A 55271-nucleotide genomic window follows, 5' to 3' on the forward strand; every position below is an offset into this window, starting at 1 on the left:
TCGATCTGCGTCGACACGACGTCCTCATATTCGACCTCGGCCTCGGCCAGCGCGGTCTTTTCCACCGGCGACCACATTACCGGCTTGGCGCCGCGATAGAGCTGGCCGCTTTCGGCGAACTTCAGCAGCTCGCCGACGATCGCCGCCTCGGCCTCGTATTTCATCGTCAGATACGGGTCGGCCCAGTCGCCCATCACGCCCAGCCGCTCGAACTGCACGCGCTGCACCGCAACCCATTTTTCGGCATAGGCGCGGCATTCGGCGCGGAACTGGTCGACGGGCACGTCGTCCTTGTTCAGCTTCTTGGCGCGATAGGCCTCCTCGACCTTCCATTCGATCGGCAGGCCGTGGCAGTCCCAGCCGGGGACATAGGGCGCGTCCTTGCCCATCAGGGTCTGACTGCGGACGATGATGTCCTTCAGCACCTTGTTCATGGCGTGACCCATGTGGATGTCGCCATTGGCATAGGGCGGGCCGTCATGCAGGATGAAGCGCTCGCGCCCGCTGCGCTCCCGCCGCAGCGTGTCGTACACCCCGATCCGCGCCCAGCGTTCCAGGATCGCCGGTTCCTTGGCGGCGAGCCCTGCCTTCATCGGGAAATCGGTCTTCGGCAGGAAGACGGTATCGCGCCAATCGCGGGTGGCGTCGTGCGGGGTGGTGTCAGCAGCGTCAGTCATGAGTGCGTGCCGCTTAGAACCTCCCGCGCCCGCGCACAATCGGCGTCCATCTGTTCGATCAACGCGGCCAGCCCGTCAAACTTCGCTTCGGGCCGCAGATACTCGATCAGCGACACCTCGATCGTGCGGCCGTACAGGTCGCCGTCGAAGTCGAAGAAATACGGCTCCAGCAATTCCTTGGGCGGCGAGAATTGCGGGCGGATGCCCAGATTGGCGGCGCCGTTCAGCACCTGTCCGTCGTCGAGGCGGCCGCGCACCGCATAGATGCCATAGGCGGGGCGCAGGTAGTTCCCCATGTCGATATTGGCAGTGGGATAACCGATCGTCCGGCCCACCTTGTCGCCATGCTGCACGACGCCCGCAATCGTGTAGGGCCGCGTCAGCAAGCGCGCCGCCTCGCGCACCTCACCATTTTTAAGATGCGTGCGGATCGCAGTGGACGACACCGTGTCGCCGTTCAGCGTCACCGCCCCCACCGCATCGGTGGAAAAGCCATGCGCGATGCCGGCCGCGCGCAGCACCGCGACGTTGCCGCCCTTGTGCCGGCCGAAGGTGAAATCCTCACCCGTCACCACGCCACCGACGCGCAGGGCGCCCACCAGCCGCTCGGCGACAAACGCCTCCGCGTCCAGCCCGGCCAGTGCGCCATCGAAGCCGAACACCACCATCGCATCCGCCCCCGCCGCCGCGAACAACCGCTCACGCTGGTCGAGCGTCGTCAGCCGGAACGGCGCCGCATCGGGGCGGAAGTGGCGCACGGGATGCGGATCGAACGTCGCGACCAGTGCCGGTCGTCCTTCGGCGCGCGCCCGCGCCACCGCCTCCCCGACCACCGCCTGGTGGCCGAGATGAAATCCGTCGAAATTACCCAGCGCGACGATCCCGCCCGCCAGATGCGGAGGAATGGCCGAGCCGCCGTCAAGCCGCTGCATCGCCGCGCCTTAGCTTTGCATGGGGAGGATAGCGAGTGGGGTTGCGGCCGCATGCCGTCGTTGGGGCGCGGCTATCGAACCAGCGTCACGAAACTATAGCCCGGCCGATCGCCCTCGGCCGGATGCTCCTCACGAAACACCTCGTTCCACGCGTCGAAGGGCGGCACCACCGCATCGCCCTCTGGCGAACAGTGCACCTCGGTCAGTTCCACCCGGTCGGGTTCGAACAGGGCAAACACCTCGGCGCCGCCGATCACCGCTGCGTCGTCGCCCGCCAGCGCCAGCGCCTCCGCGACCGAATGAACCACCTCGGCCCCCGCCGCCGTCCATGTCATATCGCGTGTCAGGACGATATGCCGACGGCCCGGCAACGGCGACGGGAAGCTGTCGAACGTCTTGCGTCCCATCACCATCGCCCGTCCCAGCGTCTGTGCCTTGAAACGCTTCAGGTCGGCCGGGATGTGCCAGGGCAACCGGCCATCGACGCCGATCACGCCATTGTCGGCGCGGGCAAGGTGAAAGCTGATCATCGCTTACCCCTGCCCAAACCGTGAGGGCCAATCAATCGGGCAATCAATCGGCCATCAATCCGGCGCATGTTCCTTCACATACGCCTTGGGGTCCTTGTCGACCGGCTTCACGCCCATCCGGTGCTCGGCCTCGAACTGCGCGAACCGCACCGCCAGCGCGTGGCGTTCCTCCAGCGAGGCGTGGCGGCGGAAGTCGGTCAGGCCCTGCCGTTCTTCTTCAGCCATGTGGTCGCTGTTGGCTTCGTTGCACTTGTTGATCGCCTCGAACCATTCGTCGCTGCCGATCGGATGTTTGTCGACCGCCTCGCCCGTGTCGCGGATGTCGTTGTGATCCTCGATCGCGTCTTCGGTTTCCTCGGCGGCCGAATCGGCATCGCCGCCACCGGTGCCGATCTCCATCAGGCGCGGGTAGAAGAACCGCTCCTCAGCCTCGGCATGGCTATCAAGCAGCGATTTCAGCCGGTTCCAGATCGCGCCCAGCGCGGCCTTGTCGCTGCGATCGATCTGTTCGATCTGGGAAAAGAGCTTCCGCTGTTCGGCATGCTCGTCGAGGATGAGTTGCGTGATGTCCATGCCCGCCCAACCGCGGACAGGGGCTAGCCGTTCCTCTTGCGAATTACTCTCGGATCAGACCGCGACCGGCGCCTTGATATGCGGCTGCGCGACGTAATCGTGGAGCACGAAATCCTCCGGCTCATACCCGTCGATCGCATCCGGTCGCCGCAGGATCTCCAGTCGCGGCAACGGCCCCGGATCGCGCGCCAGTTGCGTGCGGGCCTGATCGAGATGGTTCGAATACAGATGGCAATCGCCGCCGGTCCAGATGAAGTCGCCCACCTCCAGCCCGCATTGCTGCGCCAGCATGTGCGTCAGCAGGGCATAGCTCGCGATGTTGAACGGCACGCCCAGAAAGATGTCGGCCGACCGCTGGTACAGTTGCAGCGACAGCCGCCCGTCCGCAACATGCGTCTGGAACAGGCAATGGCAGGGCGACAATGCCATCGCGTGCAGCTCGCCCGGATTCCACGCGGTCACGATCTGCCGGCGCGAGGCGGGGTTGTCGCGGATCGTCGTCACCAGTTCGGCGATCTGGTCGATGTGGCGGCCATCCGCCGCCTCCCAGTCGCGCCATTGCTTGCCATAGACGGGGCCGAGATCACCCGCCTCGTCCGCCCATTCGTCCCAGATGCTCACCTTGCGGTCGCGCAGCCACTGCACGTTGGTGTCGCCGCGCAGGAACCACAGCAGTTCGACGATGATCGACCGCAGATGCAGCTTCTTGGTCGTCAGCACCGGAAAACCGGCGCGCAGGTCGAACCGCATCTGCGCACCGAACACCGACAGCGTCCCCGTGCCGGTGCGGTCCATCTGCGCCGACCCGGTCGTCAGCACCCGGTCCATCAGGTCGAGATACGGCCTCATGGATGCGCGACGCCCGTATTGGCGGCGGGCGCCGGCTGCATCCGGCACGGCTTGATCGCCTCCGGCTCCGGGCGCGGACCTTGGACACGGAACGTCGCGAAATACCCGCCGGCGCTGGGCATCGCCTCAAACGACACCGGCACATATCCGACTGCGGCGAATTCGCAGCGCAGCAATTCGGGCGGCGTGCCATGATCGCGTGTCGGGCGGTTGGCATCGACCACCACGACCAGTCCATCGGGTTTCAGCGACGGGCGCAGCCGCCACAGGAATTCATATGGCTGCTCGATCTCATGATACATATGCACCATCAGCACCCGGTCGAAACTGTTGTCCGGCAGCTTAGGATCGGCGGGTGTGCCCAGCCGTACGCTGACATTCTCCAGCCGCTCGCGCGATACGCGTTCGGCCAGTTGGTCGCGGGTGGCGGCGACCACGTCCTCCGCCAGCACACGGCCGTCCTCGCCCACCCGCGCGGCGAGGCGGATCGTGTAATATCCCTCGCCCGCGCCGATGTCGGCGACCGTCATGCCGGTACGGATCGACGCCTTGTCCATCACCGTCGCTGCCTCGCGCACCCGGTCGCGCGCTTCCTCGTTCGACCAGCGCGGCGACACGATATGCGCCACCGGCCGGTCGGCGACCGGGAATTCGGGCTGCTTCGGCTCATGCTTGATGAGCGGCTTGGACCCGTCGCACGCGCCCAGCGTGACGCCTAGCAGCAGGATGGCCAGCAATCCGGTCCGGGGCAGGCTCAATCCACGTCCTCCACCTCGGCCACCTCACCCGTGACCCGTTGCGACAGTGCTGCCGCCATGAACGGGTCGAGATCGCCGTCCAGCACGTCGGACGGGCTGGTCGACACGATGCCGGTGCGCAGGTCCTTCACCATCTGGTACGGTTGCAGGACATAGGACCGGATCTGATGGCCCCAGCCGATATCGGTCTTGCCGGCATTTTCGGCATTGGCCGCCTGTTCGCGGATGGCGAGTTCACGTTCGTACAGGCGGGCACGCAACTGGTTGTACGCCTCTGCCTTGTTCTTGTGCTGCGATCGCTGGTTCTGGCACTGAACGACGATGCCAGTCGGGATATGCGTGATCCGCACCGCCGAATCGGTCGTGTTGATGTGCTGGCCCCCCGCACCCGACGCGCGATACGTGTCGATGCGCAGGTCGCTTTCGTTATACTCGACCTCGATATTGTCATCGACCACCGGATAGACCCACACGGACGCGAACGACGTGTGCCGCCGCGCCGCCGAGTCGTATGGGCTGATCCGCACCAGACGATGCACGCCCGATTCGGTCTTGGCATAACCGTACGCGTTCTCGCCCTTCAGCAGCAGCGTGGCGGACTTGATGCCCGCCTGCTCGCCCGAATGCTGGTCGACCAGTTCCACCTTCAGGCCGTGCCGCTCGCCCCAGCGCGAATACATCCGGCTGAGCATCCCGGCCCAATCCTGGCTCTCGGTACCGCCGGCGCCGGCGTTCACCTCAATATAGGTGTCGTTGCCATCGGCCTCGCCGGCCAGCAGCGCCTTCACCTTGTCGCGGTCCGCGCGGGCGGCGAGTTCGGCGAGGCTCTGTGCGCCCTCGTCCGCCAGTGCGGTATCGCCCTCGGCATCGGCAAGTTCGATCAGCTCGACCGTCCCGTCCAGCTCCGCCTCGATCGCGCGCGTCGCGGCGATCGCTTCGTCCAGCCGGCGACGTTCGCGCATCACCTCCTGAGCGGCCTTGGGATCGTTCCACAGCGCCTGATCCTCGACGCGCGCGTTCAGTTCGTCGAGACGGCGCAGGGCGCGGTCCCAATCCAGAAAACGGCGCAGCAAGGCCAGCGCTTCGTTGATCGTATCGACATGAGCCTGCGCTTCGGCGCGCATTGCAGTTCTCCAAAACTCATCCGTCATACCAGCGAACGCTGGCATCTCCTCCACCGGATCCGTCCCTGCGGTCGGAGATACCGGCTTTCGCCGGTATGACGATATAGGGCGGCTAGTAGATTCCGCCTTCCCTTTGCAAGAAATCGCTGTCGCGCGGCGCTTGCGTCTGCGTCGCGGCAGGGGCGGCGGTGGTGGCTGCGGGACCGTTGCGACGCGATGCGCGGCGCGGTTCGGTCTCGGGTTTGAACGCTTCCCAGATCACCGCCGCCTTCGGATCGGTGTCGGTCGGGAAGGTGCCGAACACCGGCCGCCCGCTCATCCGGTCGATCCGTACCATGCGGATGCCGGCCGGCGCGCGGAAGGGCAATTTCTCCAGGCCCTCATACGCCTTGACCGCAAACTGCTTGAAGATCGGCGCGGCCACCGTGCCACCCTCCGCCCCGCCGAGATTACGCGGCGTGTCGTACCCGATGTACAGGCCGCCGACGAACTGCGGCGTCCCGCCGATGAACCAGACGTCGGTCGGCCCGGTGGTCGTCCCGGTCTTGCCGAACATCGGCCGGTCGAGATCGCGCAGGATCGTGGCGGTGCCGCGCTGGATCACGCCCTCGGTGATGTGGACCATCTGATACGCGGTCTGCGCGTCGATCGCCTGCCGCATCCGGCTGCCTGGCCGCGGCATCGCGCCGCCGTTCCAGTCGCGCGCGTTGCAATTGTCGCAGGGGCGCCAATTGTCGGGGAACACGACCTTGCCGTGGCGATCCTGCACGAAATCGACCAGGCTAGGCGCGTTGCCGCGACCGTTATTGGCCAGCATCGCATAGGCGTTCACCATCCGCCCGACCGTCGTCTCGCCCGCACCCAGCGCGAACGACAGGTACGGCGGATAATCGCCGATCCCCATCCGCTTCATCACATCGACCACGCGCGGCATCCCCGTCTGCGCGGCGGTACGCACCGTCATCAGGTTGCGCGATTGTTCGATGCCCCAGCGCATCGTCTTCGGCCCGGCCGCGCGCATGTTGGCGAAGTTGCGGAAGCATTTGTTGCCCAGCCGCGCCCCCTGATAGACGCAGAACGGCCCGTCGACGATGATCGACGCCGGCGTCATGCCGTTCTCCAGCGCCGCCGAATAGATGATCGGCTTGATCGTCGATCCCGGCTGACGCATCGCCTGTGTCGCACGGTTGAACGCCTGGATGCGTGCATCGAAGCCACCTTGCATCGCGAGCACCCGGCCGGTCGCCGGCTCCTCGACCACGAAACCGCCGGAGATGCGCGGGATCGACCGTAGCGCCCATTCGCTGCCCGATGGCGCTACCGCGATGATGTCGCCCGGCTCGATCGCCCCGAACGCCGCCGTCGCCGTGCCGCGCCGCGGCATCTGCGCGGACCGGCGCGGCAGCGTGCCCGTCTTGCCGTTGGCGAAGCCGATCTGCCAGCGATCGCCGTCGCGCGCGATCGCGATGCCGGCGCGCCAGTCGTTGTAATCCAGCCCGATATTGGTGTTCAGCAGCGGTTGCAGCCAGTTGTCACCGACGATGTCGACATGGCGGATCGGCCCCGACCAGCCACGCCCACCGTCGAAACGGATCAGGCCGTCGCGCAACGCCTGCGCCGCCAGTTCCTGCAACCTCTTGTCGAGCGAGGTGCGTACCCACAGTCCACCTTCGTACACGCTGAGCGGCCCCGCCTTCGCCGTCTCGCCGAACCGCGCGATCAGCAACCGACGGACCTCCTCGACGAAATAACCGCCGAACGCCTCATATTTCGGCGTCCGCCGCAACACCGTGCCCAGCGGCTCGCCGCGCGCCTCGCTCGCCTGACCGGCCGTGATGAAACCGTTGCGCAGCATTTCGCGCAACACATAATCGCGGCGTTCCATGGCGCGTTCGGGATGGCGGACGGGATCGTAGTTCGACGGCCCCTTGGGCAGGATCGCCAGATACGCCATCTGCGCCAGCGTCAGCTGGTCCAGTTCCTTGTCGAAATAGGCGTGCGCCGCCGCCTCTACCCCGAAGGCGTTCCGTCCCAGCGCGATCTGGTTCAGATATAGTTCGAGGATCTGTTGCTTGGTCAGCGTATCCTCGATCTTGTAGGCGAGGATCGCCTCCTTCAGCTTGCGGGTCGGCGAATATTCGTTGCCGATCAACAGGTTCTTGGCCACCTGTTGGGTGATCGTCGATCCGCCCCTGGCCCGGCGGCCGGTGCCCAGCTTCGACGCGTAATCGACGACCGCGCCCGCCAGCCCCGGAAAATCGACGCCGTGATGGTCGAAGAACGTCCGGTCCTCGGCGGCCAGATATGCCTTCACGAGCATCGGCGGATATTCCGAATAGGCCAGCTCCACCCGTCGCTCGCGCGCGTAGGATTGCACCGGCACGCCGTCGCCGCCACGCACGTTCGTCGGCAAGGGCGGCTCATAGGTGCGCAGCTGATCCACCGACGGCAGACCGCGAATGACGAGCAGCCACAGCAGCAGCGACGCTATTCCCGCAAGCAGCACGAGCACAGCCAGCAGCTTGACCCACCAGCGCCGCCACCAGTTTCCCGCCACGCCCTCGCTCATGCGGCGGAACCCGACACGGGCACGAACGGGCGGAAAGATACGCGGACCATCACCACGACCCTATACCAGCTTGATCGCCGCTCGCCAGCGGCGTGGCCAGCGGTGTGCGTGGCGGGTGGTTATCGCACCGCCATCCGCTTGGCAAAATGCACCTCCACCGCGCGGCGCACGCTTTCGGCGATCCGCTCGCGCCCCTCGGTCGAATCGAGGAAATCGGCGTCCTGCGGGTTCGAGATATAGCCGGTCTCGAACAGGATCGACGGCATGTCCGGCGCCTTCAGCACCATTAGCGACGCCATCCGGTGGAAATTGGCCTTCATCGGCACCAGCGTCCGCGCCTCGCGGCCCAGCAGGCGGGCGAAGGTGGCGGAATTGTTCATCGTCTCGCGGCGGGTCAGGTCGATCAGGATCGACGACACGTCCTCGCCCGCCTCGCCCAGGTTCACACCGGCGATCACGTCGGCCTTGTTCTCGCGCGCCGCCAGCCGCGCCGCTTCCTTGTCCGATGCGACCTCCGACAGGGTATAGACCGATGCGCCGCGCGCGTCCGGCGATCCCACGCTGTCGCAATGGATCGAGATGAACAGGTCCGCCTTCAGCCGGCGGGCGATGCCGTATCGTTCGCGCAGCACCAGATATTTGTCGCTGTCACGCGTCAACGCCACCCGCACCCGCCCGCTGGCGAGCAGTTCCTGCCGGATCGCGCGCGCGATCCGCAACGTCACGTCCTTTTCGCGCAGGCGCGTGGCAGGATTGATCGCGCCGGGATCGACGCCGCCATGGCCCGCATCGATCACCACCAGCGGCCGGGCATCGTCGCCACGCACCCTGGGCAGCGGCGGGGCCTTGGCCGGTGGCGGCACTGGCACCGACACCCGATATCGGGGTCGCCGCCCGAACGACAGGTTGAACGGAAAGAAATCGAGCGGTCCGGACATGCTTGCCTCGGCGAAGGTCGCGTTGTCGACGGGCTTCAGCGCCAGCGTCAGTTCGCGCCCGTCCGCATCGAAACTGCCATCGACGATCACGACGGGTCGTTTCAGGTCGAACACCAGCCGCGTGCCGGTCGCGGTGCGTTGTTGCCGTACCGCCGCGACCGGGCCGCTCGCCCGGGTCGGGCCGCTGGCGATCGTTTCGGGCAGGTCGATCGCGATCCGTCGCGGCGCGTCGTCCAGCGTCGCCTGCGCGCTCGCCATGCCGCGATCGAAGCGGATGATGATTCGCGCGGGATCGATGGTGACGCTCGATACGGCGGCCGACACCGCCGTGGTCACCGCCGCCGCGAATGCGGCCGGGACGCCGCCGACGAGGGTCGCCAGGAAGATCAGGATCGCGAGCACGCGCCGTCCATGCCGTGCCCGACGGCCATGGGTCCAGACCCGTCTGCCCTTTTTATCCCTTGCGATCATCGCGATCGCCTCCCGCATCACCGTGTAGCATGGCTCGATGCGCGGGTCGCCCTTGACTTGGCGTTAACGAAATTGAGGGGGCGTTGACGACGTCGCCGGCGATCGTATCGCGCCAGTTGCGACGAATGACGGGCGATGCTAGCTAGTGCGTGCACCCATGCGTTGCCCGCGATCTCGCGGACGCGCCGCCGGGCTGCCAGCCCGCCATCCGGCGGGCCAATCCAGGTTGACGCTCGCATGACGTATTATTCCCTTTCGCAACACCGCCAGGCCTCGGCCGGCGGCGGCGCGACCGGGATTCAGCCGCAGGGCCACTTGCCCCGGCACGTCGCGCGCGCAGACACGATTTTTCATGAACCCGGCGTTCCGGCCCGCTTGCGGCCGGTCGCCTTCTATCATCGCGCGCGAGGGCCCTTTTTTAGGACATGCCCGACGCGCGCGCGGAGACCATTTGATGACCACGCGTATGCTGATCGACGCACGCCACCGGGAAGAAACCCGAGTTGCCGTCGTACAGAATAACCGGATCGAGGAATTCGACTTCGAGTCCGCCGAGCGAAAGCAGCTCAAGGGCAATATCTACCTCGCCAAGGTAACCCGCGTCGAACCGTCGCTGCAGGCGGCGTTCGTGGAATATGGCGGCAATCGTCATGGCTTCTTGGCGTTCTCGGAAATCCACCCCGATTACTACCAGATCCCCAAAGAGGATCGCGAGGCATTGCTGGCCGAGGAAGCGGAGCACGCCGCCGAAGAGGCAGCACTTCGCGCCGAGCTGGACGATGACGAGGATCACGACGACGACGATCACGACGGCAGGGGGGATTTCGACGGCGACCATGACGACGACGACCATGAGCATGACGACGACGGTGCCGAAGGCGAGTCGGGCGAGGATGCCCCGCGTCGGCCGCGCAAGGGCGGTGCCAACGACGACCAGGTAGAGGCGCTGCGCCAGCGTCGTCAGAACCTGCGCCGCCGCTACAAGATTCAGGACGTCATCCGCCGCCGTCAGGTGCTGCTGGTGCAGGTCGTGAAGGAAGAGCGCGGCAACAAGGGCGCGGCCCTGACGACGTATCTGTCGCTCGCCGGCCGTTATTGCGTGCTGATGCCCAACACGTCGCATGGCGGCGGCATCAGCCGCAAGATTTCGAACGCGGGCGATCGCAAGCGCCTGAAGACGATCATGGCCGATCTGGCGCTGCCGCAGTCGATGGGCTGCATCGTCCGCACCGCCGGGCTTCAGCGCACCAAGGTCGAGATCAAGCGCGACTTCGATTACCTTGCCCGCCTGTGGGACGAGATCCGCGAAAAGACGCTGACGTCGGCCGCGCCCGCGCTGGTTTACGGCGACAGCGACCTGATGAAGCGCGCGATCCGCGATATCTATAACAAGGATATCGACGAGGTGATCGTCGAGGGCGAGGAGGGATATCGTCAGGCCAAGGATTTCATGCGCCTGCTGATGCCCAGCCACGCCAAGAAGGTGAAACAGTACGCCGACGCCGTGCCGCTGTTCCAGCGCGCGCACGTCGAGGACCAGTTGGCGGCGATGTACAATCCCGTCGTCCAGCTGAAATCAGGCGGCTATCTGGTCATCAACCCAACCGAGGCGCTGGTGTCGATCGACATCAACTCTGGCCGGTCGACCCGCGAACACAATATCGAACAGACCGCCACCGCGACCAATCTGGAAGCGGCGCAGGAAATCGCCCGTCAGTTGCGCCTGCGCGACATGGCCGGCCTGGTCGTGATCGATTTCATCGACATGGATCACTCGTCCAACGTCCGTAAGGTCGAAAAGGCGATGAAGGACGCGCTGAAGAACGATCGCGCCCGCATCCAGGTCGGCCGCATCTCGTCGTTCGGCCTGATGGAGATGAGCCGCCAGCGCCTGCGCACCGGCGTGCTGGAAGCATCGACCCGCGCCTGCCCGCATTGCGAAGGCACCGGCCTTGTCCGCACCGCCTCGTCCGCCGGCCTGTCGGCGCTGCGCCTGCTCGAAGAGGAAGCCGCACGCGGTCGCGGTTCGCTGCTCACGCTGCGCGCCAGCCATGAAGCAACGATCTACGTCCTCAACCGCAAGCGGGCCGACATCGCGGAGGTCGAGGATCGTTACGGCGTGACGATCGAGATCGTCCCCGATCGCGAGGAAGAGGGCGCGCACATGACGGTCGAGGCCAGTGGCCCGCCGCCGGCGCACGCCCCCAAGATCGACGAACTCGTCATGGACGAGGAAGAGGACGATTACATCGAGGAGCCCGAGGTCGAGGAAGAGGAGATCGAGGAGGAGGTCGCCCAGGCCACCGTCCGCGCTCCCCGCGAACCGCGCGAACCCCGTGAAGCCCGCAGCGACGATGACGGCGAAGGCCGCGGCAAGCGCCGCCGCCGCCGTCGCGGTCGTCGCGGTCGCCCGCATCCCGAAGGCGGATCGGCGGAAGGTGAACAGCCCGAACTGGCCGAGGGCGAGCAGGGTGAGAACGATCAGGCCGATATCGACACCGCCGATCAGACCGATGGCGATGACGATACGGTGGAAACCGGCGAATTCGCCGGTGAGCAGCCGGCCGAGGGTGAAACCGGCGGTCGTCGCCGGCGTGGCCGTCGGGGTCGTCGCGGCGGTCGTCGTGGTGATACCATGGCCGATGCCCCGGTCGCCAATGACGACGATCAGGCCGTCGTCGAGACGCCGGCCGAGGCGGCCGATGCCAGCGACGCCGGTCCGGTTGCCGATCCGCTCGCCCTGCCGACCCCGGCACCGGTCGCGGTGATCGTCCAGCCCGCCGTCGAGGCAGAGGAAGCGGCGCCCAAGACGCGTCGTCGTCCCCGCGCCCGTGCTGCCGCGCCGGAAACGGTCGCCGAGGCCCCGGCGCCGGTAACGGCACCCGCCGTCGAGGACGTCGCCGAGCCGGCCCCCGCCAAGCCACGCCGATCGCGTCGCAAGGCAGCCGACGCGACCGTCGAGGCACCTGCCGAAGTTGCAGCGGAGCCCGCCACCCCGACCGAGGAAGAGGCAGCCCCCAAGCCGCGTCGCGGTCGTCGCAAGGCGTCGGAGACGGAAACCGTCGCCGCACCGGCCGCCAAGCCAAAGGCACGGACGCCCCGCGCTGCCAAGCCGGCAGCGGCAGCGGCAGCGGTCGCGGTCGCGGAAGCAACACCGGCCGCTGAACCGGAGCCGGAGCCAATGACCGCGGCCGACCCTGCACTGACCGGTGGCGAGGGTGAGCCGGACGATCAGTCCGGCGGCCCGCGCCGCGGCTGGTGGCAGCGTACATTCGGCGCCTGATCGAACAGGGGCACGTCCGATACCCGGACGTGCCCCTTTTCTTTTTCGCTGCCCAGTCGCTGCCCTTCACATCCCGTTCAGCGCGCGAACCGCATCGGCCGGCGTTGATCCGACATCCCGTTTGGCCGATAGACCCGCAGACATGAAGCGTTCCGCCGCCCGCCTCCCCGCCCTGCTGATCGGCGCGCTGTTCTGGGCGCAGCCGGCCGCCGCGCAATCGATCCTGCGCGACGCCGAAACCGAAGCGATGTTTCAGGACATGTCCACCGGCATCGTGAAGGCCGCCGGGCTCGACCCGCGCTTCGTCAAAGTCATCCTCATCAACGATGACTCAATCAACGCCTTCGTCGTCGGCGGGCAGGTCGTCTATGTCCATTCGGGCCTGATCCAGGCGGCCGACAACGCCAACGAGGTGCAGGGCGTGATCGCCCACGAACTCGGCCATATCGCCGACGGCCATGTCATCTCCGGCGAAGCGGCGCAGAAACCCGCGCTCGCGATGACCATCCTGTCGATGGTGCTGGGGCTGGGCGCTATGGCGGCGGGCGGCGGCGCGGCGGGCGCGGGCATCATGGCGATGGGCCAGCAGGCGGCGATGGGCCAGTATCTGGCTTTCAACCGCACGCAGGAGGCGACCGCCGATGCCTCGGCGATCCGTTATCTCGCCACCGCCGGCCTGTCCGGTCGCGGCATGCTCAGCTTCTTCAAGAAGCTCCAGCGCCAGGAACTGCGCTATCGCGGCCAGATCGATCCGTTCATGCAGAGCCATCCGCTGTCGGGCGAGCGCATCGCTAACTTGACCGCCGACGTGCAGGCATCGCCCGCTTACAACGCCAAACCCGATCCCGCGCTCGAAGACCGCTTCCGCCGCGTGAAGGCCAAGCTGGAAGGCTTCGTGATGCCGCCCGAGCGCACGTTGCAGGATTATCCGGAAACCGACCGGACCATCTACGGCCATTATGCGCGCGCCTATGCCTATCACAAGGGCGGTTACCCGGACAAAGCCGATGCCGAGGCGAACGCGCTGGTCGCCGCCAAGCCCGGTGATCCCTATTTCCAGGAGATCCAGGGTCAGATCCTGCTGGAGGCGGGCCGCCCCCGCGACGCACTGGTTCCCCTGCGCGCCGCGACCGAGGGGTCGCGTAACAACCCGCTGATCGCCACCACCTTTGGCCATGCGCTGATCGCGACCGAGGACAAGGCGAACGTGCCCGAGGCGATCCGCGTGCTGCGCGTCGCCACCCAGCGTGACGACGACAATCCATGGGCGTGGATTCAACTCGGCACCGCCTATGAAATGACCGGTGACGAGGCGCGGGCCGCGCTGGCCACCGCCGAACGTGCCAGCATTGTGGGCGATGCGCGTACCGCCGTCGCCTCCGCGAAATACGCGATGGCCAACATTCCCGCCAACACGCCGGACTGGATCCGCGCACAGGACATTGCAATGACTTCAGGAGACGCCGCCGCGAACCAGAAGCGCAAGCGCCGATGACCCGCTGGACCATCGCCCTGGTGGCGCTTGCCGGCGGCCTCGTCGGCGGCGGCGCCGTCTTTGGACTGGGTCAGGCGGGGGGCGCCGGCACCGACGTCCGCACCTATCTGCTCGCCCATCCCGAGGTGATCCCGGAGGCGATGCAGAAATTGCAGGATCGCGAGGCCGGCGCCTCCGTCGCCGCCAACCGCCCCGCGATCGTCACACCGTTTGCCAGCGCGTGGGCGGGCAATCCGAAGGGCGATGTCACGCTGGTCGAATATTACGACTATAATTGCGGGTATTGCCGCGCCAGTTTGCCGATGATCCATCAGTTGATCGAGCGCGACCCGAAGCTGCGCGTGGTGTTTCGTGAGCTGCCGATCCTGGCCGATACCAGCCGCAGCGCCGCTCGCATCAGTCTGGTCGCCGCGCTCCAAGGCAAATTTACCGCCTTCCATGACGCGCTCTATGCGGGCGGTCGCGTGTCGGAGGCGACCATTGCCGCCGCCGCGAAGACCGCCGGCGTCGACCCCAGCCAGATCGCCAGCGTCGCGCCGAAGGTCGATGCGGAGATCGCCAAGAACATGGAAACCGCCGCCCGCCTCGGCGTCAGCGGCACGCCCGCCTGGGTCGTCGGCGATCGCATCCTGTCGGGCGCGTTGCCGATCGAGGAACTGGAACGCGCCATCGCCGCTGCTCGTTCGGGCGCCGCATGACCGATACCATCCTGTCCATCGCCGGCGTGTCGAAGACCTATGCCGCGCGCGGCAAGGCGCCCGCCGTCACCGCGCTCCAATCGGTCGATCTCGGCATCCGTCGCGGCGAGATCTTCGCGCTGCTCGGCTCCAACGGCGCGGGCAAAACCACGCTGATCTCGATCATCTGCGGCATCGTCACTCCCTCGACGGGCACGATCACCATCGACGGCATCGACACGCAGACCGGCTATCGTCAGGCCCGCCGCCGCATCGGTCTTGTGCCGCAGGAACTGGCGACCGACGCGTTCGAAAGCGTGCTGGCCACCGTCAGCTTCTCGCGCCGGCTGTTCGGCCGTGCCGCCAGCCCAGCCTATATCGAGCAGTTGCTGCGCGACCTCGCGTTGTGGGACAAGCGTAACGCCAAGATCATGGAACTGTCGGGCGGCATGAAGCGGCGCGTGCTGATCGCCAAGGCACTGGCGCACGAACCCGACATCCTGTTCCTCGACGAACCGTCCGCCGGCGTCGATGTGTCGCTGCGCCGTGATATGTGGAACATGGTCCGAGGCCTGCGCGAACGCGGTGTGACCATTATCCTGACCACGCATTACATCGAAGAGGCCGAGGAGATGGCCGACCGCGTCGGCGTGATCGCCAAGGGCAAATTGCTGCTGGTCGACGACAAGACCGCGTTGATGAAGAAGCTGGGCAAGCGCCAGCTCGACCTGTCGCTGGTCGAACCTCTGACCGCGATCCCGCCCGAGCTCGCCGACTGGCACCCCAGTCTCGAACATGACGGCCATACTCTACGCTACGTCTTCGACGCGACCGAGGAGCGCACCGGCATCCCGTCGTTCCTCAACCGCCTGTCCGGCCTTGGCATCGCGTTCAAGGATCTCGAAACCTCGAAATCGACCCTGGAAGACATCTTCGTCGACCTGGTCGGAGAACGACCATGAACCTGCACGGCATCTGGGCGATCTATCGCTTTGAAATGGCGCGCTTCGGCCGGACGATCTGGACCAGCCTGCTCGTCCCGGTCATCACCACCTCGCTCTATTTCATCGTGTTCGGTTCCGCGATCGGCAGCCAGATGCGGGAGGTGTCAGGCATCCCGTACGGCGCGTTCATCGTGCCCGGCCTGATGCTGCTGGCGATCTTTTCGGAAAGCATCCTGAACGCGTCGCTCGGGATCTACATGCCCAAATTCACCGGCACGATTTACGAGATCCTGTCGGCGCCGCTGTCACCGCTGGAAACCGTGCTGGGTTACGTCGGCGCGGCTACGACCAAATCGGTGCTGATCGGCCTCGTCATCTTCGCCACCGCGCATCTGTTCGTCGATTTGCCGGTGGCGCATCCCCTGCTCGCCTTCGGCTTCCTGGTGCTGGTCGCCGCCAGCTTCTGCCTGTTCGGGTTCACGATCGGCATCTGGGCGAAGGGGTTCGAGCAATTGCAGGTCATCCCGCTGCTCGTCGTCACGCCGCTGACGTTCCTTGGCGGCGCCTTCTATTCGGTCACGATCCTGCCCGAACCGTGGCGCACGATCACGCTGTTCAACCCCGTCGTGTACCTCATCAACGGCTTCCGCTGGACCTTCTTCGACACCAGCGACGTCGCCGTCGGCATCAGCCTGACTGTGACGATCGCGTTTTTGCTCGCCTGCCTCGCCGCCATCACCCTGATCTTTCGTACCGGCTGGCGCCTGAAGAGCTGACGACTGATCGGTTTTCGTCACGCGAACCCAAATCTTTTACTGCTTCGCGTCTTTGCGTGAAAATCGCGACCAGCCTTACCGGCGATCCTCCGACAGCCATCCCGGCGACAGCGCCGGCCACACCACCAGCCCGTTCAGATCGATCAGCGCGTGGATCAGCACCACCAGCCACAGCGCCCCGCTCATCAGATATACGGACGCCATCACCCCGCCGAACAGCGTCGTCGCAACCATTCCGCGCCATCCCTGATACCGGTGCAGCGCCCCGAACAGCAGCGTCGCGACGGCGAATCCCGCCAGCGCATTTCCCGTCACCAACGTCACCAGCAGCGGCAGTATCAGCCGAAAGAACGGCTCCTCCGTCCCCCCCGCGACGACGGCGATCGCGGCACCCAAGGGCAGCTCGGCGCGATTGCGCGGCGTCAGCGCGCCCGGCTTGCCGATCGGCCGCGCGCCCCGCTGCGCCCGCACCGCCGCCACGACCAGCCCAATCATGATACCCGCCAGGGCGCCGATCATCAGATCGACCGGCTCCATCACCGGCAGCCAGGCCCGCAAACGCTCGAACTCCGCCGGCATCACCCACAGCGCATCGATCCGGCCCAGCACCGCTAGCACCACGACGACCGGCACCGCAAAGCCCAGCATCGCCCGCCGCATCCACCGAACATAGCGCGCCACCCGGTCGACCAGCCGGCCGCGTGCCCGCACGAACCAACACAGCGCTGCCAGCACCCCGGCCAGCAGCGCGAGCGCCATCATCATCCCTGCCGGTGCTCGCCCTTCACCCAGCGCACCGTGCCCGACGAGGCGCGCATCACGACGCTCTCGGTCGTCATCATGCCGCCCTTGCGCTTCACGCCTTCCAGCAGCGATCCGTCGGTCACGCCGGTCGCCGCGAAGATGCAATCGCCGCGCGCCAGTTCGGTCAGGTCATATTGCTTGTCGAGATCGGTCACGCCCCACTTCGCCGCACGTCCGCGCTCGTCGTCGTTGCGGAACAACAGCCGCCCCTTGAACTGCCCGCCGACGCAGCGCAGCGCCGCACACGCCAGCACACCCTCCGGCGCGCCGCCCGATCCCATATAGATGTCGATCGTGGTATCCGGGTTGGTCGTCGCGATCACGCCTGCAACGTCGCCGTCGCCGATCAGCATCACGCCGCAACCGACCGCGCGCAGTTCCGCGATCATCGCCTCGTGCCGCGGCCGATCCAGCACGCACACGATGATGTCGCGCGGATCGACGCCCTTGGCCTTGGCCACTGCGCAGACATTCTCGGTCGGGGTACGATCGAGGTCGATGATCCCCTCCGGATAGCCCGGCCCCACCGCGATCTTGTCCATGTACACGTCGGGCGCATTCAACAGCCCGCCCTTTTCCGCGATCGCCAGCACCGCCAGGCTGTTGGGGCCGGCGGTGGCGCAGATCGTCGTGCCTTCCAGCGGATCGAGCGCGATGTCGATCGCGGGGCCGTTGCCGGTGCCGACCTTTTCACCGATGAACAGCATCGGCGCTTCGTCGCGCTCGCCCTCGCCGATCACGACGGTGCCATCCATGTCGAGTTCGTTCAGCGCGGCGCGCATCGCCTCGACCGCCGCGGCGTCCGCCGCCTTCTCGTCACCGCGCCCGACCAGCGGCAGGCACGCGATCGCCGCCGCCTCGGTCACCCGCACCATTTCGAGGACGAGAACGCGGTCGAGTACGGAGCTGGGCGTCGCGGTCATGGAAGTCTCCTCGGCAGGGCCGGTTTGTTGAACACGTTAAACACGTGGATAGGCGACGCGCCCGTCAAGGGCAACCCGGTGCAGACACGACGAACCAACCGCCGCGACTGGATCGCGACGGATGACAGCATCCACCTGCCCTCGATCTTTCCGCCGAACGACGGCCGTCGATGTCAGTCCCGCAGCAATTCGTTGATGCTTGTCTTCGACCGTGTCTGCGCGTCCACCCGCTTCACGATGACCGCGCAATACAGCCCCGGCTTGCCGTCGCCGCCGCCCAGCGTCCCCGGCACGACCACCGAATAGGCCGGCACCTCGCCCTTGAAGACCTCACCCGTCGCGCGGTCGACGATCTTGGTCGATGCGCCCAGATACACGCCCATCGACAGCACCGCGCCCTCGCCCACGCGAACGCCCTCGGCCACTTCGGCGCGCGCACCGATGAACGCGCCGTCGCCGATGATGACCGGGTCCGCCTGCAACGGTTCCAGCACGCCGCCGATACCCGCGCCGCCCGATACGTGCACGCCCTTGCCGATCTGCGCGCACGACCCGACGGTCGCCCACGCATCGATCATCGATCCCTCACCGACATAGGCGCCGATGTTGACGAAGCTCGGCAACAACACCGCGCCCTTGCCGATAAAGGCACCGCGCCGCACGATGCTGCCCGGCACCGCGCGGAAACCCGCGCTGCGGAACTCGGCCTCGGACCAGCCGGCGAACTTCGACGGCACCTTGTCGAACCAGTGGCCCGCACCGGGACCGCCATCGATCAGCACATTGTCGTTCAGCCGGAACGACAGCAACACCGCCTTCTTCAGCCACTGGTTGACCCGCCAGCCGTCTCCATTCGGCTCCGCCACCCGCGCCGTGCCCGCGTCGAGCATCGCCAGCGCTGTCTCCACCGCGTCGCGCGTCGCGCCTTTGGTGTCGAAACCCAGCGCGGCGCGGTCTTCCCAGGCGGCGTCGATGGTGGTGGCCAGATCGCCAGCGTGCTCGGTCATGCGGTCTCCAGAATATGATGCAGCCACGGGTTCAGCTCGTGGATATGAAAATCGATGAAGCTGCGATCGACGTCGCTCGCCTGTTCGGAGCCGTTATCGACCCACACGGTCGTCATGCCGATCGCCTTGGCCGGTTTCAGGTTCCGCGCCATGTCCTCGACGAACAGGCTTTCGGCCGGATCGATATCGAACGCCGCGCACAGCCCCGCATAGGCTTCCGGCTGCGGCTTGGGGCGGAGGTTCATCGAATGGATGTCGTGCACACCTTCGAAACTGCCGCCCAGCCCCAGCCGCTCCAGCACCTTCAACGCATAGGGCCGGTCGCCATTGGTGAACACGATCTTGCGCCCCGGTAGCCGCGCAAGGGCTGCGGCGAGTGGCGCATCCGCCTCCAGCACGTCCATCTCGATATCGTGAACATAATCGAGGAACGCGTACGGATCGACGTTATGTTCGGTCATCAGTCCGGCCAGCGTCGTGCCATGGCCCAGGAAATATTCCTTCTGGATGCGTCGCGCCTCGATCCGGTCCACCTGCAACAGGTCGGCGACGAACGACGTCATCCGCGTATCGATATGCGCGAACAGGTCCGCGCTCGCCGGATACAGCGTGTTGTCGAGGTCGAATATCCAGTTGCGGACATAGGCAAGGCGCTCGATCATTGCCGCGCGCAATAGGCAAGCGCGCGGGTGCGGGCAAGGCGATCCCGCCCGGCGATGATGCATCGGTGACGCATCGATGACACGGCCAACCGAGTGCCGGCCCGCTTGGATGAACCATGGATTAAGGGTATCGCCCTATCATCGCATAGAATCCCCCCGGAGTGACGTGGCGTATGACCCTGAAGACAGCGTTGTTGGGGGGCGTCGCCGTCATGGTTTCCAGCCTGCTCGGCGGTTGTGGCGGCGGTGGTAGTGGCGGCGTCAACAGCACGCCCACCCCACCCAGTGCCCAAATCCCGACGCCGATCGCCACCCCGGCACCGACGCCCGCACCTACACCAGCACCGACGCCGGCGCCCACCCCGACGCCATCCGCGACCAATTACGACACCACCGAATACCGTGCGACCGTGGGCGCGGTGTCGATGAACGCGTTGGCCGCCTATCAACGCGGCGCGACCGGCGCCGGCATCGCGATCGGCGTCATCGACAGCGGCATCGCGCTGGCGAGCGAGGAGTTCACCGGCCGCCTGTCCGCCGCCTCCGCCGACGTCGCCGGCAACTCGTCGGTCAATGACGAGGACGGCCACGGCACCGCCGTCGCCTTCACCGCCGCCGGTCGCCGCAACGGCACCGGCACGCACGGCGTCGCGTTCGATTCCACCGTCATCGCGCTCCGCGCCGATCGCCCCGGCAGTTGCGCGACGGAGGATGCCGCTGTCGCCGACAGCGGGTGCAAGTTCGGGTCGGACGCGATCGCGCGCGGCGTCGATGCGGCGCGCGTCGCCGGTGCCAAGGTCATCAACATGTCGCTGGGCGGCACCACCATGCCCACCGCGTTGCAGGCCGCAATCGGCCGTGCGACGGCGGCGGGCATCGTCATCGTCATCTCCGCCGGAAATGACGGCTCCGACAACCCGGATGCCTTTACCGAGGTCGCGAACAACGCATCTGTTGCCCGTAATCAGGTCATCATCGCCGGGTCGGTCGGATCGACCGACGGCATCTCCACCTTCAGCGACCGCGCCGGCACCGGCGCCGCGCATTTCCTGACCGCGGTGGGCGAGCGCGTGCGCGCGCCGGACGAGGCGGGGACCGTGTTCCTCTGGTCCGGCACCTCGTTTGCCGCGCCGCAGATTTCGGGCGCGGTCGCGTTGTTGGCACAGGCGTTCCCCAACCTGTCGGGCGCGCAGATCGTCCAGATCCTGTTTTCCAGCGCGCGCGATGCCGGCGCGGCCGGCGTCGATGCTGTCTATGGCAACGGCGTCATCGACATCACCCGCGCGTTCCAGCCGCTCGGCAGCACGCAAGTCGCGGGGAGCACCGCCGCCGTCTCGCTGACCGGCAACGCCATCCTGTCCGCACCGATGGGCGACGCGACACAGGCCGGTCTGGGCGCAGTGATCCTCGACGGCTTCGGCCGCGCATTCGGCATCGATCTGGCCCGGACCATCGCCCGCACCGCGCCGCCACGCACGATGCTCGGCGCACTAGGCTTTCGCGGACGTCAGGTCGCGGCCAGCGCCGGCGGCATGACCATCGCGATGACGCTGGCGCCGCGCCTCGGCGGCGGTGTCTCGGTCGAGCCGGCGCGGCTCGGGATGGCCGACGCCGGCGTCGCCCGCGCGATCGCCGGCACGGTGACGCAGCGGCTGGGCGAGAAACTGTCGTTCGGCTTTGGCTTCGCGCAAGGTTCGGGCGCCCTCACCGCGCAACTGGCCGGCCGGCGCGAGCCCGCCTTCCTCGTTGCCACCGCCGATGGGCTAGGGTTCGATGGCGGCGCCCGCGCGTCCAGTGCGATCCGTCAGCAATGGGGCGCGCTCGGCATCACCGCCGCGATGGAAAGCGGCCGCGTCTCGACCCGGCGCGATCAGCTTTCCCCGTTCGCCGATCCCTATGCTCGCTCCGGTTTCGACCGCGCCTCGCTCACCCTCGACCGCCGCTTCGGGCCCTTCGCGCTGACCGCCACCGGCGCGCGCCTTGCCGAACAGGACACGCTGCTCGGCGCCCGCTTCGGCTCGGGGCTGGGGGCCACCCGCGCGGTCAGCTGGTTCGCGGATGTGGGCGCGCGTCTCGACGTCGGCGACGGCTGGACCGCTGGCGGCTCGCTGCATCGCGGCTGGACCGACGCCCGCGTTCGCGGTGGCATCGATGGCACCGGCCGCATCCGCACCGGCGCCTTCGCCGCCGATATCGGCAAGGACGGTGTGTTCGGCACCGACAGCCTTGGTCTCCGCCTCGCCCAGCCGCTTCGCGTCGCCTCGGGCGGGATCGACATGCGCCTGCCGACGCTGTGGGATTATGAGACGCTCAGCGTGGCGAGCTGGGCCACCCAGCGGCTGAACCTAGCCCCGCAAGGCCGCGAACTCGATGTCGAGGCGCGCTATGCCTATCTGCTGGGCCCCGGCACCGTGCAGACCAACCTGTTCTGGCGCCGCGACCCTGGCAACATCGCCGCCCTCCCCGACGATTATGGGCTGGCGGTGCGTTACTCGTTCGGGTTCTAGAGAGACTGGGCATAGACGAAACGGCAGAGGCCGTCGCCCTGAAGGTGCGACTGGAATCCGACAGCATCCCTCCCCATCTTTCTCGTATGCCCAATCTCTCCTTTCTTGATCTCGTCCCCGTCGTCGAAGGCGGCACCGTTCCGCAGGCGTTGAACCGCGCCGCCGATCTTGCCGCGCACGCCGAAACGCTCGGGTACAGCCGCTACTGGGTCGCCGAGCACCACGGCATGGCCGGCATCGCATCGGCCGCGACCGCGGTGGTCATCGCGCATATCGGCGCAGCCACCCGCACGATCCGAATCGGTTCGGGCGGCATCATGCTGCCCAACCACGCGCCGCTGGTGATCGCCGAACAGTTCGGCACGCTCCACGCGCTGTTCCCCGGCCGCATCGATCTGGGCCTCGGCCGCGCCCCCGGCAGCGACCAGCGCGTTGCCCGCGCGATGCGCCGCACGCTCGACAGCGATCCCAACGCTTTCCCGCAGGACGTGCTGGAGCTGCAGAGCTATTTCGCCAATGACGGCCAGACCGGCATCGTCGCCACCCCCGGCGCCGGCGCGAAGCCCGATCTGTGGATTCTCGGCTCCAGCCTGTACGGCGCCCAGGTCGCGGCGCAGTTCGGCCTGCCCTATGCCTTCGCCTCGCACTTCGCGCCCGACGCGCTGGATCAGGCGCTTGACATGTATCGCCGCCATTTCCGCCCATCGGCGCAGCTTGACCGTCCCTATGCGATAGCCGGCTTCAACGTCTTCGCGGCCGATACCGATGCGGAGGCCGAATTGCTCGCCACGTCGCAGCAGCAAGCTTTCGTGGCGCTGCGCACCGGCAACCCGCGCCAGCTACCCCCGCCCGTTGCGGGCTATCGCGACTCGCTCGGCGCGCAGGGGAATGCCGTCCTCGATCAGGTCCTGTCCTGCTCGGCGATCGGCGGCCCCGCCAAGGTAGCGCAGGGGTTGGCCGCGTTCGTCGCCCGCACGCAGGTCAACGAGGTGATGGTGACGAGCGCGATCTACGATCACGACGCCCGCAAGCGCAGCCTGTCGATCACCGCCGCTGCCGCGCGCGACCTGAAGGTGGCGGCCTGACCGGTCGTCATCCCGCCGCGGGCAAGCGCAGCCTGACCATCAGTCCGCCCAGATCCTCGCTCTCCTCCAGCGAGACGGTGCCCTCGTAGATTTCCGCGACATCGCGCACGATCGCTAGGCCCAGCCCCGTCCCCGGCTTTCCCGTATCCAGCCGCACGCCGCGATCGAAGATGCGGATGCGATCCTCCTCGGGGATGCCGGTGCCGTCGTCCTCGACCAGCAGTTCCACGAAGCCCGCCTCCGCCACCACCGTCACGAACACGCTGCCGCCGCCATATTTCGCGGCGTTCTCGATCAAATTGCCGAGCATCTCGTCCAGATCCTGCCGCTCGACATGCACCGACAGATCCTTCGGCCCGGCCACGTCGATGCGGACATGGCGATACAGGCGGGCGACCGCGCGCTCGACCGATTCGACGCTCGGCCAAACCTCTGCCCGGCTGTGCGCCGATCCGCGCCGCCCGACCGCGCGCGCGCGGGCCAGATGATGATCGACCTGCCGCCGCATCGTCCGCGCCTCGCGGATCACCGTGTCGGCGAGGTCGTCGGCCTGCGCGGTCGCGGCGTTCATGATGACCGTCAGCGGCGTCTTCAGCGCATGCGCCAGATTGCCGGCGTGCCGCCGCGCCTCCTCCGCCTGCCGCTCGTTATGTTCGATCAGCGCGTTCAGTTCCTCGACCATCGGCTGCACTTCCAGCGGCATCGCATCCGACACCCGCGCCGAATGACCCGCCCGCATCCGGGCGATCTCGGCCCGCACCTTCCTCAGCGGCCATAGCCCATAGAAGGTCTGCAACGCCGCCATCGCGATCAGCCCCAGCGCCAGCAGCGCGAACGATCGCACCAGCGTCCGCCGGAGCACGGTAATCTGCGAATTGAGTCCCTCGCGGCTCTGCGCCACCTGGAACCGCCAGCGCACCGGCGATCCCGGCAGTTTCACGTCGCGCTCGACGATCCGCAGCTCCTCGGTGCCGAATTGCGCGCTATCATAACTGTGCACCGCCCGGTCGCTGTGCGGCGTGCCGTATGCCAGCCGCCGGTCCCACAGCGACCGCGACGGAAACGCCTCCCGCCCCGGCGCGCCGACCTGCCAGTACAACCCGGAATTCGGCTCCAGAAACCGCTGGTCCGCCGCCTCGCGCGTGAACATCACCTCGCCGCCGGAATCGATCTCCGCCGATACGATCAGCGCGGTCATCACATATTCCAACTGGTCGTCGAAGTTGCGCGTCACCGCCGACGCCAGCACCCGGTCCAGCGCAAAGCCGCCGCCCGCCAGCAGCACGACGATCCACGCCGCCGCGATCAGGATCATCCGCCGCGACAGCGATCCCGTCGCCTTCGGTCGCACCCGCTGTTCGGGAAGCGGCTCGCTCATGACCGGCTCAGGCGTCCGGGTCTTCCAGGCTATAGCCCAGACCACGGATGGTCGTGATGACGTCCTGGCCCAGCTTCTTCCGGATACGCGTCACGAACACCTCGATCGTGTTCGAATCGCGATCGAAATCCTGGTCGTAGATATGTTCGATCAACTCGGTCCGGCTGACGACCTTGCCCTTGTGATGGAGCAGGTAACTGAGCAGCTTATATTCCTGCGCGGTCAGCTTCACCGCCTCGCCCGCCTTCGTCACCTTGCCCGACCGCGTGTCGAGCCGCACGTCGCCGGCGGTCAGTTCGGACGACGCATTGCCCGAAGCACGCCGGATCAGCGCGCGCAGGCGGGCGATCAGCTCTTCGGTCTGGAACGGCTTGGCGACATAATCGTCCGCGCCCGCATCCAGCCCGGCAACCTTGTCCGACCAACTGTCGCGCGCGGTCAGCACCAGCACCGGCGCGGTCCGCCCCTCCTTGCGCCAGCGGTCGAGTACGGTCAGCCCGTCGATCTCCGGCAGGCCCAGATCGAGCACGATCGCGTCGTAATTTTCGGTCGATCCCAGATAATGCCCTTCCTCGCCATCGGTGGCGAGGTCGATGGCATAGCCGGCGCCTTCCAGCGTATTCTTCAACTGCTGGCCCAGATTGGGCTCGTCCTCGACGATCAAGACGCGCATCTTCTCTCCAGTCCTCTAACGAAACGGCCCGCATCCGCTACCACGGTGCCGGCGGTTACGGAAACGTCGCTGTCGGGGGGCTTAACGGAATTGCGTTAAACGATGCGCGTATGCCGAGCTTTTAGCGCCCGGTGCGGCCGATCACCTGCCCCGACCGGCCATCGACATCCACCCAGATCACCGTGCCGTCGCGCAAGAACTTCAGCGTATAGACGCCGCTGCCGCCATCGAAGTCGAAGCCCAGATATTCGGCGCCGTTCATCTGCGGCACCACGCGCCGCTCGATTTCGGGCAAAGGCAATAACTTACCCTGCTTGCGCGCCTGATATGCCTGCATCTGGTCGCCACGCTTCTGCGCCCCGGCCGGAACCGGGATCGATGCGACCGACAGCGCGGCGAATATCGCGAGGATGGTGGAACGCATCATGGACAGGGGCGATAGCTAATCGGCATTGAACGCGCTGTGAATGCTATCCTGTCCCATTATGGTTCGGTAGCGCGAAGCCGTGGCAAATATGCCGCACTGCACCCCAAAGGTTGTCGCCCCAAAGGTTGCCGCAACGTCCCGCGCCGCTTACGTGGCCGGCCATGGCCGCACCCATCCTATCCTATGAAGACCTCGGCCTCGTTCAGGGATCGGGTTGGCTGTTCCGAAATCTCGATATCCAGGTCGGGCAGCGTGACCGGCTCGCCCTGATCGGCCGCAACGGCGCCGGCAAATCAACCTTGCTGCGCCTGCTCGCCGGCGCGGTCGATCCAGACGAGGGCCGCCGCACCATCGTCCCCGGCACCCGCGTCGTGATGCTGGAACAGGACCCCGATGTTTCCGCCTTCGCCACTTTACGCGATTACGTCGCCGCCGGTGACGACGCGCCGCTGGGGCATGAAGCGGAAGCGATCGCCGACAAGCTGGGCATCGATCTCGACCGCGAGGCGCAATCGGCCTCGGGCGGCGAGCGCCGCCGCGCTGCCATCGTCCGCGCGCTGGCGCAGGAACCCGACGTGCTGCTGCTCGACGAGCCGACCAATCATCTCGACATCCACGCGATCGACTGGCTGGAGGGCTGGCTCGGCCGCTTCAACGGCGCCTTCGTCGTCATCAGCCATGATCGCACCTTCCTCACCCGCCTGACCAAGCAGACGCTGTGGCTCGACCGAGGCAACGTCCGCCGCGCCGAAATCGGCTTCGGCGGGTTCGAGGCATGGACCGAAACCGTCTTCGCCGAAGAACAGCGCAACGCCGAACGGCTAGACGCCAAGCTGAAGATCGAGGAGCATTGGCTGCAACGCGGCGTCACCGGCCGCCGCCGCCGCAACCAGGGCCGCCTCGCCAAGCTGAAGGACATGCGCGCCGAACGCGCGGCGATGATGGGGCCACAGGGCACCGCCGCCATCTCGATCGGTCATGAGGATGGCCGGTCGAAAGTGGTGATCGATGCCACCCATGTCACCAAGAATTATGGCGACCGCACGATCATCCGCGACTTCAACCTGCGCGTCACGCGCGGCGACCGCATCGGCGTGGTCGGCGCCAACGGCGCCGGCAAGACGACGCTGCTCCGCCTGCTGACCGGCGAACTCCAGCCGGACTCGGGCACCATCAAGCTGGCCAAGACGCTCGACGGCATCGTCATCGACCAGCAACGCAAGCTGATGGCCCCCGACAAGACGGTGCGCGACGTGCTGGCCGAAGGAGGCGAGTGGATCGACGTGCTCGGCACCCGCAAGCACATCCACGGCTATCTCAAGGAATTCCTGTTCGATCCGTCGCTGACCGAGGCGAAGGTCGGTACGCTGTCGGGCGGCGAGCGATCGCGGCTGTTGCTGGCGCGCGAATTCGCCCGGCCGTCGAACCTGCTGGTCCTCGACGAGCCGACCAACGACCTCGACCTCGAAACGCTCGACCTGTTGCAGGAAGTGATCGCCGATTACGACGGGACCGTGCTGATCGTGAGCCACGACCGCGACTTCCTCGACCGCACCGTGACGGTCACGCTCGGCCTCGACGGCAGCGGCACGGTGGATGTCGTCGCCGGTGGTTACGAGGATTGGGAAAAGCGCCGACGGCCGCGCGGTGACGGCAAGAAGCCCGCCAAGGCCGCCGCCGCCCCGACGCCCACGCCCGCCCCCTCGCGCAAATTGTCGTATAAGGACCAGCGCGATTACGAACTGCTGCCCAAGCGGATAGAGGAAATCGAGGCGACCATCGCGCGCGACGAGGCGAAGCTGGCCGACCCGGACCTGTACGCAAAGGAACCCGCGACCTTCGCCCGCCTGATGCAGGCGATCGACAAGGCCCGTACCGAAAAGGACGCTGCCGAGATGCGCTGGCTCGACCTGGCCGAGCAACTCGAAGCGCTAAACTAAAATCCTCCCCGCCCCGCGGGGAGGGGGGCTGGCAAAGCCGGTGGAGGGGGATCGCCGCGAGCGAACCGGATCGTGGAGGCGGAACAGATCAAAAAACCGCTGTCCTACAACCCCCAACCTCCGTTACCTCCAAACCACTGCTCTTTCTCACCCCCGATTAAACTCCGGTCGCCCTTCGCGCCCGCGCGCAGGCGCACACGATCGCGCGCGATGGCAGGTGTGACTTTAGCGACTTTCCGCTGGTTAAACCGCTCGCCCCTCACGCCCCGCCACATCGACCACATATTGCCACGCCACCCGGCCCGACCGGCTCCCCCGCTGCGTCGCCCAGCGGACTGCCTCGACCGGATCGAACGGCAGGCCATGCACCTCCGCATAGCGGCCGACGATCGCCAGATACCCGTCCTGGTCCAGTGCATGGAAACCCAGACTGAGGCCGAAGCGATCCGCCAGCGCCAGATGATCGTCCACCGAGTCGCGCGGATTGATCGCGCTGTCCTGTTCGGCGATGTCGCGCGGCATCAAGTGGCGGCGGTTCGCGGTCACCAGCAACCGCGCATTCGCCGGTCGCGGCTCCGCTCCACCCTCGAGCATCGATCTTAGCGCCCGTGCCTCGGCGGGTTCATCCACGCCCAGATCGTCGACGAACAGCGCGAATCCCCGCGGCACCGGCGCCAGCGCGGCGAACAACGCCGGCAACCGGTCGAGCGCCGTCACCTCGACCAGCGCCAGATCGCCGCCATCAGCCTGAACGGCGGCGACAGTACTCTTCACCAGCGCCGATTTGCCCGTACCCCGCGCACCCCACAGCAACACGTCCTGCGCCGCATGGCCCGCCGCCAGCCGCGTCAAGTTGCGCACCAGCGCCGTCTTTTGCCGGTCGATCCCGATCAGCCGGTCGAGCGGCAACGGTGCAAAGCCCCGCGTCGCCGCCAGCGTCTCGCCCGTCCAGCGATAGGCCGGATGCGCGCGCGGATCGGCGGCGGGCGGGGCGGGCGGCGACAGGCGTTCCAGCGCCGCGGCGATACGTTCCAGCGGGTCCATGCCGCCCCCTTGGAAGCACCCGCCTGCCGGTGCAAGCATCACGCGCTCAGGTCGTAACTCTTCATCAGGTCATACAGCGTCGGCCGGCTGATCCCCAGCAACCGCGACGCGCCGGAGATATTGCCCTCCGCCTGCGCCAGCGCCCGGCCGATCGCCCGCCGGTCCGTCGCCTCCCGCGCCGCCCGCAGGTTCAGCTCGGCCGGATCGACAGGGGCGGCCAGATCAAGGTCTGCCGCCGTCACCAGCCGCCCCTCCGCCATGATGACCGCGCGCTTCACCCGGTTCTCCAGCTCGCGGACATTACCCGGCCAGCGCCACGCATCCACCGCCGCCCGCGCATCCGCCGCCAGTCCCGTCACCGACCGGTTCAGGTTCGCAGCATAGCGCCCGACGAAATGCCGCGCGAGCAGGCCTGCATCCCCCGTCCGCTGCGCCAGCGTCGGTATCCGCACCACGATCTCCGCCAACCGGTAGTACAGATCCTCGCGGAACCGACCGTCGGCGACCATCGCATCGACATCCTGATGGGTGGCGCATACGATCCGCGTATCGACCGGGATCGCCCGCCGCCCCCCGACCCGTTCGATCACCCGCTCTTGCAGGAACCTCAGCAACTTTACCTGCAGATGCAGCGGCACATCGCCGATCTCGTCGAGGAACAGCGTGCCGCCGGCCGCCTGTTCGATCTTGCCCTCGGTCGTCTTCACCGCGCCGGTGAACGCGCCCTTTTCATATCCGAACAATTCCGCTTCCAGCAGCGTCTCCGGGATCGCCGCGCAGTTGATCGCCACGAACTGCCCGCGCTTGCGCGGCGAGGCATCATGCACCCCCCGCGCCAGCAATTCCTTGCCGGTCCCGCTCGCCCCCAGCAGCATCACCGACACATCGGCCGGCGCCACCCGCTCCAGCGTGCGCGCCACGACGGCCATCTCCGGCGAGGCATACAGCAGCCCGCCGAAACCCCCATTGGTACTGGCGCCGCCGACCCGCATCGCCAGCCGCCGGTTCTCCGCCTCCAAAGCATGGACATGGAAAGCTCGCGTCACGATCAGCCCCAGCGCATCGATATCGATCGGCTTGGCATAGAAATCCCAGGCGCCGTCGCCGATCGCCGTCAGCGCGCTTTCCCGCGCCCCGTGGCCCGATGCGACTATCACCTTCGTGCCCGGCGCCATCGCCAGAATGGCATGCAGCGTCGCAAAGCCCTCCGCCGTCCCGTCCGGATCGGGCGGCAGGCCCAGGTCCAGCGTCACCACCGCCGGCTCATGCAGCCGCACCGCATCCAGCGCCGCCGCGCGATCACCCGCGACGACAACCTCATAGGCTTCGTACGCCCAGCGCAATTGCCGGGCGAGGCCGTCGTCATCCTCGACGACCAGCAACACCGTCCGCGTCATGCCGCCTGCTCCATCACGGCGCCCGCATCGCCGGCGATCGGCAAACGGATGCGAAAGCGCGTGCCTTCATCCTCGCGGCTATCCACATCCATCTCCCCGCCCATCGCCCGCACCAGTTGCCGTGCTTCATACGCACCGATCCCGAATCCGTCGGGCTTTGACGAGGCGAACGGCCGGAACAGCTGATCGCGGACGAAGCCCGGCGCCATGCCGCACCCGGTATCGATCACCTCGATCGCCAACCCGCCGCGTTCGTCCCGCCGCACCGCTATGGTCACCGCCTCCCCTGCCGGACTTGCCTCGACCGCGTTCTGCACCAGATGGCAGACGGCCTGTTCCAGCCGACCGGGCTGCGCCAGCACCATCGCCGCGCCCTCGCCGCCGACGTCGATCCGATGCTTGGCCCGCCAGTTCGCCGCGATCCGCCGCGCTAGCGCCACCGCATCGACCGGCTGCGTCGCCTCTGGCCGCGCGCTGTCATGCTGCCCCAGCCGGGCCAGTAGCGTCGTCATCCGCGCCGCCGAATCCCGCAGCGTGACAACCATGTCGGCGCGAAAATCCGGATTGTCGGCATGCCGCTCGGCATTGCGCGCAACCAAGGTCAGCTGGCTCGCGACATTCTTGATATCGTGCATCAGGAACGCGAACCGCCGGTTGAACTCGTCGAAGCGCTGCGCATCGGCCAGCGCCGCATGCGCCCGGTCCTCCGCCAGATAGCTCGCGGCCTGGCGCCCCGCGACGCGCAACAGGTCGAAATCCTCCCAGTCCAGCGACCGGTCGATCGGCGGCCGGGCCAGCACGATCGCGCCGGCCAGATCGTCGCCATGGATCAGGGGCACCACCGCCCAGGCGTCACGATCGTCTATCAGCCAGGTCGGCAACATCGCTTCGCCCGTTTCAGCCCGCTCCTCGTCCAACGAGACGATCCGCCCCGTGCGCGCCAGATGCTCAGCAAACCCCGCCTCTATCGCTTGCCCGCCGTCCGCCCAGCGCCAGCCGGCCGCCGGTGCCAGCCGACCGCCATCGGCCACCAGCAACATCCCCGCCGGCGAGTCGGTCAAATCCGCCACCGCCTTCACGATCCGCGTCCCCAGCGGCGCCGCGCCATCGCCCGGCACGCCCAGCGTCGCGGTGAAGCGCTGCCATTCGATGCGATAGTCATAGCGATGGCTGAACAGGTGCTTCGCCACCTTCACCCGCATCCACGCCCGCAGCCACGGCGTCGATACCAGCGCTAGCAACGCCGCCGTCGTGCCGAACACGATCGCCGTTTGCGCCAGGCGCGCCTGCCCGCCCGCGATCGTGCCCGCCAGATTGGCCGCCAGCGCCGTCGATCCCGCATACAGCAGCAGGCCCGCGCCGACGAGCAGTTGCGTCGCGACCGTTCGCGACACCGTCGCTGGCGCCGCGCCGGCTTGCGTTGTTGAGGCGGCGAGGAACAGCGCCACCGCCGCCATCACCGGCCCGCGCACCACGACCAGCGTGGCCGTCCAATCGGGTTGGACGAACCCCAGCACCGCGACGCCGAGGTCAAATCCCCACATTACCGCGAGTGCCAGCACGAACAGACGCCGCGCGCCCGATCGCGCCGCCTCCGTCGCCTGCGCCACGTGGCTCAGCAACAACAGCGCACCCGCGATCGCCATCATCCGCAACATTTGCCGAGCGACGGCCAGCGCGATCAGCATGTCGCCGTCGAACGGTGCCCGTTCCAGCAGCGCCACCATGCCTGCCGCGGCCGTCACCAGCATCACCACGGCGTACAACGCCGCCAGCGGCACATGCCCCGCCCGCGCCCGCTTCACCGATGCGGCCATCAGGCACAACCAGGCTATGTTGCGCGCCGCCTCCGCCAGATGCGTACTCACGTCGCGGGAATCGATCCCGGCCACCGCCAGCGCCCATAGCGCGGTCAACGCCAGCGCCGCCACGAACGCGCGCCCCGACCACCGATCGGTTACGCCGCGCCGCCATTCGGCCAGCCCCAGCGCGCCGAACAGCAAGGCTGCCAGCGCGTGACCCCACAGGATCAGGATTGCCGTCATCGTCCCGCCATCGATCGCCTGCATTGTAAGGAATGCCGACAGGCGGAGTGCCAGCAAAATACCAATAAAGGCTGAACGCATCGAAATGCGTGCGGCCACGTTGGGCAAGACCACCTTCCGTGTATAGGAAGGGCTTCAGGAGGACTCATGACCGCCAATACCATCGTTCCCGTTATTCTGTCCGGCGGGTCCGGCACGCGCCTTTGGCCAATGTCCCGGCCCGAGCGCCCCAAGCAGTTCCTGCCGCTGACCGCCGACGAGACGATGCTGCAACTGACGGTCCAGCGCGCCACCGGCGATCGCTTCTCCAACCCGGTCATCGTGGCAAATGCGCAGCATGCCGAAGAGGTGGAGACGCAGCTATCCGCCGTCGGCGTGACTCCGCAGGCGATCATCCTGGAACCCGCTGGCCGCAACACCGCGCCTGCGATCGCGCTCGCCGCCCTGGCCGCCCCCGATCCCGAGGCCGCGTTACTGGTGATGCCGTCGGATCATGTGATTGCCGACATTCCTGCCTTCCATGCCGCGATCAAGGCGGCACTACCGTTGGTCAACGACGGCTGGCTGGTCACGTTCGGGATCGAACCCGACGCGCCTGAGATCGGTTATGGTTGGATTCAGACGGGCGATCAGATCGCACCCGGCGTCCACCGCGTGGCCCGCTTCGTGGAAAAGCCACCGCTCGACCGGGCGGAGGCGATGCTGGCCGCCGGTGGCCATGCCTGGAACGGGGGCATCTTCCTGTTCCGCGCCGACATGTATCTGGGGGCGCTCGCCGCCTTCGCGCCGGCGATGCTGACTGCCGTCCAGGCATCAATCGCCGGTGCCCGTCAAGAAGGCCTTCGTCTCTATCCCGATGCCGCCGCCTTTGCCGCATCACCCGCCGATTCGATCGATTATGCGGTGATGGAGAAGGCGGAGCGTGTCGCTGTCGTGCCCGTCCAGATGGGCTGGAACGATGTCGGCAGCTGGGACGCGCTGCATGCGATCAGCGATTTGGATGTCGACGGCAACGCCCATGGCGGCGACGTGATCGCGCTCGATACCAACCACTGCCTGGTTCGATCCGATGGCATCCGCATTGCGATGGTCGGCGTCAGCGATCTGATCGTCGTGGCGAGCGGGAACGACGTCCTGATCCTGCCGCGTGGCCGCAGTCAGGAAATCAAGAAGCTGATCGAGGCGATGAAGCGCTGATCCTTCGCCCGTGGCTGGGATCAGTCGCGGGCGAAAATCTCGTGATGCGGGATCGACAAGCCCAGCGCCGGCAGATCGACATCATGCGGCTGGGCAAAGAGATCGTCGCGCCAGGAGGCGGGGCCGAGCCGTTGGACGACGCGGCTGGTTTCGTTCTGGGGATCGACGAAGACGATCGTATCGACCGACGGCAGCGCCCGGTATTGCGCCAATTTCTCGCCTTCATCGATGCGGACCGTCGAGGCAGATAGAACCTCGAATAGAACGACCGGATCGGTGAAGAGCCGTTCTTTCTCCCGCTCTACCGTCGCCGGGTTGCCGCAATAGACGCTGATATCGGGATAGCGAATATCGGTGTCCGTGACGCGAACGCCCATTTCCGAATTATAGGGTCGGCAGCCCGAGCCTCGCAGTTTGACGTAAAGATAACCGAAGATATTGCCGGCCACCCGCGAATGCGCGGGCGTGCCGCCGGTCATCATCCGGATCACGCCATCGACTAGCTCGTATTTACGATCGCTCGGGAAATCGATGTCGAGGAACTGTTCGACCGTGATAGGCTCGTAGAACGGATCCTGGCGCATAGTTGGATACTAACATTACAATGCATACAAGCAAAGAGCCGGGAGGTTGCCCTCCCGGCTCTTCGTGCATCGATAACATCGGTGGCGCGGGCAAAGCCCGCGCTGGACGTCGAACCGGATCGGCGATGCCGACCGGCCGGCCGCTTCTGATTTTGTGTCGGGGCCAGCATCGCTGGCCCCGTCCGAAATCAGAAGTCCATGCCGCCCATGCCACCCATGCCGCCACCGCCGCCCATGGGCATAGCGGGCTTGTCTTCGGCCAGTTCGCTCACGGCCGCTTCGGTCGTGATGAGCAGGCCGGCAACCGATGCCGCGTTCTGCAGCGCGGTGCGGACGACCTTGGTCGGATCGATCACGCCGGCTTCCACCAGGTTCTCGTACGTGTCGGTCGCGGCGTTGAAGCCGATGTTGGAGTCGTTGCCGTCGAGCAGCTTGCCCGAGACCACGGCGCCATCATGGCCCGCATTCTGCGCGATCTGACGCACAAGAGCGGTCAGCGACTTACGGACGATGTCGATACCGCGCGTCTGGTCCTCGTTGGCGCCGGTCAGGCCTTCGAGTGCCTTGGTCGCGTACAGCAACGCCGTACCACCACCGGGGACGATGCCCTCTTCGACGGCTGCGCGGGTTGCGTGCAGCGCGTCGTCGACGCGATCCTTGCGCTCCTTGACCTCGACCTCGGACGAGCCACCGACCTTGATGACCGCGACGCCGCCGGCGAGCTTGGCAAGACGCTCCTGGAGCTTCTCCTTGTCATAGTCGCTGGTGGTGTTCTCGATCTGCTGGCGGATCGCTTCGGTGCGGCCCTTGATCGAGTCGTGATCGCCGGCACCATCGACGATGACGGTGTTGTCCTTGTCGATCGTGACGCGCTTGGCGGTGCCGAGCATCGCCAGCGAAACCGTCTCGAGCTTGATGCCCAGGTCTTCCGAGATCATCTCGCCCTTGGTCAGGATCGCGATGTCTTCCAGCATCGCCTTGCGACGATCGCCGAAACCGGGCGCCTTGACCGCTGCGACCTTCAGGCCGCCGCGCAGCTTGTTGACGACGAGCGTGGCGAGCGCCTCACCCTCGATGTCCTCGGCGATGATCAGGAGCGGACGACCCGACTGAACGACTGCTTCCAGGATCGGGAGCATCGCCTGCAGGTTCGACAGCTTCTTTTCGTGGATCAGGATGTACGGATCGTTGAGTTCGACAGTCATCTTTTCCGGGTTGGTGATGAAGTACGGCGACAGATAGCCGCGGTCGAACTGCATACCCTCGACAACGTCGAGCTCGAATTCGAGACCCTTCGCTTCCTCGACGGTGATGACGCCTTCCTTGCCGACCTTCTCCATGGCTTCGGCGATCTTCTCGCCGACTTCACGGTCGCCATTGGCCGAGATGATGCCGACCTGCGCCACTTCCTTCGAACCCGAAACCGGCTTCGAACGCGCCTTCACGTCCTCGACGACCTTGACGACGGCGAGATCGATGCCGCGCTTCAGATCCATCGGGTTCATGCCGGCGGCAACCGACTTCATGCCCTCGCGGACGATCGCCTGCGCCAGAACGGTCGCGGTGGTCGTGCCGTCGCCGGCGATGTCGTTGGTCTTCGAGGCCACTTCGCGCAGCATCTGCGCGCCCATGTTCTCGAACTTGTCCTTGAGCTCGATTTCCTTCGCGACGGTGACGCCGTCCTTGGTGATGCGCGGTGCGCCGAAGCTCTTGTCGATCACGACGTTGCGGCCCTTGGGGCCGAGCGTCACCTTCACCGCATCGGCGAGGATATCGACGCCGCGCAGGATGCGCTCGCGCGCGTCACGGCTGAATTTCACGTCCTTGGCTGCCATGGTGGCTACCCTTTCAGATGAGTTGTAAAGTCTCGAAAGTCACACCCTTCACGCGCGGATACGCGCGCGGGGAGCGACCGGCAGGTCAGCCGACGATCCCGAGGATGTCGCTTTCCTTCATGATGAGCAGGTCTTCGCCATCGACCTTGACCTCGGTGCCGGACCACTTGCCGAACAGCACGCGGTCGCCGGCCTTCACCTCGAGCGGGTGGACCTCGCCGGACTCGCTGCGGGCGCCGGTGCCGGCGGCGACGACTTCGCCTTCCTGCGGCTTTTCCTTGGCGGTGTCGGGGATGATGATCCCACCGGCCGTCTTCTCCTCTGCCTCAACGCGGCGGACGAGAACGCGGTCGTGCAACGGACGAAAGTTCATTGCTGTGCCCTCTTTCTGGTACAGTGTTACAGATTTCTGGCACTCACACGCGGCGAGTGCCAACACTGCTCATATGTGCAGGCCTCCGCCCGTCGTCAACGGGGCAATGGAACTAATTTGGATGAAGCGTGGGCGGAAGCAGGCCCAGCCGAGCGCGCGCCGTCCACCGCCACAGCAATAGCGCGGCCACCGCCGCCAGCCCGGCGGCCAGCCCCCACCAGATGCCCAGCCCCTGCCATCCCGCACAGAAGCCAAGCAATACCGCGCACCCCGCACCGATGACCCAATATCCGAACAGCGCCGCCAGCATCGGCACGCGTGTATCCTGAAGCCCGCGCAACACCCCCGCCGCCACCGCCTGCGCCCCGTCGAACAACTGGAACGCCGCGGCGACACCCAGATATTGCAGGGCGAGCGCGACCAGCGCGGCGTTGGCGGGCGCATCGGGATCGACATAGACGCCAACGAACAGGCGGGGTGCGATCAGCAACAGCGAGGCGGTGAACACCATGAAGCCGATCCCGACCGTCAGCGACACCCGCCCCGCCCGACCGATCCAGACATGATCGCGGGCGCCATACGCCATGCCGACGCGGATCGTCGCCGCCTGCGCGATCCCGAACGGCACCTGAAATGCGATCGCCGCGATCTGGAGCGCGATGGCGTGCGCCGCCACCTCGGTCACGCCGATCAACCCCATCAGGAAACCGGCGGCCGAGAACAACGCCCCCTCGAAAGTCATGGTCAGCGCGATCGGCGCACCGAGCCGGAATATCTCACGCAGCCGCGACCATTCCGTCCGCCACCAATGGCCGAACAGGCGATAACGGCACAGCTTGCGGTCGAGCAGCAGGATCAGTACGAACGCCAGCATCATCGCCACGCTGGTCACGACGCTGGCGATCGCCGATCCCTCCAGCCCCAGCGCTGGGAAGCCCGCCCGCCCGAACACCAGCAACCAGTTGCCGAGCAGCCCCATGCACAGCCCCAGCCCGGTGACGAGCATCGCCCAGCCCGGCCGCCCCAGCGCCGATGCGGTGACGCGCATCACCCCGGTCGCCACCGCTGGGATCGTCGCCCATAACAGGATGTCGAGGAACGCCCCCGCCCGCGCCGCGACATGCGCGTCCTGATGCGTCAGCAGCAGCAACCGCTCACCATTGGCCAGGATCGCCATCGTTCCCAGTCCGGCCACCGCCGCCAACCACATCGCCATCCGGAAAGACCGCCGGACCTGACGCACCGCATGCGCGCGTCGCCCGAGTTCGGCGGCGATCAACGGCGCCGCCGCGCCGACCAGTCCGATCATCGCGAAGGCGAGGACGCTGTAGAGATACACCCCCAGCGTCGCCGCCGCGAGTTCGGTCGTCCCCAGCCGCGCGACGAAGATCACGTCGATCGAATACACGCCCATCTGCAACAGGTTCGCCGCCACCAGCGGCGTCGCCAGCGCCAGCGTGGCGCGCAATTCCGCCCGCTCGCTCGCCGGCGCAGCGGCCGTGACGGAGTGGGGTGCGGGCGGGTGCATGTCGGTTCCCTGCCCGGACCTTGGTGGCAAGTCGAGTGGAGTTGCGGCGTCGATCGGCGGGTTAGGGGTGCTATCCCTGCCTTCGTCATCCCGACGAACGTCGGGACCCATGGTCGCGGCGCGCCGGGGTAGCGCGCGCGACATGGCCCGGATCACCGTATCCATGGGTCCCGGCTTTCGCCGGGATGACGGATGGGGGATCAAGTCATTCGCCACCCGGAAATCCGCCATGCCGCCCGCACCCCATGTTGCCAGCCTTGCAAGGTTGTTCTAGCCGTACCGGCCATGACAGACACCGCCGTGCCCCGTCCCGTCCCCTCCTTCACCGATGGCCGTCCGCCGAAACAACGCAGCGGCGGCTGGCGACTGGTGCGCGGCGCGTGGAAGCTGATGGTGGCGATCAAGGACGGCCTGGCGCTGATCCTGCTGCTGCTGTTCTTCGGCCTGCTGTTTGCGGCGCTGAATGCGCGGCCGGGGACGAAGGCGATCACCGACGGCGCGTTGCTGCTCGATCTGAAGGGGTCGATCGTCGAACAGCCCGAGGAACCGGCCGCCTTCGCCGCCCTGTCGGGGCAGCAGGTTGCCCGCCAGTTCCGCCTGCGCGACGTGCTGCGCGCGATCGAGGCGGCGCGTACGGATGCGCGGGTGAAGGTCGTCGTGCTCGATCTCGACGGGTTCGGTGGTGCCTATCCGGCGGCGCTCGGCGAGCTGGCCGATGCGCTGGTCCACGTGCGTCAGTCGGGCAAACCCGTCCTCGCCTATGCCACCGCCTATACCGATGGCAGTTATCGGCTGGCGGCGGCGGCGAGTGAGGTTTGGATGAACCCGCTGGGCGGCACCCTGTTTGCCGGCCCTGGCGGCACCCAGCTTTACTACAAGGGGCTGATCGACAAGCTGGGCGTCAACGCGCACGTTTACCGCGTCGGCCGCTACAAGTCGTTCGTCGAACCCTATACCCGTGCCGACCAGAGCCCCGATGCGCGTGCCGCGTCGGAGGCGCTGTACGGGTCGTTGCTGGAGCAATGGCGCGAAGGCGTCGCCCGCGCGCGTCCCAAGGCACAGGTCGGTCCGTTCCTCGCCAACCCGCAACAGGCGGTGCTCGCTACCAACGGCGATGTCGGCCAGGCCAACCTGCGCGCCGGACTGGTCGACAAGCTGGGCGACCGCACCGCCTTTGGCCAGCGGATCGCCGAGATTGCCGGGGTCCAGAGCGGCAAGGCGATCGGCAGTTTCCGCACGATCGGCTATGACGCTTTTCTGGGCGCTCATCCGATGCCGACCTCGGGCGACGCGATCGGCGTGCTGACCGTCGCCGGCGACATCGTCGATGGCGAGGCCGGTCCCGGCAGCGCCGCGGGCGACACGATCGCCAAGGCGATGCTCGACGGCCTCGCCACCAAGAACCTGAAGGCCCTCGTCCTGCGCGTCGACTCACCGGGCGGTTCGGTCCTGGCGTCCGAGCGCATCCGACTGGCGGTGCTGGAGGCCAAGAAGCGCGGCCTGCCGGTCGTCGTGTCGATGGGCGGTCTGGCGGCATCGGGCGGATATTGGGTATCAACGACGGGCGACGCGATCTTTGCCGAACCCGCGACGATCACGGGTTCGATCGGCATCTTCGGCATCGTCCCCACCTTCGAGAACACGCTGGCAAAGATCGGCGTGACCACCGATGGCGTCCGCAGCACGCCGCTGACCGGCCAGCCCGACGTGTTGGGCGGTACGAGCCCGGAGCTCGACGCGATCCTTCAGGCGGGGATCGAGAACGGCTATCGCCAGTTCATCGGCCGCGTCGCCGCCGCGCGCAAGATGACGACGGCGCGGGTCGACGAAATAGGCCAAGGGCGTGTGTGGGATGGGGGCACCGCCCGCCAGATCGGCCTCGTCGATCGCTTCGGTTCGCTGAATGACGCGGTGGCCGATGCGGCGCGGCGCGCCAAGCTGGACCCGGCCAAGGTTCAGACGGTCTATCTGGAAAAGGAGCCAAGCTGGGCCGCGAAGCTGGCACAGTCGCTCAGCAGTCAGGACGATGACGGCACCGCGCCGGCGGGTGACGCCTTCGCCCGGATCGCCGCCGATCGCCGTGCGGTGCTGGCGCGCGCCCTGGGCGATGTCGCGCGGCTGACCAGCGGCGGATCGGTGCAGGCGCGTTGTCTGGAGTGCGGTGGTCTCGGCCCCAGCGCCGCATCGGTCGGCGACGGCCGGTTGCTCGATCTGCTGATCGCGCGGCTGGGCCTGTAGGCACCGGCGATGATTGCGATCCGCGCCGCCACCCCGGAAGACGCCGCGGCGATCGCGGCGATCTATGCGCCGCACGTGCTGATCGGCGCTGCCTCGTTCGAGGAACAGGCGCCCGATTCGCGGACGATCGCGCGGCGGATGGCGGCGAGCGACGGGCTGCATCCGTGGATCGTCGCGACGCAGGGCGAGGAACGGGGCGGTGTGCTTGCCTATGCCTATGCCACCGCCTTCCATTCCCGCGCCGCCTATCGCTGGTCGGTGGAGACGACGATCTATGTCGCCGATGCCGCGCAGCAACGGGGCGCCGGCCGGTTGCTGTACGACGCGCTGGTCGACACGCTGACGGCGCAGGGCTTCACCCAGGCGATCGCGCGCATCGCCCTGCCCAATGACGCGTCGATCGCGCTGCACGAGGGCGTCGGCTTCCGCCGCGCCGGCGTGCAGCGCGCGATCGGTTTTAAGCATGGGCGGTGGATCGATGTCGGCCTGTGGCAGCGCGAACTGGCCCAACCCGCCACCCCGCCCGCCGAACCGCGCCTGTTTACCGATACGGGCGTCGTCCGGGACTGACGCGAGCCGGGGTGTCCTACATCGCCGCTGGTGAGTATCCACACCGATCGTTCTTTCTCACCGTCGATCGACGCATTTTACTAAGTTCACCGGCGCACGCGCGCGTAAGGCAAGTGTGACTTTCGGGACTTTCCGCAACGTCAGCGATACGCCGGCAGCGCCAGTTTCCACCGGATCGCCGCCGCCCGCAGCGCGAATCCTGCCGTTGCCGCGATCAGGCCGGCGGTCGTCGCGTCCAGCCCCAGCGCGGTCAGCGTGACGAAACTGGCCGAAGCCAGCGCCGCTGCCGTCACGTACAGTTCCGGCCGCATCAGGATGGACGGCTCGCCCGCCAGCATGTCGCGGATGATGCCGCCGACACAGGCCGACACCACGCCCATGACCGCCGCCGGCACCGGCGGCACGCCGTATTTCAGCGCTTTGGCCGCGCCATACGCCGCGTACGCCGCCAGCCCGACCGCATCGAACCAGTCGAGCGCCGCGCCCGACCACCAGCGTCGGGGTGTCATCCAGATCAGCATCGCGACGATCAGGCACAGCGCGGCGACCTTGCCGTCGCGCACCCAGAACACCGGCGCGCCGATCAGCAGGTCGCGCACCGTGCCGCCGCCGACCCCGGTGATGAGCGCGAAGAACGACAGCGTCACCAGCGTCTGTTTGCGCTGCGCCGCCGCCAACGCCCCGGACGTGGCGAAAACGGCGAGGCCGGCCAGATCGAGCCACGGCGCGGCGGTCGGCAGCAGGGGGACGGGGGGAATCATCGCAGGCGCCTGTACCGCGAACCATCGGGCGATGGGAACTCCATCCCGATGCGGGACGACCAAGGAAGGCTCGAAACATCGTTGTATGGCGTTCATGCAACCGCGCCGATAGAACAACGTTACGATATCAACATGTTTCTAGTACGGGAGAATGGTAATGCGTAAGATCCTTTTGGCACTGGGTTGTGCGGCCATGGTGGCGCCGAGCCTGATGGTAACGGTGACACCGGCGGACGCACAGCGTCGCTATCGCAACAGCGACCGTGAATATCGCGACTATCGCGGCCGCGTACGCTGCAAGAAGAACAGCGGCACGACCGGTGCGATCGTCGGCGGCGTGGGCGGTGCATTGCTCGGCCGGACAGTCGATACGCGCGGCGACCGCACGCTCGGTACGCTGGGTGGCGCGGCCGCTGGTGCGCTGGCCGGTCGTGCGATCGATCGTGGCGGCACGAACAACCGCTGCCGCTGATCGCCGGTCACATCGGTTTTCGTCGGAAGGGGCGTCACGGGCAACCGTGGCGCCCTTTTCCGTTGATGTCCGGCCGGTGAACGACAGGTAGTTTCCGGTTCACGCAACTTCGACGTGGAGGGAATCGTTTTCATCCCGTCACGAACGAAGGAGTTTGTATGCGTATCGCTTTTCTCACCGTCGCCCTGGCCGCGACGACCTTTGCCGCGATCCCGGCCATGGCGCAGGACACACGGCGTGAGGCCAACCGTGAATATCGCGGTGAAATCCGGGATGCGCAGCGGGATTACCGCCGCGACGTCCGCAGTGCCGATTCACGCGGCGATGTTCGCGACGCGCGGCGCGAGTACCGCGAGGAGGTTCGCGATGCTCGCCAGGACCGGCGTGGCGACCTGCGCGACATTCGCCGTTACCGCAATTACGACTACAACCGGTTCGAACCCGGCCAGCGTACCTATTATGCCGACCGATATTACCGCGACGGCCGTTATTATCAGCCGCGTCGGCTGGGCCGCAACGATCGCATCTATCGCGGCGGCAATGGGCGTTATTACTGCCGGCGCAACGACGGCACCACGGGCCTGATCGTCGGCGGTCTGGCGGGCGGCGCGCTGGGCAGTGTGATCGCCAACGGCCGGTCGAGCCTGCTGGGGGCGTTGATCGGTGGCGGCGGCGGCGCGCTGCTCGGTCAGTCGATCGATCGTGGCAACGTTCGCTGCCGCTGATCGAAAGCCGATCATGACAACGGCCCGGCGAGCAATCGCCGGGCCGTTTGTTCATTCAGATGATACCGCCGCCCAGCGACAGGCGCAGCGCGAAGATCACGATCAGCACCAGGTTCAGGTTGCGGCCGCCATTGGTTGATGACAGCGCACCGACCGCAGCGCCAACGATCCCGATCGGGATGACGAGCCAGTTCATCCAGCCAAGCAGCGGAATGAACGCGACAAGACCCAGCGCCAGTGTGACGAGGCCGATCAGGACGGAGACGATGTTGAGCATGATCGCCAAAATGGTTCGGTGGTGGTCACGAGACAAGATGGCGGGTATTCCGGCGTGTCCGCACCGTCGTTTGCCGTGGCGCCGGCGAGCGGCTAGGGCGACACCATGCCCTCTCTATTCCTTGTCATGCTCGGCGGAGCGCTCGGTTCCGGTGCCCGGTATCTGACCGGCCGGGCGATGCTGGCGCTGTTCGGGCCGGATTTTCCAGTGGGCACGCTGGTGGTGAACCTGATCGGCGGGTTGTTCATGGGATTGCTCGCCGGCATCCTCGCCAAGACGACCGCGGGTGAGCCGTGGCGCCTGTTTCTGGGTGTCGGCCTGCTCGGCGGCTTCACCACTTTTTCCGCCTTTTCGCTCGACGTCGTGTCGCTGGCCGAACGGGGACAGCCGGGCGTCGCGCTCGGTTATGCCCTGATCTCGGTTCTAGGCGCGCTCGCCGCCCTTGTCGCTGGCCTCGCCATCTCCCGGAGCCTCGCATGAGCGCCGATACGTCTTCTCCCAAGTCCCCCTCCCCGAAAAAGGCCGATGCCAAGGCCGATCCGAAGGAAGTGCGCCAGTTCACTGTCGGGTATGACGATGACGGCATCCGTCTGGACCGCTGGTTCAAGCGGCATCTGCCCGACACCAGTTTCACCACCGTCGCCAAATGGGCGCGGACCGGCCAATTGCGCGTCGACGGATCGCGCGCGACGCCGGGCGACCGCATCGCGGCCGGCCAGATCCTGCGCGTCCCCCCGCCCGAGGCGCCGTTGCCGCCCGGTGCCAAGCCGGAGCGCGAGCGGGTCCAGTTGTCCGATGAGCAGATCGCCTATGCCCGCGCGATGGTGGTCCACCGCGATCCGCAGGCGCTGGTCCTGAACAAGCCTCCCGGCCTCGCGACGCAGGGCGGCACCAAGACGACAACGCATGTCGACGGCCTGCTCGATGCGCTGAGCTATGACGACGAGGGACGGCCGAAACTGGTCCACCGGCTCGACAAGGATACGTCCGGCGCCCTGCTGGTCGCGCGCACCAGCCGCGCCGCCGCATTCTTTGCCAAGGCCTTTTCGGGCCGGACCGCACGCAAGGTATATTGGGCGCTGGTCGTCGGCGTCCCGTCGATCGAGGACGGCACCGTCGACCTGCCGATCGCCAAACAGCCCGGCACCGGCGGTGAGAAGATGCATGTCGACGAGGAGAACGGCCTGCCGTCACGCAGCCGATATCGCGTCATCGAACATGCCGGCAACCGTACCAGCTGGGTTGAATTGCAGCCGTTCACCGGCCGCACGCATCAGTTGCGCGTCCATATGGCGGCGATCGGCCACCCGATCGTCGGCGACGGCAAATATGGCGGCCCCGCCGCGTTCCTGACCGGCGGCATCAGTCGCAAGATGCACCTGCATGCGCGCCGCATCCGCGTCGACCATCCCGATGGCGGCCGCATCGATGTGACCGCCGAACTGCCGACGCATTTCAGCGAGAGCCTCGCCGGTCTCGGCTTCGAACTGTCGGCCGCCGACGCGTTCGATCTGGAAGAGGAAAAGGGCCCGCCGCCCAAGGCCATCCTGAAACAGCGGGCCAAGGCGCACGCCAAATCGGTCCGCAAGGAACGCCGCGGCGAGCGGCGCGGACGGGGTACGCGCGAATAGCACACCCCAACCCCGCCTTCCGTGCCGATGAAACCGTCGCGGCGGCGTTGGCACGGGCGGCGGCGCTCGGCTTTGCGCACCTGACGATCGCGACGCCGGTGGAACAGATCAGCGCGAACGGTGGCAGTTCGACGCCCTACCCCAGCGCCCAATCCACCGCCGCGGCAGCGTGCAGCGCGGTCGTATCGAACAGCGGTACGGCGCTGTCGTCTGATCCGATCAGCAGCATGATCTCGGTACAGCCCAGCACGATCGCCTCGGCGCCCTGCGCCACCAGCCGGTCGATCACCCCGCGATACGCCGCGCGCGACGCCGGCTCGATCCGCCCCTGCACCAGTTCGTCATAGATCACCCGGTGGATGCAGGCGCGGTCGTCTGCGTCCGGCACCATCACGTCCAGCCCATGCCGCGCCAGCCGGTCCGCATAGAAGGCTCGCTCCATGGTGAAGGCGGTGCCGAGCAACCCGACACGGCGATGCCCCGCCGCCCGCACGGCGATGCCCGCCGCGTCGCCGATATGCAGCAGCGGCACGTCCACCGCCGCCGCCACCGCGTCCGCCATCAGGTGCATGGTGTTCGTCGCGATCACGATACCCTCGGCCCCGCCCCGTTCCAGCGCATGGGCGGCTGCGATCATCTCATCGGTCAGCGCGTCCCAGTCGCCCGCGGCCTGCAATGCCGCGATCGGTGCGAAATCGACGGACAGCATCAGCAGGCGTGCGGAATGCATGCCGCCCAGCCGGGCGCGCACGCCCTGATTGATGAGCCGGTAATAATGCTGGCTGCTTTCCCAGCTCATCCCACCGATCAGGCCGATCGTCTTCATGCCGCCGCCTGCCCGCGCAGCAGCAGCCCGCCGCCAGCGCGCAGCACGCGCGTACCGGCCAGATAACACCCCAGTGCCAGCGCGATCGACAGCGGGACGATCCAGTATCCGACCAGCTCGACGCCACCGCCCGGCGGCTGCGCCGCGATGCCGATCTGCCAGCCGCGCGTGCCGTGCCACGCGCCGACCTGATCCGGCGCGAACGGCTTCAGTATCGCCATGCCCGCCAGCACGAGGCCGAACAGATATAGCGTCATCGTCCCGAACACCGCCGCCATCGCGATCAGGCTCTGCGACGCGCGGCCCAGCATCGCCACCATCAGCCGCCCCGGCGCGGCGCGGCCGACCGCACCGGCCAGCTCATATTCCTCGATATAGCGCCGGGCGAGGCCGTGCGGCGTACCCAGCCCCGCCAGTGCGGCGGCCAATGCCGCTTCGCCGCCCGCGGCACAATCGGTCAGGTGGCTGCGGATCTCGCCCGCGATACCGCGCCGGTCGTCATGCTCCAGGCTCTGGAGCGACCAGCGCAGGCGGCGAATATAGTCGTCGATCGTGCGGTCGGCTTCATGCGCCATGTTCGTCCTCCTGTTCGACAATCGTCGCGATGGTGGTGCGGAATGCGATCCAGCCGGCGCGCATCTCCGCAGCCAGCCGCCGTCCCTCGTCCGTCAGCGTATAGAATTTGCGCGGATTACCCGTCGCCGGCACGTCCCAGCGCGCGGCGATACGGCCGCTTTTCTCCAGCCGGCTGAGCAGCGGATATAGCCCGCCCTCGGTCACCAGCTCGCCCGCCGCGTTGACTGCGTGGAGGAGTTGTAGGCCGTATCGCTCGCCGCGACCCAGCACCGACAGGACGGCGAGTTCCGCCGCCCCTTTGCGCAATTGTGTCTGCCATGCCGCGATATCCATGCTCGTCCCAGTACTGCACGTATACTTGTTATGCAAGATACCATGCCATCATGACGTGACAGACCGGTGGCGGGCGTTATGGCGCGGGTAATGTCATCCACCCCGCCCATCCGCTTGGCGGTCTTCGATTGCGACGGCACGCTGGTCGACAGCCAGGCGAACATCTGTCGCGCGATGGAGGCGGCGTTTCAGCAATCCGCGCTCGATCCGCCGCCCCGCGCCGACACGCGCCGCATCGTCGGCCTCAGTCTGGTCGAGGCGATGCGCGTGCTGCGACCCGATGCCGACCATCACCGGCTGGCCGCCGATTACAAACAGGCGTTCCACCGGCTGCGTACCGATGGCGGGCTGGATGACGAACCGCTATTCGACGGGATCGTGGACGTGATCGAACGGCTGTCGGACGACGGCTGGACGCTGGGCGTCGCCACCGGCAAATCCGATCGCGGTCTGGCGCATGTCCTCTCCCATCACGGGCTGGAGCGGTATTTTGCCACGCTCCAGACGGCGGATCGCCATCCGTCGAAGCCCGATCCGGCGATGTTGCATGCGGCCATGGCGGAAACCGGCGCGATGCCCCACATGACGGCGATGATCGGCGACACCAGTTTCGACATGGCGATGGCCCGCGCCGCCGGCACGCGGGCGGTGGGCGTGGCCTGGGGCTATCACGCCCCGGCCGAATTGATCGCCGCCGGCGCTAATGTGGTGGCCGACCATGCCCGCGACCTGCCGGCGTTGCTGGCATGAGCGTACCGGAACACGTCGCACAGCGGCGCTGGCTGGCGCTGGTCGGCATCCGCATCGTCGGCGTCGCCGGTGCGGTGTTCGGCATGGTGATCGCGTCGCGTGCGCAGGAATGGCCGGTGAAGGTGGTCGGCATCCTCCTCGTTTTGTCGGCGCTGGTCGTGATCGCCGTGGTGCCCGCCAGCCTCGCCCATCGCTGGCGCAGTCCACCCGCGCCATGAAGCGGTTCTGGAAAGACGTTACCATCGCGGGGCGCGAGGTGCTGCTCGACGGACGGCCCGTCCGCACCCCCGCCCGGGTGCCGCTGGTATTGCCGACCGACGCGCTTGCGGCGGCGGTGGCGGCAGAATGGCGGGCGGTTGGCGAGACGATCGATCCGCGCGCGATGCCGCTGACCGGCCTGTCGAACGCCGCGATCGATCGCATCGCGCCGGACCCCGCGCTTTTCGCGCAAGGGCTGGCGCGGTATGGCGAGAGCGATCTGCTCTGTTACCGGGCGGAGGCACCGCCCGAGCTGATCGAGCGTCAGGTCGTGGCTTGGGACCCGCCACTGCACTGGGCGCGTGCGCGGTATGACATCCAAGTCGAAGTCACCGCCGGGATCGTCCACCGCGCGCAACCGCCCGCGACGATTGCGCGGCTGGCGGAGGCGATCGGTGCCTATGACGCGTGGCACCTAGCCGGCCTGTCGCCGGTGGTGACGCTGACCGGATCGCTGATCCTCGCGCTGGCATTGGCGGAGGGGGCCATGACGGCGGAGGCGGCGTGGACCGCCGCGCAGGTTGACGAGCAATGGCAGGTCGATCGCTGGGGCGAGGATGCGCTGGCCGCGGCGACCACCGCCGCGCATCGCCGCGAGTTCGATGCCGCCACTGCCTTCCTCGCGACGCTGGGCCGATCGAAATCACCCCCAATATGTGGGCGTGACAACAGCTTAGCGCCGGTGCACGATGCTGAAAGAGGGAGCGTCGCCATGAGCCATGCACGATCGGGCGAGTCGACCGCCATCGGGGATGAACACCGCTGATGCGTGCGGATGGCGCTGCCATAGTGCGGTCGCAGCGATGGTCGCTGGCCCGGCTGTTCACCGGCCTGCAACGGGGTGATATCCTGGCCCGTAACGGCACCGTCACCTGGCCGATCGAACTGGCGGTCGGGCTGTCGACCGTGGCCGCTGCCGCCTTGGCGCGGATCGCGATCGAGCAGATGGTCGACGGCGTGATCCCGTTTGTCCTCACCTTTCCCATGGTCATCGTTGCTACGCTGCTGGCGGGCGCCCGCGCGGGGATGATTGCCGCGATCGGATGTCAGGTGCTGGTCGTGTTCTTCGTCTTCCCGCATTGGACGATGACGCGTGTCGGATCGACCAGCGCCGCCAATCTGATCCTGTCGAGCCTTGCGCTGTTGCTCACTATCTGGGCGACGGCGGCTTACCGAACGGCTGCGGCACGACTACGCCAGACCTGCCAGCGCGAGGTGAGTACGCTGTCGCTGCTGATCGGCGAGATGGATCATCGCACGAAGAACAATTTCCAGATCGCCGCCGCCCTGTTGTCGACGCAGGCACGGGCATCGGCGAGTACGGAAGTGACGATCGAACTGCAGCGCGCCGCCGTGCGGCTGGAATCGATCGCCTCGGTCTATCGCAATCTGGGGCTAGCGGGCGGTCAGGCGCACCACCTGATGCTCGATGAATATCTGACGGAGGTCGTCGGATCGCTGAGGGCCGGGTTCCTGCCCGCCGGCATCGACCTGTCGCTGACCAGCACACCGATCGCGATGGAGGCACACAAGGCGTTGATGATTGGGCTGATCGTCAACGAATGGGTGACGAACGCAGTCAAATACGCCTTTGGCGACGGGCACGGCACGATCGTGATCGATGCACGACAGGTTGGGACGGAGGTGATGGTCGTGGTCGCGGATGATGGCGCCGCAGCCTGCGCCACGCGCCAACCGGGCGTCGGATCGCGCCTGATCAATGGGCTGGCCGATGCGATCGATGCGACGATCACCATCGAGCGTGACCAAGGCACCAGTTGCCTGTTGCGCGTGCCCGAGCAGCGCGGCTGAACGACCCTATCGCGTCAGGCGGCGGATGAACCCGATCAATCCGGTCTGCCGCGATCGCTTCAACCGCTCGGCGGCGATGATCGTCTTCACCCCGCGAAAGCAGGTTTCGACATCGTGATTGACTAGGACATAATCATACCCGTCCCAGTGACTGACCTCATTCGTCGCGCGCGCCATGCGGGCATCGATGACCTCTGCGGTATCGGTTGCCCGACGTTCCAGCCGCTGGCGCAGTTCGGGCATAGACGGGGGAAAGATGAACACGCGCACCACATCGCCGCCGGCGATCTGGAACAGCTGTTGCGCGCCCTGCCAATCGATATCGAACAGCACGTCCTTGCCGTCGGCCAGCAACGCCTCGACCTGTGCGCGCGGCGTGCCGTAACGGTTGTCGAAGACATGCGCCCATTCGAGAAACTCATCCGCCGCGACCATGCGACGGAATTCCTCCAGGTCGACGAAATGATAATCACGCCCATCGACCTCGCCTTCGCGAATCGGGCGAGTCGTAGCCGAAACCGACATCTCCAGTTCCGGCTCATCAGCCAGCAAAAGGCGCGCGATCGTCGATTTTCCCGCGCCCGACGGCGACGACAGCACGAACAACATGCCCCGGCGCTTGAGGTTGTGCGGGTCGGTGGGGAGAACAGGCGCCATGTGCGCCTTTGGCCGGGCCATACCCCGGTCGTCAACCCGGCAGGACGTTAGATGACGCCCTACCGGTCGATGCGTTCAGAGCGATCGCGACGCGCGGCGACGATCGTATGCTTTCTTGGCGACGTAGCCACCGCCCAGGATCATGCCCAGCGGACCCATCCGCCGCAGGCCGCCGCCGATCAGCGCACCCATCGCCGCGCCCTTGATACCGCCCGAACCGTCGCGACGATCCATCTCGCGACCCACCAGTGCGCCGATAATCTTGCCGATCATTTCACTTCTCCAAAAACCTGATCCTTCAGCTCCGCCGCGCCGCGCAATACCGCCCAGCCGACCGCGTAGGTGATCACCGCGGGTATCGCGACCTTCAGCACATTGGCCACGATTGCGCCCTTGATGGCGCCATCCCAATTGCCGTCGCCATCGCCGCCCATGCTGTCGATCACACCACCGACCAAAGCGCCTATCGTCGTTGCACTCACGAACCGATCTCCTTCTTCGCAGGCATAGCGCGGCAACGCCCGCGAGGTTCCATCACCGACCCAGCATCGATTCCGGTCTGACGACGCGATCGAACGTCTCAGGGTCCACCAGCCCCATCTGCACGCCCGCCTCCTTTAGGGTCAGGCCATGCTGGTGCGCGTGCTTGGCGATTTTGGCGGCGTTGTCGTACCCGATCTCGGGCGCCAATGCAGTGACGAGCATCAGCGATCGGTCGACCAGTTCGGCGATGCGATCGCGATTGGCGGTCATCCCCTCCACCGTTCGCTCGGCGAAGCTGGCCATGCCGATGCTGAGCAGATCGATCGAGCGCAGCACGTTGGCGCCGATCAGCGGCTTGAAAACATTCAGTTCCAGATGTCCCTGCAATCCGCCGACGGTGACCGCGACATTGTTGCCCATGACCTGCGCGGCAACCATTGTCAGCATCTCGCACTGGGTCGGATTGACCTTACCCGGCATGATCGAGCTGCCGGGTTCGTTGGCGGGCAATTCCAGCTCCCCAAGCCCCGAACGTGGTCCGCTGCCGAGCAACCGGATGTCGTTGGCGATCTTGGTCAGCGCCACCGCCAGCACGTTGAGCGCGCCGTGCAGATCGACCAGCCCGTCGTTCGACGCCAGTGCCTCGAACTTATTGGGCGCGGTGACGAACGGCAGCCCGGTCAGGTCGGCGATCGCCGCCGCCACCGCCTCGCCGAACCCCGTCGGCGCGTTCAGCCCGGTGCCGACCGCCGTGCCGCCCTGCGCCAACGGCATGATGTTGCGATGGAGCGTCCCGTCGATCCGGTCACGAGCGTTGCCGATCTGCGCCGCGTAGCCAGAAAACTCCTGCCCCAGCGTCAGCGGTGTCGCGTCCTGTAAGTGCGTGCGACCGATCTTCACCAGATCGTCCCAATCGCGCGCCTTGGCATCCAGCGCGGCGTGCAGCCGGTCTAGCGCCGGATACAGCACCCGCGTCACCGCCAGTGCGGCGGCGACGTGCAGCGCCGTGGGGAAGCTGTCGTTCGAGGATTGCCCCCGGTTCACATCGTCGTTGGGGTGGATAGGCACCTTGCCGCCACGCTTCCCCGCCAGCACCTCGTTGGCGCGACCGGCGATCACTTCGTTGACGTTCATGTTCGACTGCGTGCCGCTGCCCGTCTGCCAGATGACGAGCGGGAACTGGTCGTCGAGCGTCCCCGCCACGATCTCCGCTGCCGCCGATTCGATCGCGTCGGCCTTGCCGGCGTCCAGCCCGTGGTCGCGGTTCACGCGCGCGCAGGCCTGCTTCACGATCGCCAGCGCGTGGACGATGCCGATCGGCATCCGCTCGCGCGCGCCGAACGGGAAGTTTTCGAGGCTGCGCTCCGTCTGAGCGCCCCAATAGGCGTTGGCGGGAACATTGATAGGGCCGATCGAGTCGGTTTCGGTGCGGGTGTTGGTCATGGAGAGATAACGGCGGACCGGGTGGGTCGATCCACGATGCGATGTTGATCGTCGCGTTCAACAATCGGGCGAGCGCCGTCAGGAAACGACGGCCCGCGCTGACAGAGACCGCTTACGTCCCGCCGAACCCGCTTTCAACGACACCAGTCCCGTTCCCCGGCGGAGGCCGGGGTCCAGTTGGGGGAACGGTTGTGACGACTTACTGCGGTCATTCCAACTGGACCCCGGCCTCCGCCGGGGAACGGGAAAAACCAACGGCGTGATGCATGGCTTACATCCAGCAACGCAACTCTTCGCGTCTTCGCGTGAATATCCTCCGTTGAGGATAATCCGACACCGACACCCGCGCCGCGGCTAGGGCGCGTCGTCGAACGGGCTTTTGGCCCATCGGCCGGGCGGGGCTTGGCGCTGTCGCGCCTTGCCTTCCTATTTCTTCCGCTTGAAATCCACGCTGACGACGTTCGATCCGTCCTCGACCGGCTGCGCGAGCGGGCCGTCGTTTTCGGCGGCGTCGGGAATTTCCGGCATGCCGTCCGCATCTTCCTGTGCCTGGAAACGCAGTTCGAAATTCACCGCCGGATCGTGGAAACCAGTGATCGCCGAATAGGGAATCACCAGCTTCGACGGCACCTGATTGAAGCTGAGGCCGACCGAGAACCGCTCGTCATCGACGGTCAGGTCCCAGTACCGGTTCTGCATGACGATCGTCATCTCGTCCGGGAAGCGCTCGATCAGCCGCTTGGGGATGTCGACGCCGGGGGCCTGCGTTTTGAACGTGATGTAGAAATGATGCTCGCCGGGCAGCCCGCCGGCCTCCGCCACGGAACCCAGCACACGGCCCACCACCGCACGCAGGGCTTCCTGGACGATCTCGTCATACGGGATCAGGCTGTCGGGAAGGCCATCGCTCATTCCCTTTGGGTAGGCCCCCCTCCACCCCAGCGTCAAGATTGCACGAACCGCGTGGTGCGTTATGGACCGCGATATGCGCATCGCCACGATCAATCGCGACACCAGCGAGACGAAAATCGCCGTCACCGTCAATCTCGACGGCACCGGCGTCTATGACATCGAGACCGGCGTCGGCTTTTTCGACCATATGCTCGAACAATTGTCGCGCCATTCGCTGATCGACCTGCACGTCCGCACCAAGGGCGATCTGCACATCGATCAGCATCACACCGTCGAGGATACCGGCATCGCCATCGGCGAGGCGGTGGCGAAGGCGCTGGGCGACAAGCGCGGCATCCATCGGTACGGCGACGCGCTGAGCCCGATGGACGAGACGCTGACGCGCGTGGCGCTCGACATTTCCGGGCGGCCATGGCTCGTGTGGAAGACCGAGTTCAGCCAAAAACGGCTGGGCGAGATGGATACCGAGATGTTCCAGCACTGGTTCCATAGCTTCGCGCAGGCCGCCGGCATCACGCTGCACGTCGAGACGCTGCATGGCGAGAACAACCACCACATCGCCGAAAGCGCGTTCAAGGGCCTCGCCCGCGCGCTGCGCAAGGCGATCGAGGTCGATCCCCGCAAGGGCGATGCGATCCCCTCGACCAAGGGCACGCTGGGAGGTCTCGCATGATTATCGTCCTGCTGGATTATGTCGTGCCGACCGAAGCGATCGACGAGCATCGCCCGGCACATCTGGCGTGGCTGCATGAAGGCATCGCCGCGGGGATGCTGATGGCCGCCGGGCGTCAGGTGTTGTTGACCGGCGGCATGTTGTTGTGTCGTGGTCAACTGGACGTGGTGAAGGCGTGGGCGGCGACCGATCCCTTCGCGCTCCACGGTCTGGCCGAATACAGCTTTACCGAGGTCGCGCCGTCGGTCGTCGCGCCGGGACTCGAAGCGCTGAAGGAATGACGCTCGCGCTGATCGATTATGGCGCGGGCAACCTGTATTCGGTCGCCAACGCCCTGAAGGCGGCGGGCTGCGACGACTTGGTCGTCACCGCCGATCCCGATGTCGTGGCGCGTGCGGACCGCATCGTCCTGCCCGGCGTCGGCGCGTTCGGTGCGTGCGCCGGGGCGCTGCGGTCGATCGACGGCATGGTGGGTGCGTTGGACCGGCGCGTGCGGGCAGAGGCGGCACCCTTTCTTGGCGTTTGCGTCGGCATGCAATTGATGGCCGATGCCGGCGAGGAAATGGGCACGCACCCCGGTCTCGGCTGGATCGCCGGTCGCGTCCGCAAGCTGGAACCGGGCACCATGGATGCCAAAGTGCCGCACATGGGCTGGAACGATGTGATCCCTACCGGCGAGCATCCGCTGATCGTCCCCGGCGAGGCGTATTTCCTCCACAGCTACGCCTTTGATGGCGCCGACGTGATCGCGACCACCGACCATGCCGGCCCCGTCACTGCGGCGATCGGCCGCGACAATGTGCTGGGCGTGCAGTTCCACCCGGAAAAGAGCCAGTCCTATGGGCTGGCGATCCTCGAAAGATTCCTCGCATGGCGCCCTTAATCGTCTTCCCCGCCATCGACCTGAAGGGCGGGCAGGTCGTCCGCCTTGCCGAGGGCGATATGGACCGCGCCACCGTCTATGGCGACGATCCCGCGCACCAGGCGATGCTGTTCGCCGATGCCGGCGCAACGCACCTGCATGTCGTCGATCTCGACGGCGCGTTCGCGGGCGCCTCGGTCAACGGTGATGCCGTCCGCGCGGTGGTCGAGCGCTTTCCCGGCCATGTCCAGCTAGGTGGCGGCATCCGTACCCGCACATCGGTGGAACGCTGGTTCGATCTCGGCGTCGCCCGCGTCGTGATCGGCACTGCCGCGCTGGAAGACCCCGATTTCGTGCGTGGCGCCGCCCGCGACTTCCCCGGCGGCATCGTCGTCGCGGTCGATGCGAAGGACGGTATGGTCGCCACCAAGGGGTGGGCCGACGTCTCCACCACCACCGCCACCGACCTCGCCCGCCGGTTCGAGGATGCCGGCGTCGCCGCGTTGCTGTTCACCGATGTCGGTCGTGATGGCTTGTTGAAGGGCTGTAACGTCGAGGCCACCGTCGATCTCGCGCGCGCCGTGTCGATCCCGGTGATCGCCAGCGGCGGCGTCGCCGGTATCGCCGATATCCACGTTCTCGCGCTCCATGCCCGCGACGGCATCGAAGGCGTCATCACCGGCCGCGCGCTCTATGATGGCCGCCTTGATCTGGCGGCGGCGCTTGCCGTTGCGGGCGCGGCGTGAGCTTGTCGCTTCTCGATCCTCCACGGCACGGGGAGGATTCATGACCGTCCGCGCCCGTGTCATCCCCTGCCTCGACGTCGCCAACGGCCGCGTCGTCAAGGGCGTCAATTTCGTCGAACTGCGCGATGCCGGCGATCCGGTCGAGCAGGCCCGTGCGTATGACGCGGCCGGCGCGGACGAGCTCTGCTTCCTCGACATCACCGCAAGCCACGAGGATCGCGGCACCATACTCGACGTCGTGCGCCGCACGGCCGCGGTATG

At 66.9% G+C, this 55271-nt stretch carries 56 protein-coding genes and 1 pseudogene (2 of these 57 cut by a window edge); 24 read left to right on the forward strand and 33 right to left on the reverse strand.

Features of this window, described 5'->3' with window-relative positions; translation table 11 throughout:
* The 9 genes from ileS to ASG67_RS14730 all read right to left on the reverse strand — a co-directional run.
* Positions 1 to 677, reverse strand: the 5' end (the start) of a protein-coding gene (gene ileS / locus ASG67_RS14690; protein WP_056531672.1) for an isoleucine--tRNA ligase. It extends 2257 nt beyond the left edge of the window; only the first 677 of its 2934 coding nucleotides appear in the window; it begins with the start codon at positions 675 to 677; the stop codon falls past the left edge of the window.
* Complete coding sequence (locus ASG67_RS14695) at positions 674 to 1609, reverse strand: bifunctional riboflavin kinase/FAD synthetase (protein ID WP_056531674.1); 936 nt, start codon at positions 1607 to 1609, stop codon at positions 674 to 676. The genes ileS and ASG67_RS14695 overlap by 4 nt, the downstream gene beginning before the upstream one ends.
* Positions 1610 to 1680: 71 nt before the next feature.
* On the reverse strand, positions 1681 to 2139 hold the full coding sequence (locus ASG67_RS14700; protein ID WP_056531676.1) for a dihydrofolate reductase: 459 nt from the start codon (positions 2137 to 2139) through the stop codon (positions 1681 to 1683).
* 54 nt (positions 2140 to 2193) lie between these two features.
* Positions 2194 to 2712, reverse strand: a complete 519-nt coding sequence (locus ASG67_RS14705) for a hemerythrin domain-containing protein (RefSeq protein ID WP_056531677.1) — start codon at positions 2710 to 2712, stop codon at positions 2194 to 2196.
* 54 nt (positions 2713 to 2766) lie between these two features.
* Positions 2767 to 3561 carry a thymidylate synthase gene (locus ASG67_RS14710; RefSeq protein WP_056531680.1) on the reverse strand — a complete coding sequence of 265 codons (795 nt, stop codon included), beginning with the start codon at positions 3559 to 3561 and terminating at the stop codon, positions 2767 to 2769.
* A complete protein-coding gene (locus tag ASG67_RS14715) occupies positions 3558 to 4319 on the reverse strand; it encodes a class I SAM-dependent methyltransferase (RefSeq protein WP_414887657.1) in 762 nt (253 codons plus the stop codon). Before ASG67_RS14715 ends, ASG67_RS14710 begins: the two co-directional genes overlap by 4 nt.
* Positions 4316 to 5443, reverse strand: a complete 1128-nt coding sequence (gene prfB / locus ASG67_RS14720; RefSeq protein WP_056531682.1) for a peptide chain release factor 2 — start codon at positions 5441 to 5443, stop codon at positions 4316 to 4318. Before prfB ends, ASG67_RS14715 begins: the two co-directional genes overlap by 4 nt.
* A 112-nt stretch (positions 5444 to 5555) precedes the next feature.
* Entirely contained in the window at positions 5556 to 8012 is a 2457-nt protein-coding gene (locus ASG67_RS14725; protein ID WP_056531684.1) for a penicillin-binding protein 1A, read from the reverse strand.
* A 119-nt stretch (positions 8013 to 8131) separates the two neighbouring features.
* Positions 8132 to 8950, reverse strand: a complete 819-nt coding sequence (locus ASG67_RS14730; RefSeq protein ID WP_414887679.1) for an N-acetylmuramoyl-L-alanine amidase family protein — start codon at positions 8948 to 8950, stop codon at positions 8132 to 8134.
* A gap of 937 nt (positions 8951 to 9887) precedes the next feature.
* Here ASG67_RS14730 and ASG67_RS14735 point away from each other — a divergent pair.
* The 5 genes from ASG67_RS14735 to ASG67_RS14755 all read left to right on the forward strand — a co-directional run bounded on the left by ASG67_RS14735 (position 9888) and on the right by ASG67_RS14755 (position 16596).
* A complete protein-coding gene (locus tag ASG67_RS14735; protein WP_056531686.1) occupies positions 9888 to 12704 on the forward strand; it encodes a ribonuclease E/G in 2817 nt (938 codons plus the stop codon).
* 142 nt (positions 12705 to 12846) lie between these two features.
* Positions 12847 to 14199 carry a M48 family metalloprotease gene (locus tag ASG67_RS14740; protein WP_056531688.1) on the forward strand — a complete coding sequence of 451 codons (1353 nt, stop codon included), beginning with the start codon at positions 12847 to 12849 and terminating at the stop codon, positions 14197 to 14199.
* A complete protein-coding gene (locus tag ASG67_RS14745) occupies positions 14196 to 14897 on the forward strand; it encodes a DsbA family protein (RefSeq protein WP_056531690.1) in 702 nt (233 codons plus the stop codon). Before ASG67_RS14740 ends, ASG67_RS14745 begins: the two co-directional genes overlap by 4 nt.
* Positions 14894 to 15838 carry an ABC transporter ATP-binding protein gene (locus ASG67_RS14750; RefSeq protein ID WP_056531691.1) on the forward strand — a complete coding sequence of 315 codons (945 nt, stop codon included), beginning with the start codon at positions 14894 to 14896 and terminating at the stop codon, positions 15836 to 15838. The genes ASG67_RS14745 and ASG67_RS14750 overlap by 4 nt, the downstream gene beginning before the upstream one ends.
* Positions 15835 to 16596 (forward strand): ABC transporter permease, encoded by a 762-nt coding sequence (locus ASG67_RS14755; RefSeq protein ID WP_056531693.1) that lies wholly within the window; start codon positions 15835 to 15837, stop codon positions 16594 to 16596. The genes ASG67_RS14750 and ASG67_RS14755 overlap by 4 nt, the downstream gene beginning before the upstream one ends.
* 75 nt (positions 16597 to 16671) lie before the next feature.
* Here the strand turns inward: ASG67_RS14755 and ASG67_RS14760 are convergent, their stop codons facing one another.
* From ASG67_RS14760 to ASG67_RS14775, 4 genes are all read right to left on the reverse strand, one after another.
* Positions 16672 to 17355: a CPBP family intramembrane glutamic endopeptidase gene (locus tag ASG67_RS14760; protein WP_156460847.1), complete on the reverse strand. Its 684-nt coding sequence runs from the start codon at positions 17353 to 17355 to the stop codon at positions 16672 to 16674.
* A gap of 2 nt (positions 17356 to 17357) precedes the next feature.
* Positions 17358 to 18323 carry a class II fructose-bisphosphatase gene (glpX, locus tag ASG67_RS14765; RefSeq protein ID WP_056531697.1) on the reverse strand — a complete coding sequence of 322 codons (966 nt, stop codon included), beginning with the start codon at positions 18321 to 18323 and terminating at the stop codon, positions 17358 to 17360.
* 173 nt (positions 18324 to 18496) lie between these two features.
* Positions 18497 to 19330, reverse strand: a complete 834-nt coding sequence (dapD, locus tag ASG67_RS14770) for a 2,3,4,5-tetrahydropyridine-2,6-dicarboxylate N-succinyltransferase (RefSeq protein ID WP_056531699.1) — start codon at positions 19328 to 19330, stop codon at positions 18497 to 18499.
* Complete coding sequence (locus tag ASG67_RS14775; protein WP_056531701.1) at positions 19327 to 19992, reverse strand: pyrimidine 5'-nucleotidase; 666 nt, start codon at positions 19990 to 19992, stop codon at positions 19327 to 19329. Before ASG67_RS14775 ends, dapD begins: the two co-directional genes overlap by 4 nt.
* Before the next feature lie 173 nt (positions 19993 to 20165).
* On the opposite strand from ASG67_RS14775, the gene ASG67_RS14780 reads away from it, so the two are divergent.
* Together ASG67_RS14780 and ASG67_RS14785 are read left to right on the forward strand one after the other, a co-directional pair.
* On the forward strand, positions 20166 to 22499 hold the full coding sequence (locus tag ASG67_RS14780; RefSeq protein WP_082543562.1) for a S8 family peptidase: 2334 nt from the start codon (positions 20166 to 20168) through the stop codon (positions 22497 to 22499).
* 86 nt (positions 22500 to 22585) lie between these two features.
* Positions 22586 to 23584 (forward strand): LLM class flavin-dependent oxidoreductase, encoded by a 999-nt coding sequence (locus ASG67_RS14785; protein ID WP_056531703.1) that lies wholly within the window; start codon positions 22586 to 22588, stop codon positions 23582 to 23584.
* A 7-nt stretch (positions 23585 to 23591) separates the two neighbouring features.
* Here the strand turns inward: ASG67_RS14785 and ASG67_RS14790 are convergent, their stop codons facing one another.
* From ASG67_RS14790 to ASG67_RS14800, 3 genes are all read right to left on the reverse strand, one after another.
* Positions 23592 to 24962 (reverse strand): sensor histidine kinase, encoded by a 1371-nt coding sequence (locus ASG67_RS14790; RefSeq protein WP_056531704.1) that lies wholly within the window; start codon positions 24960 to 24962, stop codon positions 23592 to 23594.
* Between the two features lie 7 nt (positions 24963 to 24969).
* Positions 24970 to 25635, reverse strand: a complete 666-nt coding sequence (locus ASG67_RS14795) for a response regulator transcription factor (protein ID WP_056531706.1) — start codon at positions 25633 to 25635, stop codon at positions 24970 to 24972.
* Between the two features lie 121 nt (positions 25636 to 25756).
* Positions 25757 to 26062, reverse strand: coding sequence for a PepSY domain-containing protein (locus ASG67_RS14800; RefSeq protein WP_235535236.1), 306 nt, complete (start codon positions 26060 to 26062; stop codon positions 25757 to 25759).
* 161 nt (positions 26063 to 26223) lie between these two features.
* On the opposite strand from ASG67_RS14800, the gene ASG67_RS14805 reads away from it, so the two are divergent.
* Positions 26224 to 28002, forward strand: a complete 1779-nt coding sequence (locus tag ASG67_RS14805) for an ABC-F family ATP-binding cassette domain-containing protein (RefSeq protein WP_056531708.1) — start codon at positions 26224 to 26226, stop codon at positions 28000 to 28002.
* Positions 28003 to 28245: 243 nt separating this feature from the next.
* On the opposite strand, the gene ASG67_RS14810 is transcribed toward ASG67_RS14805, so the two are convergent.
* From ASG67_RS14810 to prsK, 3 genes are read right to left on the reverse strand one after another with little or no spacing between them, the layout of a single operon-like run.
* A complete protein-coding gene (locus ASG67_RS14810; protein WP_056531710.1) occupies positions 28246 to 29046 on the reverse strand; it encodes a DUF815 domain-containing protein in 801 nt (266 codons plus the stop codon).
* 38 nt (positions 29047 to 29084) lie between these two features.
* Positions 29085 to 30443 (reverse strand): PEP-CTERM-box response regulator transcription factor, encoded by a 1359-nt coding sequence (gene prsR / locus ASG67_RS14815; protein WP_056531712.1) that lies wholly within the window; start codon positions 30441 to 30443, stop codon positions 29085 to 29087.
* Positions 30440 to 32569 (reverse strand): XrtA/PEP-CTERM system histidine kinase PrsK, encoded by a 2130-nt coding sequence (prsK, locus tag ASG67_RS14820; RefSeq protein ID WP_235535237.1) that lies wholly within the window; start codon positions 32567 to 32569, stop codon positions 30440 to 30442. Before prsK ends, prsR begins: the two co-directional genes overlap by 4 nt.
* A 66-nt stretch (positions 32570 to 32635) precedes the next feature.
* On the opposite strand from prsK, the gene ASG67_RS14825 reads away from it, so the two are divergent.
* Positions 32636 to 33685, forward strand: a complete 1050-nt coding sequence (locus ASG67_RS14825; protein WP_082543563.1) for a mannose-1-phosphate guanylyltransferase/mannose-6-phosphate isomerase — start codon at positions 32636 to 32638, stop codon at positions 33683 to 33685.
* Positions 33686 to 33705: 20 nt separating this feature from the next.
* Here the strand turns inward: ASG67_RS14825 and ASG67_RS14830 are convergent, their stop codons facing one another.
* From ASG67_RS14830 to ASG67_RS14845, 4 genes are all read right to left on the reverse strand, one after another.
* Positions 33706 to 34269, reverse strand: a complete 564-nt coding sequence (locus ASG67_RS14830; RefSeq protein ID WP_056531714.1) for a Uma2 family endonuclease — start codon at positions 34267 to 34269, stop codon at positions 33706 to 33708.
* Between the two features lie 188 nt (positions 34270 to 34457).
* Positions 34458 to 36104 carry a chaperonin GroEL gene (gene groL, locus ASG67_RS14835; RefSeq protein WP_056531716.1) on the reverse strand — a complete coding sequence of 549 codons (1647 nt, stop codon included), beginning with the start codon at positions 36102 to 36104 and terminating at the stop codon, positions 34458 to 34460.
* Between the two features lie 85 nt (positions 36105 to 36189).
* On the reverse strand, positions 36190 to 36477 hold the full coding sequence (groES, locus tag ASG67_RS14840) for a co-chaperone GroES (protein WP_056531718.1): 288 nt from the start codon (positions 36475 to 36477) through the stop codon (positions 36190 to 36192).
* Positions 36478 to 36589: 112 nt separating this feature from the next.
* Positions 36590 to 38005 carry an MATE family efflux transporter gene (locus ASG67_RS14845; protein WP_056531720.1) on the reverse strand — a complete coding sequence of 472 codons (1416 nt, stop codon included), beginning with the start codon at positions 38003 to 38005 and terminating at the stop codon, positions 36590 to 36592.
* Between the two features lie 390 nt (positions 38006 to 38395).
* Here ASG67_RS14845 and sppA point away from each other — a divergent pair, with 390 nt between their 5' ends.
* Together sppA and ASG67_RS14855 are read left to right on the forward strand one after the other, a co-directional pair.
* Positions 38396 to 40243, forward strand: coding sequence for a signal peptide peptidase SppA (sppA, locus tag ASG67_RS14850; RefSeq protein ID WP_056531949.1), 1848 nt, complete (start codon positions 38396 to 38398; stop codon positions 40241 to 40243).
* A gap of 9 nt (positions 40244 to 40252) precedes the next feature.
* The gene (locus ASG67_RS14855; RefSeq protein WP_056531722.1) at positions 40253 to 40813 is read left to right on the forward strand and encodes a GNAT family N-acetyltransferase; all 561 of its coding nucleotides are present in this window, start codon (positions 40253 to 40255) and stop codon (positions 40811 to 40813) included.
* A gap of 140 nt (positions 40814 to 40953) precedes the next feature.
* Here the strand turns inward: ASG67_RS14855 and ASG67_RS14860 are convergent, their stop codons facing one another.
* Complete coding sequence (locus tag ASG67_RS14860; RefSeq protein WP_056531951.1) at positions 40954 to 41574, reverse strand: trimeric intracellular cation channel family protein; 621 nt, start codon at positions 41572 to 41574, stop codon at positions 40954 to 40956.
* A 157-nt stretch (positions 41575 to 41731) separates the two neighbouring features.
* Here ASG67_RS14860 and ASG67_RS14865 point away from each other — a divergent pair, with 157 nt between their 5' ends.
* Both ASG67_RS14865 and ASG67_RS14870 read left to right on the forward strand, forming a co-directional pair.
* Positions 41732 to 42046, forward strand: coding sequence for a glycine zipper 2TM domain-containing protein (locus ASG67_RS14865; protein WP_056531724.1), 315 nt, complete (start codon positions 41732 to 41734; stop codon positions 42044 to 42046).
* Positions 42047 to 42204: 158 nt separating this feature from the next.
* Positions 42205 to 42771, forward strand: a complete 567-nt coding sequence (locus tag ASG67_RS14870) for a glycine zipper 2TM domain-containing protein (protein ID WP_056531726.1) — start codon at positions 42205 to 42207, stop codon at positions 42769 to 42771.
* A 55-nt stretch (positions 42772 to 42826) separates the two neighbouring features.
* On the opposite strand, the gene ASG67_RS14875 is transcribed toward ASG67_RS14870, so the two are convergent.
* Positions 42827 to 43048, reverse strand: coding sequence for a hypothetical protein (locus ASG67_RS14875; protein WP_056531954.1), 222 nt, complete (start codon positions 43046 to 43048; stop codon positions 42827 to 42829).
* A gap of 105 nt (positions 43049 to 43153) precedes the next feature.
* On the opposite strand from ASG67_RS14875, the gene crcB reads away from it, so the two are divergent.
* Complete coding sequence (gene crcB, locus ASG67_RS14880; RefSeq protein WP_156460848.1) at positions 43154 to 43528, forward strand: fluoride efflux transporter CrcB; 375 nt, start codon at positions 43154 to 43156, stop codon at positions 43526 to 43528.
* Complete coding sequence (locus ASG67_RS14885) at positions 43525 to 44679, forward strand: RluA family pseudouridine synthase (RefSeq protein ID WP_082543565.1); 1155 nt, start codon at positions 43525 to 43527, stop codon at positions 44677 to 44679. The genes crcB and ASG67_RS14885 overlap by 4 nt, the downstream gene beginning before the upstream one ends.
* Positions 44680 to 44815: 136 nt before the next feature.
* On the opposite strand, the gene ASG67_RS14890 is transcribed toward ASG67_RS14885, so the two are convergent.
* From ASG67_RS14890 to ASG67_RS14900, 3 genes are read right to left on the reverse strand one after another with little or no spacing between them, the layout of a single operon-like run.
* Positions 44816 to 45505 carry an aspartate/glutamate racemase family protein gene (locus tag ASG67_RS14890; protein ID WP_056531730.1) on the reverse strand — a complete coding sequence of 230 codons (690 nt, stop codon included), beginning with the start codon at positions 45503 to 45505 and terminating at the stop codon, positions 44816 to 44818.
* Complete coding sequence (locus tag ASG67_RS14895; RefSeq protein WP_056531732.1) at positions 45502 to 46080, reverse strand: HAAS signaling domain-containing protein; 579 nt, start codon at positions 46078 to 46080, stop codon at positions 45502 to 45504. The genes ASG67_RS14890 and ASG67_RS14895 overlap by 4 nt, the downstream gene beginning before the upstream one ends.
* Positions 46070 to 46414, reverse strand: coding sequence for a PadR family transcriptional regulator (locus tag ASG67_RS14900; RefSeq protein ID WP_056531734.1), 345 nt, complete (start codon positions 46412 to 46414; stop codon positions 46070 to 46072). The genes ASG67_RS14895 and ASG67_RS14900 overlap by 11 nt, the downstream gene beginning before the upstream one ends.
* Before the next feature lie 90 nt (positions 46415 to 46504).
* Between ASG67_RS14900 and ASG67_RS14905 the strand changes: the two genes are divergently transcribed.
* From ASG67_RS14905 to ASG67_RS14920, 4 genes and pseudogenes are all read left to right on the forward strand, one after another.
* Positions 46505 to 47164, forward strand: coding sequence for an HAD-IA family hydrolase (locus ASG67_RS14905; protein ID WP_056531958.1), 660 nt, complete (start codon positions 46505 to 46507; stop codon positions 47162 to 47164).
* Positions 47161 to 47382 (forward strand): hypothetical protein, encoded by a 222-nt coding sequence (locus ASG67_RS14910; protein WP_056531737.1) that lies wholly within the window; start codon positions 47161 to 47163, stop codon positions 47380 to 47382. Before ASG67_RS14905 ends, ASG67_RS14910 begins: the two co-directional genes overlap by 4 nt.
* Positions 47379 to 48053: pseudogene (locus ASG67_RS14915) on the forward strand (ATP12 family chaperone protein); the annotation flags it as partial. The gene ASG67_RS14910 and the pseudogene ASG67_RS14915, both read left to right, overlap by 4 nt.
* 134 nt (positions 48054 to 48187) lie before the next feature.
* A complete protein-coding gene (locus ASG67_RS14920; protein WP_056531739.1) occupies positions 48188 to 49234 on the forward strand; it encodes a sensor histidine kinase in 1047 nt (348 codons plus the stop codon).
* A 6-nt stretch (positions 49235 to 49240) separates the two neighbouring features.
* Here the strand turns inward: ASG67_RS14920 and gmk are convergent, their stop codons facing one another.
* The 5 genes from gmk to ASG67_RS14945 all read right to left on the reverse strand — a co-directional run bounded on the left by gmk (position 49241) and on the right by ASG67_RS14945 (position 52729).
* Positions 49241 to 49891: a guanylate kinase gene (gmk, locus tag ASG67_RS14925; protein WP_056531741.1), complete on the reverse strand. Its 651-nt coding sequence runs from the start codon at positions 49889 to 49891 to the stop codon at positions 49241 to 49243.
* A gap of 75 nt (positions 49892 to 49966) precedes the next feature.
* Positions 49967 to 50164, reverse strand: coding sequence for a hypothetical protein (locus tag ASG67_RS14930; RefSeq protein WP_056531743.1), 198 nt, complete (start codon positions 50162 to 50164; stop codon positions 49967 to 49969).
* Entirely contained in the window at positions 50161 to 50409 is a 249-nt protein-coding gene (locus ASG67_RS14935; RefSeq protein WP_321163544.1) for a hypothetical protein, read from the reverse strand. Before ASG67_RS14935 ends, ASG67_RS14930 begins: the two co-directional genes overlap by 4 nt.
* A gap of 16 nt (positions 50410 to 50425) precedes the next feature.
* Positions 50426 to 51817 (reverse strand): class II fumarate hydratase, encoded by a 1392-nt coding sequence (gene fumC / locus ASG67_RS14940; protein ID WP_056531745.1) that lies wholly within the window; start codon positions 51815 to 51817, stop codon positions 50426 to 50428.
* 426 nt (positions 51818 to 52243) lie between these two features.
* Positions 52244 to 52729 carry an SspB family protein gene (locus ASG67_RS14945; protein ID WP_056531747.1) on the reverse strand — a complete coding sequence of 162 codons (486 nt, stop codon included), beginning with the start codon at positions 52727 to 52729 and terminating at the stop codon, positions 52244 to 52246.
* Positions 52730 to 52802: 73 nt separating this feature from the next.
* Between ASG67_RS14945 and hisB the strand changes: the two genes are divergently transcribed.
* The 5 genes in view from hisB to hisF are tightly spaced (at most 40 nt apart) and all read left to right on the forward strand, a layout consistent with a single transcriptional unit that may run on beyond the window.
* Complete coding sequence (gene hisB / locus ASG67_RS14950; RefSeq protein ID WP_056531962.1) at positions 52803 to 53402, forward strand: imidazoleglycerol-phosphate dehydratase HisB; 600 nt, start codon at positions 52803 to 52805, stop codon at positions 53400 to 53402.
* The gene (locus ASG67_RS14955; RefSeq protein ID WP_056531749.1) at positions 53399 to 53683 is read left to right on the forward strand and encodes a YciI family protein; all 285 of its coding nucleotides are present in this window, start codon (positions 53399 to 53401) and stop codon (positions 53681 to 53683) included. Before hisB ends, ASG67_RS14955 begins: the two co-directional genes overlap by 4 nt.
* The gene (gene hisH / locus ASG67_RS14960) at positions 53680 to 54285 is read left to right on the forward strand and encodes an imidazole glycerol phosphate synthase subunit HisH (protein ID WP_056531751.1); all 606 of its coding nucleotides are present in this window, start codon (positions 53680 to 53682) and stop codon (positions 54283 to 54285) included. Before ASG67_RS14955 ends, hisH begins: the two co-directional genes overlap by 4 nt.
* A complete protein-coding gene (hisA, locus tag ASG67_RS14965) occupies positions 54273 to 55010 on the forward strand; it encodes a 1-(5-phosphoribosyl)-5-[(5-phosphoribosylamino)methylideneamino]imidazole-4-carboxamide isomerase (protein ID WP_056531753.1) in 738 nt (245 codons plus the stop codon). Before hisH ends, hisA begins: the two co-directional genes overlap by 13 nt.
* A gap of 40 nt (positions 55011 to 55050) precedes the next feature.
* Positions 55051 to 55271, forward strand: the start of a protein-coding gene (gene hisF, locus ASG67_RS14970; protein ID WP_056531755.1) for an imidazole glycerol phosphate synthase subunit HisF. 550 nt of this gene lie beyond the right edge of the window; only the first 221 of its 771 coding nucleotides appear in the window; it begins with the start codon at positions 55051 to 55053; its stop codon lies off the right edge, out of view.

Origin of the sequence: Sphingomonas sp. Leaf339 (assembly GCF_001426195.1) — a bacterium.
Taxonomy (GTDB): Bacteria; Pseudomonadota; Alphaproteobacteria; order Sphingomonadales; family Sphingomonadaceae; genus Sphingomonas.

Bases quoted from the DNA above. Each gene is read 5' to 3' on its own strand.
- ASG67_RS14900 (WP_056531734.1), bottom strand. From the start codon at position 46,414: ATGGATATCGCGGCATGGCAGACACAATTGCGCAAAGGGGCGGCGGAA.
- ASG67_RS14785 (WP_056531703.1), top strand. From the start codon at position 22,586: ATGCCCAATCTCTCCTTTCTTGATCTCGTCCCCGTCGTCGAAGGCGGC.
- prsK (WP_235535237.1), bottom strand. From the start codon at position 32,569: ATGCGTTCAGCCTTTATTGGTATTTTGCTGGCACTCCGCCTGTCGGCA.
- crcB (WP_156460848.1), top strand. From the start codon at position 43,154: ATGCCCTCTCTATTCCTTGTCATGCTCGGCGGAGCGCTCGGTTCCGGT.
- ASG67_RS14735 (WP_056531686.1), top strand. From the start codon at position 9,888: ATGCTGATCGACGCACGCCACCGGGAAGAAACCCGAGTTGCCGTCGTA.
- ASG67_RS14790 (WP_056531704.1), bottom strand. From the start codon at position 24,962: ATGAGCGAGCCGCTTCCCGAACAGCGGGTGCGACCGAAGGCGACGGGA.
- ASG67_RS14930 (WP_056531743.1), bottom strand. From the start codon at position 50,164: ATGATCGGCAAGATTATCGGCGCACTGGTGGGTCGCGAGATGGATCGT.
- ASG67_RS14895 (WP_056531732.1), bottom strand. From the start codon at position 46,080: ATGGCGCATGAAGCCGACCGCACGATCGACGACTATATTCGCCGCCTG.
- ASG67_RS14945 (WP_056531747.1), bottom strand. From the start codon at position 52,729: ATGAGCGATGGCCTTCCCGACAGCCTGATCCCGTATGACGAGATCGTC.
- ASG67_RS14760 (WP_156460847.1), bottom strand. From the start codon at position 17,355: ATGGCGCTCGCGCTGCTGGCCGGGGTGCTGGCAGCGCTGTGTTGGTTC.
- ASG67_RS14870 (WP_056531726.1), top strand. From the start codon at position 42,205: ATGCGTATCGCTTTTCTCACCGTCGCCCTGGCCGCGACGACCTTTGCC.
- sppA (WP_056531949.1), top strand. From the start codon at position 38,396: ATGGTGGCGATCAAGGACGGCCTGGCGCTGATCCTGCTGCTGCTGTTC.
- glpX (WP_056531697.1), bottom strand. From the start codon at position 18,323: ATGACCGCGACGCCCAGCTCCGTACTCGACCGCGTTCTCGTCCTCGAA.
- ASG67_RS14955 (WP_056531749.1), top strand. From the start codon at position 53,399: ATGATTATCGTCCTGCTGGATTATGTCGTGCCGACCGAAGCGATCGAC.
- ASG67_RS14810 (WP_056531710.1), bottom strand. From the start codon at position 29,046: ATGGACCCGCTGGAACGTATCGCCGCGGCGCTGGAACGCCTGTCGCCG.
- gmk (WP_056531741.1), bottom strand. From the start codon at position 49,891: ATGGCGCCTGTTCTCCCCACCGACCCGCACAACCTCAAGCGCCGGGGC.
- ASG67_RS14885 (WP_082543565.1), top strand. From the start codon at position 43,525: ATGAGCGCCGATACGTCTTCTCCCAAGTCCCCCTCCCCGAAAAAGGCC.
- prfB (WP_056531682.1), bottom strand. From the start codon at position 5,443: ATGCGCGCCGAAGCGCAGGCTCATGTCGATACGATCAACGAAGCGCTG.
- ASG67_RS14780 (WP_082543562.1), top strand. From the start codon at position 20,166: ATGACCCTGAAGACAGCGTTGTTGGGGGGCGTCGCCGTCATGGTTTCC.
- ASG67_RS14755 (WP_056531693.1), top strand. From the start codon at position 15,835: ATGAACCTGCACGGCATCTGGGCGATCTATCGCTTTGAAATGGCGCGC.
- ASG67_RS14775 (WP_056531701.1), bottom strand. From the start codon at position 19,992: ATGATCGAGCGCCTTGCCTATGTCCGCAACTGGATATTCGACCTCGAC.
- ASG67_RS14795 (WP_056531706.1), bottom strand. From the start codon at position 25,635: ATGCGCGTCTTGATCGTCGAGGACGAGCCCAATCTGGGCCAGCAGTTG.
- ASG67_RS14800 (WP_235535236.1), bottom strand. From the start codon at position 26,062: ATGATGCGTTCCACCATCCTCGCGATATTCGCCGCGCTGTCGGTCGCA.
- ASG67_RS14740 (WP_056531688.1), top strand. From the start codon at position 12,847: ATGAAGCGTTCCGCCGCCCGCCTCCCCGCCCTGCTGATCGGCGCGCTG.
- ASG67_RS14825 (WP_082543563.1), top strand. From the start codon at position 32,636: ATGACCGCCAATACCATCGTTCCCGTTATTCTGTCCGGCGGGTCCGGC.
- dapD (WP_056531699.1), bottom strand. From the start codon at position 19,330: ATGACCGAGCACGCTGGCGATCTGGCCACCACCATCGACGCCGCCTGG.
- ASG67_RS14725 (WP_056531684.1), bottom strand. From the start codon at position 8,012: ATGAGCGAGGGCGTGGCGGGAAACTGGTGGCGGCGCTGGTGGGTCAAG.
- ASG67_RS14905 (WP_056531958.1), top strand. From the start codon at position 46,505: ATGTCATCCACCCCGCCCATCCGCTTGGCGGTCTTCGATTGCGACGGC.
- ASG67_RS14805 (WP_056531708.1), top strand. From the start codon at position 26,224: ATGGCCGCACCCATCCTATCCTATGAAGACCTCGGCCTCGTTCAGGGA.
- groL (WP_056531716.1), bottom strand. From the start codon at position 36,104: ATGGCAGCCAAGGACGTGAAATTCAGCCGTGACGCGCGCGAGCGCATC.
- groES (WP_056531718.1), bottom strand. From the start codon at position 36,477: ATGAACTTTCGTCCGTTGCACGACCGCGTTCTCGTCCGCCGCGTTGAG.
- fumC (WP_056531745.1), bottom strand. From the start codon at position 51,817: ATGACCAACACCCGCACCGAAACCGACTCGATCGGCCCTATCAATGTT.
- hisH (WP_056531751.1), top strand. From the start codon at position 53,680: ATGACGCTCGCGCTGATCGATTATGGCGCGGGCAACCTGTATTCGGTC.
- ASG67_RS14860 (WP_056531951.1), bottom strand. From the start codon at position 41,574: ATGATTCCCCCCGTCCCCCTGCTGCCGACCGCCGCGCCGTGGCTCGAT.
- ASG67_RS14730 (WP_414887679.1), bottom strand. From the start codon at position 8,950: ATGTCCGGACCGCTCGATTTCTTTCCGTTCAACCTGTCGTTCGGGCGG.
- ASG67_RS14910 (WP_056531737.1), top strand. From the start codon at position 47,161: ATGAGCGTACCGGAACACGTCGCACAGCGGCGCTGGCTGGCGCTGGTC.
- ASG67_RS14705 (WP_056531677.1), bottom strand. From the start codon at position 2,712: ATGGACATCACGCAACTCATCCTCGACGAGCATGCCGAACAGCGGAAG.
- ASG67_RS14920 (WP_056531739.1), top strand. From the start codon at position 48,188: ATGCGTGCGGATGGCGCTGCCATAGTGCGGTCGCAGCGATGGTCGCTG.
- ASG67_RS14750 (WP_056531691.1), top strand. From the start codon at position 14,894: ATGACCGATACCATCCTGTCCATCGCCGGCGTGTCGAAGACCTATGCC.
- hisB (WP_056531962.1), top strand. From the start codon at position 52,803: ATGCGCATCGCCACGATCAATCGCGACACCAGCGAGACGAAAATCGCC.
- ASG67_RS14695 (WP_056531674.1), bottom strand. From the start codon at position 1,609: ATGCAGCGGCTTGACGGCGGCTCGGCCATTCCTCCGCATCTGGCGGGC.
- ASG67_RS14875 (WP_056531954.1), bottom strand. From the start codon at position 43,048: ATGCTCAACATCGTCTCCGTCCTGATCGGCCTCGTCACACTGGCGCTG.
- hisA (WP_056531753.1), top strand. From the start codon at position 54,273: ATGGCGCCCTTAATCGTCTTCCCCGCCATCGACCTGAAGGGCGGGCAG.
- ASG67_RS14855 (WP_056531722.1), top strand. From the start codon at position 40,253: ATGATTGCGATCCGCGCCGCCACCCCGGAAGACGCCGCGGCGATCGCG.
- ASG67_RS14890 (WP_056531730.1), bottom strand. From the start codon at position 45,505: ATGAAGACGATCGGCCTGATCGGTGGGATGAGCTGGGAAAGCAGCCAG.
- ASG67_RS14845 (WP_056531720.1), bottom strand. From the start codon at position 38,005: ATGCACCCGCCCGCACCCCACTCCGTCACGGCCGCTGCGCCGGCGAGC.
- ASG67_RS14700 (WP_056531676.1), bottom strand. From the start codon at position 2,139: ATGATCAGCTTTCACCTTGCCCGCGCCGACAATGGCGTGATCGGCGTC.
- ASG67_RS14830 (WP_056531714.1), bottom strand. From the start codon at position 34,269: ATGCGCCAGGATCCGTTCTACGAGCCTATCACGGTCGAACAGTTCCTC.
- ASG67_RS14745 (WP_056531690.1), top strand. From the start codon at position 14,196: ATGACCCGCTGGACCATCGCCCTGGTGGCGCTTGCCGGCGGCCTCGTC.
- ASG67_RS14710 (WP_056531680.1), bottom strand. From the start codon at position 3,561: ATGAGGCCGTATCTCGACCTGATGGACCGGGTGCTGACGACCGGGTCG.
- prsR (WP_056531712.1), bottom strand. From the start codon at position 30,443: ATGACGCGGACGGTGTTGCTGGTCGTCGAGGATGACGACGGCCTCGCC.
- ASG67_RS14865 (WP_056531724.1), top strand. From the start codon at position 41,732: ATGCGTAAGATCCTTTTGGCACTGGGTTGTGCGGCCATGGTGGCGCCG.